The sequence below is a fragment of the Sinorhizobium mexicanum genome (genome assembly GCF_013488225.1).
Lineage (GTDB): Bacteria > Pseudomonadota > Alphaproteobacteria > Rhizobiales > Rhizobiaceae > Sinorhizobium > Sinorhizobium mexicanum.
Genome location: NZ_CP041241.1, coordinates 341,892 through 397,792, shown reverse-complemented (window position 1 = coordinate 397,792; position 55,901 = coordinate 341,892). Strand labels below are relative to the sequence as shown.

Annotated in this window: 58 protein-coding genes and 1 pseudogene (2 of these 59 cut by a window edge); 37 read left to right on the top strand and 22 right to left on the bottom strand. The window is 62.2% G+C overall.

What is annotated here, in order from left to right; genetic code table 11:
• The 4 genes in view from FKV68_RS26025 to scpA are tightly spaced (at most 57 nt apart) and all read left to right on the top strand, a layout consistent with a single transcriptional unit that may run on beyond the window.
• Positions 1–325 carry the 3' portion of an acyl-CoA carboxylase subunit beta gene (locus FKV68_RS26025; RefSeq protein ID WP_180943411.1) on the top strand. The gene continues 1,208 nt to the left of window position 1, outside the view, so only the last 325 of its 1,533 coding nucleotides appear in the window; the start codon falls outside the window, past its left edge; the stop codon is at positions 323–325.
• 11 nt (positions 326–336) lie between these two features.
• On the top strand, positions 337–627 hold the full coding sequence (locus tag FKV68_RS26020) for a hypothetical protein (protein WP_180943410.1): 291 nt from the start codon (positions 337–339) through the stop codon (positions 625–627).
• Positions 628–656: 29 nt separating this feature from the next.
• A complete protein-coding gene (locus tag FKV68_RS26015; protein WP_180943409.1) occupies positions 657–2,660 on the top strand; it encodes an acetyl-CoA carboxylase biotin carboxylase subunit in 2,004 nt (667 codons plus the stop codon).
• A 57-nt stretch (positions 2,661–2,717) separates the two neighbouring features.
• On the top strand, positions 2,718–4,880 hold the full coding sequence (scpA, locus tag FKV68_RS26010; protein ID WP_180943408.1) for a methylmalonyl-CoA mutase: 2,163 nt from the start codon (positions 2,718–2,720) through the stop codon (positions 4,878–4,880).
• 8 nt (positions 4,881–4,888) lie between these two features.
• Here scpA and FKV68_RS26005 read toward each other — a convergent pair whose 3' ends face one another.
• The 3 genes from FKV68_RS26005 to phnF form a co-directional block, all read right to left on the bottom strand.
• Positions 4,889–5,515, bottom strand: a complete 627-nt coding sequence (locus tag FKV68_RS26005) for a hypothetical protein (RefSeq protein WP_180943407.1) — start codon at positions 5,513–5,515, stop codon at positions 4,889–4,891.
• Between the two features lie 30 nt (positions 5,516–5,545).
• A complete protein-coding gene (locus FKV68_RS26000) occupies positions 5,546–6,940 on the bottom strand; it encodes a selenium-binding family protein (protein ID WP_180943406.1) in 1,395 nt (464 codons plus the stop codon).
• Between the two features lie 330 nt (positions 6,941–7,270).
• Positions 7,271–8,008, bottom strand: a complete 738-nt coding sequence (phnF, locus tag FKV68_RS25995) for a phosphonate metabolism transcriptional regulator PhnF (RefSeq protein WP_180943405.1) — start codon at positions 8,006–8,008, stop codon at positions 7,271–7,273.
• 122 nt (positions 8,009–8,130) lie between these two features.
• Here phnF and phnG point away from each other — a divergent pair, with 122 nt between their 5' ends.
• The 7 genes from phnG (at position 8,131) to FKV68_RS25960 (ending at position 13,368) form a co-directional block, all read left to right on the top strand.
• Entirely contained in the window at positions 8,131–8,604 is a 474-nt protein-coding gene (gene phnG / locus FKV68_RS25990; protein ID WP_180943404.1) for a phosphonate C-P lyase system protein PhnG, read from the top strand.
• Positions 8,604–9,212, top strand: coding sequence for a phosphonate C-P lyase system protein PhnH (gene phnH / locus FKV68_RS25985; protein WP_180943403.1), 609 nt, complete (start codon positions 8,604–8,606; stop codon positions 9,210–9,212). Before phnG ends, phnH begins: the two co-directional genes overlap by 1 nt.
• A 2-nt stretch (positions 9,213–9,214) precedes the next feature.
• Positions 9,215–10,321, top strand: a complete 1,107-nt coding sequence (locus FKV68_RS25980) for a carbon-phosphorus lyase complex subunit (protein ID WP_180943402.1) — start codon at positions 9,215–9,217, stop codon at positions 10,319–10,321.
• Positions 10,318–11,211, top strand: a complete 894-nt coding sequence (locus tag FKV68_RS25975; protein ID WP_180943401.1) for an alpha-D-ribose 1-methylphosphonate 5-phosphate C-P-lyase PhnJ — start codon at positions 10,318–10,320, stop codon at positions 11,209–11,211. The genes FKV68_RS25980 and FKV68_RS25975 overlap by 4 nt, the downstream gene beginning before the upstream one ends.
• The gene (phnK, locus tag FKV68_RS25970) at positions 11,208–11,984 is read left to right on the top strand and encodes a phosphonate C-P lyase system protein PhnK (protein ID WP_180943400.1); all 777 of its coding nucleotides are present in this window, start codon (positions 11,208–11,210) and stop codon (positions 11,982–11,984) included. Before FKV68_RS25975 ends, phnK begins: the two co-directional genes overlap by 4 nt.
• A 65-nt stretch (positions 11,985–12,049) precedes the next feature.
• Complete coding sequence (phnL, locus tag FKV68_RS25965; protein ID WP_180943399.1) at positions 12,050–12,757, top strand: phosphonate C-P lyase system protein PhnL; 708 nt, start codon at positions 12,050–12,052, stop codon at positions 12,755–12,757.
• Entirely contained in the window at positions 12,754–13,368 is a 615-nt protein-coding gene (locus FKV68_RS25960; RefSeq protein WP_180943398.1) for a DapH/DapD/GlmU-related protein, read from the top strand. The genes phnL and FKV68_RS25960 overlap by 4 nt, the downstream gene beginning before the upstream one ends.
• Here FKV68_RS25960 and FKV68_RS25955 read toward each other — a convergent pair.
• From FKV68_RS25955 to FKV68_RS25945, 3 genes are all read right to left on the bottom strand, one after another.
• Positions 13,359–13,973: a DUF922 domain-containing Zn-dependent protease gene (locus FKV68_RS25955; RefSeq protein ID WP_180943397.1), complete on the bottom strand. Its 615-nt coding sequence runs from the start codon at positions 13,971–13,973 to the stop codon at positions 13,359–13,361. The genes FKV68_RS25960 and FKV68_RS25955 overlap by 10 nt on opposite strands.
• Before the next feature lie 169 nt (positions 13,974–14,142).
• Positions 14,143–14,682, bottom strand: a complete 540-nt coding sequence (locus tag FKV68_RS25950; protein WP_180943396.1) for a DUF992 domain-containing protein — start codon at positions 14,680–14,682, stop codon at positions 14,143–14,145.
• Between the two features lie 230 nt (positions 14,683–14,912).
• Positions 14,913–15,458, bottom strand: a complete 546-nt coding sequence (locus FKV68_RS25945) for a Pycsar system effector family protein (RefSeq protein WP_180943395.1) — start codon at positions 15,456–15,458, stop codon at positions 14,913–14,915.
• 133 nt (positions 15,459–15,591) lie between these two features.
• Here FKV68_RS25945 and FKV68_RS25940 point away from each other — a divergent pair, with 133 nt between their 5' ends.
• Positions 15,592–19,218: a FecR domain-containing protein gene (locus FKV68_RS25940; protein ID WP_180943394.1), complete on the top strand. Its 3,627-nt coding sequence runs from the start codon at positions 15,592–15,594 to the stop codon at positions 19,216–19,218.
• Entirely contained in the window at positions 19,218–21,206 is a 1,989-nt protein-coding gene (locus FKV68_RS25935; protein ID WP_180943393.1) for a CHASE2 domain-containing protein, read from the top strand. Before FKV68_RS25940 ends, FKV68_RS25935 begins: the two co-directional genes overlap by 1 nt.
• Positions 21,207–21,250: 44 nt before the next feature.
• Here the strand turns inward: FKV68_RS25935 and FKV68_RS33400 are convergent, their stop codons facing one another.
• A complete protein-coding gene (locus FKV68_RS33400) occupies positions 21,251–21,577 on the bottom strand; it encodes an enoyl-CoA hydratase/isomerase family protein (protein WP_246452775.1) in 327 nt (108 codons plus the stop codon).
• Here FKV68_RS33400 and FKV68_RS25930 point away from each other — a divergent pair.
• From FKV68_RS25930 to FKV68_RS25920, 3 genes and pseudogenes are all read left to right on the top strand, one after another.
• A pseudogene (locus FKV68_RS25930) lies at positions 21,539–21,655 on the top strand (aldehyde dehydrogenase family protein); the annotation flags it as partial. The gene FKV68_RS33400 and the pseudogene FKV68_RS25930 overlap by 39 nt on opposite strands.
• A 47-nt stretch (positions 21,656–21,702) precedes the next feature.
• Positions 21,703–21,846: a hypothetical protein gene (locus FKV68_RS25925; protein ID WP_180943392.1), complete on the top strand. Its 144-nt coding sequence runs from the start codon at positions 21,703–21,705 to the stop codon at positions 21,844–21,846.
• Positions 21,847–21,877: 31 nt separating this feature from the next.
• Positions 21,878–23,113 (top strand): MFS transporter, encoded by a 1,236-nt coding sequence (locus FKV68_RS25920; protein WP_180943391.1) that lies wholly within the window; start codon positions 21,878–21,880, stop codon positions 23,111–23,113.
• On the opposite strand, the gene FKV68_RS25915 is transcribed toward FKV68_RS25920, so the two are convergent.
• Positions 23,085–24,044: a LysR substrate-binding domain-containing protein gene (locus tag FKV68_RS25915; RefSeq protein WP_180943390.1), complete on the bottom strand. Its 960-nt coding sequence runs from the start codon at positions 24,042–24,044 to the stop codon at positions 23,085–23,087. The genes FKV68_RS25920 and FKV68_RS25915 overlap by 29 nt on opposite strands.
• A 105-nt stretch (positions 24,045–24,149) precedes the next feature.
• On the opposite strand from FKV68_RS25915, the gene FKV68_RS25910 reads away from it, so the two are divergent.
• Entirely contained in the window at positions 24,150–25,340 is a 1,191-nt protein-coding gene (locus FKV68_RS25910) for a PLP-dependent transferase (protein ID WP_180943389.1), read from the top strand.
• 123 nt (positions 25,341–25,463) lie between these two features.
• Here the strand turns inward: FKV68_RS25910 and FKV68_RS25905 are convergent, their stop codons facing one another.
• From FKV68_RS25905 to pcaD, 7 genes are all read right to left on the bottom strand, one after another.
• Complete coding sequence (locus FKV68_RS25905) at positions 25,464–26,828, bottom strand: FAD/NAD(P)-binding protein (RefSeq protein ID WP_180943388.1); 1,365 nt, start codon at positions 26,826–26,828, stop codon at positions 25,464–25,466.
• A gap of 249 nt (positions 26,829–27,077) precedes the next feature.
• On the bottom strand, positions 27,078–27,263 hold the full coding sequence (locus FKV68_RS25900; RefSeq protein WP_180943387.1) for a hypothetical protein: 186 nt from the start codon (positions 27,261–27,263) through the stop codon (positions 27,078–27,080).
• 140 nt (positions 27,264–27,403) lie between these two features.
• Positions 27,404–28,459, bottom strand: coding sequence for a 3-carboxy-cis,cis-muconate cycloisomerase (locus FKV68_RS25895; protein WP_180943386.1), 1,056 nt, complete (start codon positions 28,457–28,459; stop codon positions 27,404–27,406).
• Positions 28,460–28,752: 293 nt separating this feature from the next.
• Complete coding sequence (gene pcaG / locus FKV68_RS25890; protein ID WP_180943385.1) at positions 28,753–29,367, bottom strand: protocatechuate 3,4-dioxygenase subunit alpha; 615 nt, start codon at positions 29,365–29,367, stop codon at positions 28,753–28,755.
• Between the two features lie 11 nt (positions 29,368–29,378).
• Positions 29,379–30,128 (bottom strand): protocatechuate 3,4-dioxygenase subunit beta, encoded by a 750-nt coding sequence (gene pcaH / locus FKV68_RS25885; protein WP_180943384.1) that lies wholly within the window; start codon positions 30,126–30,128, stop codon positions 29,379–29,381.
• Between the two features lie 14 nt (positions 30,129–30,142).
• Positions 30,143–30,547 carry a 4-carboxymuconolactone decarboxylase gene (gene pcaC, locus FKV68_RS25880; protein WP_180943383.1) on the bottom strand — a complete coding sequence of 135 codons (405 nt, stop codon included), beginning with the start codon at positions 30,545–30,547 and terminating at the stop codon, positions 30,143–30,145.
• Complete coding sequence (gene pcaD, locus FKV68_RS25875; RefSeq protein ID WP_180943382.1) at positions 30,540–31,349, bottom strand: 3-oxoadipate enol-lactonase; 810 nt, start codon at positions 31,347–31,349, stop codon at positions 30,540–30,542. Before pcaD ends, pcaC begins: the two co-directional genes overlap by 8 nt.
• 92 nt (positions 31,350–31,441) lie before the next feature.
• On the opposite strand from pcaD, the gene pcaQ reads away from it, so the two are divergent.
• Together pcaQ and FKV68_RS25865 are read left to right on the top strand one after the other, a co-directional pair.
• Positions 31,442–32,368: a pca operon transcription factor PcaQ gene (gene pcaQ, locus FKV68_RS25870; RefSeq protein WP_180943381.1), complete on the top strand. Its 927-nt coding sequence runs from the start codon at positions 31,442–31,444 to the stop codon at positions 32,366–32,368.
• Between the two features lie 177 nt (positions 32,369–32,545).
• Positions 32,546–33,082, top strand: a complete 537-nt coding sequence (locus tag FKV68_RS25865; protein WP_246452755.1) for a GNAT family N-acetyltransferase — start codon at positions 32,546–32,548, stop codon at positions 33,080–33,082.
• A 44-nt stretch (positions 33,083–33,126) separates the two neighbouring features.
• Here the strand turns inward: FKV68_RS25865 and ggt are convergent, their stop codons facing one another.
• Positions 33,127–34,872 (bottom strand): gamma-glutamyltransferase, encoded by a 1,746-nt coding sequence (gene ggt / locus FKV68_RS25860; RefSeq protein ID WP_180943379.1) that lies wholly within the window; start codon positions 34,870–34,872, stop codon positions 33,127–33,129.
• A gap of 102 nt (positions 34,873–34,974) precedes the next feature.
• Positions 34,975–35,637 (bottom strand): sulfite oxidase-like oxidoreductase, encoded by a 663-nt coding sequence (locus tag FKV68_RS25855; protein WP_180943378.1) that lies wholly within the window; start codon positions 35,635–35,637, stop codon positions 34,975–34,977.
• Positions 35,638–36,079: 442 nt separating this feature from the next.
• Between FKV68_RS25855 and FKV68_RS25850 the strand changes: the two genes are divergently transcribed.
• From FKV68_RS25850 to FKV68_RS25840, 3 genes are all read left to right on the top strand, one after another.
• Positions 36,080–37,165 carry a glycosyltransferase gene (locus tag FKV68_RS25850; protein WP_180943377.1) on the top strand — a complete coding sequence of 362 codons (1,086 nt, stop codon included), beginning with the start codon at positions 36,080–36,082 and terminating at the stop codon, positions 37,163–37,165.
• 10 nt (positions 37,166–37,175) lie between these two features.
• Positions 37,176–38,387 carry a glycosyltransferase gene (locus FKV68_RS25845; protein WP_180943376.1) on the top strand — a complete coding sequence of 404 codons (1,212 nt, stop codon included), beginning with the start codon at positions 37,176–37,178 and terminating at the stop codon, positions 38,385–38,387.
• 162 nt (positions 38,388–38,549) lie between these two features.
• On the top strand, positions 38,550–40,013 hold the full coding sequence (locus FKV68_RS25840; RefSeq protein ID WP_180943375.1) for a lipopolysaccharide biosynthesis protein: 1,464 nt from the start codon (positions 38,550–38,552) through the stop codon (positions 40,011–40,013).
• Here the strand turns inward: FKV68_RS25840 and FKV68_RS25835 are convergent.
• Entirely contained in the window at positions 39,948–41,291 is a 1,344-nt protein-coding gene (locus FKV68_RS25835; RefSeq protein WP_180943374.1) for a polysaccharide pyruvyl transferase family protein, read from the bottom strand. The genes FKV68_RS25840 and FKV68_RS25835 overlap by 66 nt on opposite strands.
• A gap of 531 nt (positions 41,292–41,822) precedes the next feature.
• Between FKV68_RS25835 and FKV68_RS25830 the strand changes: the two genes are divergently transcribed.
• Positions 41,823–42,902, top strand: coding sequence for a mechanosensitive ion channel family protein (locus FKV68_RS25830; RefSeq protein ID WP_180943373.1), 1,080 nt, complete (start codon positions 41,823–41,825; stop codon positions 42,900–42,902).
• A gap of 172 nt (positions 42,903–43,074) precedes the next feature.
• On the opposite strand, the gene FKV68_RS25825 is transcribed toward FKV68_RS25830, so the two are convergent.
• Positions 43,075–43,830 (bottom strand): IclR family transcriptional regulator, encoded by a 756-nt coding sequence (locus tag FKV68_RS25825; protein ID WP_180943372.1) that lies wholly within the window; start codon positions 43,828–43,830, stop codon positions 43,075–43,077.
• A 185-nt stretch (positions 43,831–44,015) separates the two neighbouring features.
• Here FKV68_RS25825 and FKV68_RS25820 point away from each other — a divergent pair, with 185 nt between their 5' ends.
• The 3 genes from FKV68_RS25820 to pcaF are packed head-to-tail and all read left to right on the top strand — an operon-like array spanning position 44,016 to position 46,877.
• On the top strand, positions 44,016–44,873 hold the full coding sequence (locus FKV68_RS25820; RefSeq protein ID WP_180943371.1) for a CoA transferase subunit A: 858 nt from the start codon (positions 44,016–44,018) through the stop codon (positions 44,871–44,873).
• A 10-nt stretch (positions 44,874–44,883) separates the two neighbouring features.
• Entirely contained in the window at positions 44,884–45,675 is a 792-nt protein-coding gene (locus tag FKV68_RS25815) for a CoA-transferase subunit beta (protein ID WP_180943370.1), read from the top strand.
• Positions 45,675–46,877, top strand: a complete 1,203-nt coding sequence (gene pcaF / locus FKV68_RS25810) for a 3-oxoadipyl-CoA thiolase (RefSeq protein ID WP_180943369.1) — start codon at positions 45,675–45,677, stop codon at positions 46,875–46,877. Before FKV68_RS25815 ends, pcaF begins: the two co-directional genes overlap by 1 nt.
• A gap of 117 nt (positions 46,878–46,994) precedes the next feature.
• On the opposite strand, the gene FKV68_RS25805 is transcribed toward pcaF, so the two are convergent.
• Positions 46,995–47,279, bottom strand: a complete 285-nt coding sequence (locus tag FKV68_RS25805; protein WP_180943368.1) for an acylphosphatase — start codon at positions 47,277–47,279, stop codon at positions 46,995–46,997.
• Between the two features lie 477 nt (positions 47,280–47,756).
• On the opposite strand from FKV68_RS25805, the gene FKV68_RS25800 reads away from it, so the two are divergent.
• From FKV68_RS25800 to FKV68_RS25790, 3 genes are all read left to right on the top strand, one after another.
• On the top strand, positions 47,757–48,440 hold the full coding sequence (locus tag FKV68_RS25800) for an RNA polymerase sigma factor (RefSeq protein ID WP_180943367.1): 684 nt from the start codon (positions 47,757–47,759) through the stop codon (positions 48,438–48,440).
• A 73-nt stretch (positions 48,441–48,513) separates the two neighbouring features.
• Positions 48,514–49,038, top strand: a complete 525-nt coding sequence (locus FKV68_RS25795; protein ID WP_180943366.1) for a DUF4142 domain-containing protein — start codon at positions 48,514–48,516, stop codon at positions 49,036–49,038.
• Positions 49,035–49,364 (top strand): cupredoxin domain-containing protein, encoded by a 330-nt coding sequence (locus tag FKV68_RS25790; protein WP_180943365.1) that lies wholly within the window; start codon positions 49,035–49,037, stop codon positions 49,362–49,364. The genes FKV68_RS25795 and FKV68_RS25790 overlap by 4 nt, the downstream gene beginning before the upstream one ends.
• Positions 49,365–49,442: 78 nt before the next feature.
• Here FKV68_RS25790 and FKV68_RS25785 read toward each other — a convergent pair whose 3' ends face one another.
• Positions 49,443–50,198: an SDR family NAD(P)-dependent oxidoreductase gene (locus FKV68_RS25785; RefSeq protein WP_180943364.1), complete on the bottom strand. Its 756-nt coding sequence runs from the start codon at positions 50,196–50,198 to the stop codon at positions 49,443–49,445.
• 445 nt (positions 50,199–50,643) lie between these two features.
• On the opposite strand from FKV68_RS25785, the gene FKV68_RS25780 reads away from it, so the two are divergent.
• From FKV68_RS25780 to FKV68_RS25750, 8 genes are all read left to right on the top strand, one after another.
• Positions 50,644–51,240 (top strand): L,D-transpeptidase, encoded by a 597-nt coding sequence (locus tag FKV68_RS25780; protein ID WP_180943363.1) that lies wholly within the window; start codon positions 50,644–50,646, stop codon positions 51,238–51,240.
• Positions 51,241–51,430: 190 nt separating this feature from the next.
• A complete protein-coding gene (locus tag FKV68_RS33395; RefSeq protein ID WP_153440755.1) occupies positions 51,431–51,565 on the top strand; it encodes an ABC transporter in 135 nt (44 codons plus the stop codon).
• Positions 51,566–51,718: 153 nt separating this feature from the next.
• Positions 51,719–52,309, top strand: coding sequence for a hypothetical protein (locus tag FKV68_RS25775; protein ID WP_180943362.1), 591 nt, complete (start codon positions 51,719–51,721; stop codon positions 52,307–52,309).
• 146 nt (positions 52,310–52,455) lie between these two features.
• Positions 52,456–53,043: a protein-S-isoprenylcysteine O-methyltransferase gene (locus FKV68_RS25770; protein ID WP_180943904.1), complete on the top strand. Its 588-nt coding sequence runs from the start codon at positions 52,456–52,458 to the stop codon at positions 53,041–53,043.
• Positions 53,044–53,053: 10 nt separating this feature from the next.
• The gene (locus FKV68_RS25765; protein ID WP_180943903.1) at positions 53,054–53,839 is read left to right on the top strand and encodes a hypothetical protein; all 786 of its coding nucleotides are present in this window, start codon (positions 53,054–53,056) and stop codon (positions 53,837–53,839) included.
• The gene (locus FKV68_RS25760; protein ID WP_180943361.1) at positions 53,836–54,723 is read left to right on the top strand and encodes an SDR family NAD(P)-dependent oxidoreductase; all 888 of its coding nucleotides are present in this window, start codon (positions 53,836–53,838) and stop codon (positions 54,721–54,723) included. Before FKV68_RS25765 ends, FKV68_RS25760 begins: the two co-directional genes overlap by 4 nt.
• A gap of 158 nt (positions 54,724–54,881) precedes the next feature.
• A complete protein-coding gene (locus FKV68_RS25755) occupies positions 54,882–55,142 on the top strand; it encodes a CopG family ribbon-helix-helix protein (protein ID WP_180943360.1) in 261 nt (86 codons plus the stop codon).
• Positions 55,142–55,417 (top strand): type II toxin-antitoxin system RelE/ParE family toxin, encoded by a 276-nt coding sequence (locus FKV68_RS25750; RefSeq protein WP_180943359.1) that lies wholly within the window; start codon positions 55,142–55,144, stop codon positions 55,415–55,417. The genes FKV68_RS25755 and FKV68_RS25750 overlap by 1 nt, the downstream gene beginning before the upstream one ends.
• 68 nt (positions 55,418–55,485) lie before the next feature.
• On the opposite strand, the gene FKV68_RS25745 is transcribed toward FKV68_RS25750, so the two are convergent.
• A protein-coding gene (locus FKV68_RS25745; RefSeq protein ID WP_180943358.1) for a DNA translocase FtsK crosses the window boundary here: on the bottom strand, positions 55,486–55,901 show its 3' end. 2,407 nt of this gene lie beyond the right edge of the window; only the last 416 of its 2,823 coding nucleotides appear in the window; its start codon lies beyond the right edge, outside the window; it ends in the stop codon at positions 55,486–55,488.

Genomic DNA, 55,901 nt, shown 5'->3' with positions numbered 1-55,901 from the left:
CGGCGCCTATGACGTCATGGCCTCCAAGCACATCGGCGCCGACGTCAACTATGCCTGGCCGACGGCGGAGATCGCCGTCATGGGCGCCAAGGGCGCGACCGAAATCCTCTACCGCTCGGAGCTCGGCGATCCGGAAAAGATCGCCGCTCGCACGAAGGAATACGAGGAACGCTTCGCCAATCCCTTCGTCGCCGCCGAACGCGGCTTCATCGACGAGGTGATCATGCCGCACTCGTCGCGCCGCCGTATCGCCCGCGCTTTCGCATCGCTCCGCAACAAGCAGGCGGAAACGCGCTGGCGCAAGCACGACACGATCCCGCTCTGACGAGGCACGCGATGAAGCCGGACCCGGACCCCGTTATGACACCCGACGCGGCGCGCAGCGATCACTGGCAGATGCTGCGCTACATGGCAGTGAACGCACTTTACGGCGCGCTCGTGGGTGCAGCGGCTGCCGGCGCGCTGATCTGGCTCAATATCGGCGCGGTCGGCACCCACATCGCACGCTCCGCAAACCCGCTGCTTGCAGCCGCCATGGTGATTGCCCCTTTCGCTCTCCTCTTTGGCGGCGCGGTTGCGGCCTCTTCCATTGCGCTTCTGCCCTATCGGCGAAAATTCAGGCGCTGACGCGACAGAAAGGATTCAAAGAGAAACGTATGTTCAAGAAAATCCTCATCGCCAATCGTGGCGAAATCGCCTGCCGCGTCATCCGCACCGCCAAGAGGCTCGGCATTGCGACCGTCGCCGTCTACTCCGATGCCGATCGCGACGCCATGCATGTCCGCATGGCGGATGAAGCGGTATACATCGGCGCCTCGCCCTCCAGCCAGTCCTATATTGTCATCGACAAGATCCTCGACGCGATCCGCAAGACCGGCGCCGATGCCGTGCATCCGGGCTACGGCTTCCTTTCGGAAAACGCCGCCTTTGCCGAAGCGCTGGAGAAGGAGGGCATCGTCTTCATCGGGCCGCCGGTCGGTGCCATCCAGGCGATGGGCGACAAGATCACCTCGAAGAAGATTGCCGCAGAAGCCGATGTTTCGACCGTTCCCGGTCATATGGGCCTGATCGAGGACGCCGAGGAAGCCGTCCGGATTTCCACCGCCATCGGCTATCCGGTGATGATCAAGGCGTCGGCCGGCGGCGGCGGCAAGGGCATGCGGATCGCCTGGAACGACATCGAGGCGCGCGAAGGCTTCCAGTCGTCAAAGAACGAGGCGAAAAGCTCCTTCGGCGACGACCGCATCTTCATCGAAAAATTCGTGACCGAGCCCCGCCACATCGAAATCCAGGTGCTCGGCGACAAACACGGCAACACGCTCTATCTCGGCGAGCGCGAATGCTCGATCCAGCGCCGTAACCAGAAGGTCATCGAAGAAGCCCCGTCCCCGTTCCTCGACGAGAAGACGCGGCGCGCCATGGGCGAGCAGGCGGTCGCGCTCGCCAAAGCCGTCGGCTATCACTCCGCCGGTACGGTCGAATTCATCGTCGACGGCGAACGCAACTTCTACTTCCTCGAGATGAATACCCGTTTGCAGGTGGAGCATCCGGTGACGGAACTCATCACCGGGCTCGACCTCGTCGAGCAGATGATCCGCGTCGCCGCCGGCGAGGAACTCGCCTTCAGCCAGAAAGACGTGAAGCTCGACGGCTGGGCGATCGAAAGCCGGCTCTACGCGGAGGACCCCTACCGCAACTTCCTGCCTTCGATCGGCCGGCTGACGCGCTACCGCCCGCCCGAGGAAGGAAGGCGGGACGACGGGACCGTCATCCGCAACGACACCGGCGTCTTCGAGGGCGGCGAAATCTCGATGTATTACGACCCGATGATCGCCAAGCTCTGCACCTGGGGGCCGGATCGCGCCACGGCCGTCGAGGCGATGGCGAGCGCACTCGACGATTTCGAGGTCGAGGGCATAGGGCACAACCTCCCGTTCCTTTCCGCGGTCATGCAGCAGCGGCGCTTCCGCGAAGGGCGGCTGACCACCGCCTATATCGCCGAGGAATTTACCGACGGCTTCCAGGGCGTCGTCCCGGACGAGGCGGATGCACGCAAGCTTGCGGCCGTCGCGGTCGCGATCAACCAGGCGCTACAGGAGCGCGCAAGCCAGATCTCGGGCACGATCGGCAACCACCGCCGCGTCGTTGGTCACGACTGGGTGGCAAGCCTTGGTGATCGCCACTTTGCCGTCACGGCCGGCGCCTCGGCCGATGGCGCCTTCGTTCGCTTTGCCGACGAGAGAGCGGTGACGGTCGCGACCGACTGGACGCCCGGCCGCACGCTTGCCACCTTCAACATCGACAATTGGCCTATGGGCGTGAAGGTCGATCTCGTCGGCACCGGGATCCGGCTGCGCTGGCGCGGCATCGACGTGATCGTGCGCGTCAGAACCCCGCGCGTTGCCGAACTTGCGCGGCTGATGCCGAAGAAGCTGCCGCCGGACACGTCGAAGATGCTGCTCTGCCCGATGCCAGGCGTCGTGACCTTGATCGCCGTCAAGGAGGGCGACACGGTCGAGGCCGGACAGGCAATCGCCGTCGTCGAGGCGATGAAGATGGAAAACATCCTCCGGGCTGAGAAGCGAGCAACGGTCAAGCGCGTGGCAATTGTCGCCGGAGCGAGCCTCGCGGTGGACGAGCTGATCATGGAGTTCGAGTGATGCCCTCCAACGCGCGATCATCGTTTGCGCCCACCGGTGAGAAGGAGCGGAAAGCCAATGCCTGACAATGACAACGGTCCCCAAAATACCAATCCGCTGAAAGACTGGGCCACGCTCGCCGAACGCGAAGTTAAGGTGCCGCTGGAAGATCTCGTCTGGCACACCCCGGAGGGCATTCCGGTCAAGCCAATCTATACGGCCGAGGACATGCAGGGCGTCGACCATCTCGGCACGCTGCCGGGCTTCGCGCCGTTCACGCGCGGGCCACGCGCCACGATGTACGTCGGCCGGCCATGGACCATCCGGCAATATGCCGGCTTCTCCACCGCCGAGGCCTCCAACGCCTTTTACCGCAAGGCGCTCGCCGCCGGCCAGCAGGGCGTTTCCGTCGCCTTCGACCTCGCCACCCACCGCGGCTACGATTCAGATCATCCGCGCGTCGTCGGCGACGTCGGCAAGGCCGGCGTGGCGATCGATAGCGTCGAGGACATGAAGATCCTGTTCGACGGCATTCCGCTCGACAAGATCTCGGTCTCGATGACGATGAACGGCGCGGTGATCCCGATTCTCGCTTCCTTCATCGTCGCCGGCGAGGAGCAGGGCGTGCCGCGGCGGGAGCTCTCCGGGACCATTCAGAACGACATCCTCAAGGAGTTCATGGTCCGCAACACCTACATCTACCCGCCCGAGCCGTCGATGCGGATCGTCGCCGACATCATCGCCTACACGGCGAAAGATATGCCACGCTTCAACTCGATCTCGATTTCCGGCTACCACATGCAGGAGGCCGGCGCGACGCTGGTGCAGGAGTTGGCCTTCACCCTTGCCGACGGGCGCGAATACGTTCGCGCGGCAATTGCCAAGGGCTTGAATGTCGATGACTTCGCCGGCCGGCTCTCGTTCTTCTTCGCCATCGGCATGAACTTCTTCATGGAGGCCGCCAAGCTACGCGCCGCGCGCTTCCTCTGGGCGAAGATTATGGAAGACTTCCGCCCGAAAAAGCAGTCCTCCCTGATGCTGCGCACCCATTGCCAGACGTCCGGGGTGTCGCTTGCCGAGCAGGACCCCTACAACAACATCATCCGCACCGCCTTCGAAGCGATGTCGGCGGTGCTCGGCGGCACGCAGTCGCTGCACACCAATTCCTTCGACGAGGCGATGGCGCTGCCGACCGAGTTCTCCGCGCGCATCGCCCGCAACACGCAACTGATCCTCCAGCATGAGACCGGCGTGACCAAGGTGGTCGATCCGCTCGCCGGCTCCTATTACGTCGAGGCGCTGACCCGCGATCTCGCGGAAAAGGCCTGGGCGTTGATGGAGGAGGTGGAAGCGCTGGGCGGAATGACCAAGGCTGTGGCAAGCGGCCTGCCGAAGCGGCTGATCGAGGAGGCTGCGATCCGACGCCAGGCGGCGGTCGACAAGGGCGACGAGGTTATCGTCGGCGTCAACAAGTATCGGCGCGAAAACGAAGAGCCTATCGATATCCTCGAGATCGACAACACCGCCGTCCGGGCGGCGCAGATCAAGCGCATCGAGGAGACCAAACGCCGGCGCGACTCGCAGAAGGTCAAGGAAACGCTAGAGGCACTGACCGAAGTGGCACGAAGTGGCGAGGGTAATCTGCTCGCGGCCGCGATCGAAGCCGCGCGGGCGCGTGCCACCGTCGGCGAGATCTCCGAAGCGATGCGGCAGGCCTTCGGCGACTACACCGCGGTCCCGGAAGTCGTCACCGACATCTACGGAAAGGCCTATGAAAGCGATCCCGAGCTCGGCGTGCTCGCCGGGCGTCTCGACGAGGTCACCAGGCGGCTTGGCCACAAGCCGAAGATCATGGTGGCCAAGCTCGGCCAGGACGGGCACGATCGGGGCGCCAAGGTGATCGCCTCGGCCTTCGGTGACATCGGCTTCAATGTCGTCGCCGGCCCGCTGTTCCAGACGCCGGAAGAAGCCGCCGACCTGGCGCTCGCCGAAGAGGTTACCGTTATCGGCGTCTCCTCGCTTGCCGCCGGCCACAAGACACTGATGCCCCAATTGGCCGAGGCGCTGAAGAAGCGCGGTGGCAAGGACATCATCGTCGTCTGCGGCGGCGTTATTCCGCGACAGGATTATCAATACCTGATGGACAACGGCGTCGCCGCCGTCTTCGGTCCCGGCACGCACGTGCTCGACGCCGCGCGGGCAGTGCTCGATCTGATCGAGGGCAAGCGCCGGAACATCTGACCGGCGCCTCAAGCCACGACAAGAATGACGCCGGTCACGACCAGCGCCAGCGTCCAGATAAGGTCGAAGTTGATCCATGCCGAGCGCAGGACCGCAAGACCGAGCCATTCGACGACGATCAAGGAAACCGCGGTGGTGACCGCGAGCGTCGCCGCGGTATGGAGTGCGATAGCCGCCAGCGAGATCGGCAGCGAACTGCCGAGAGGGATGGTGGCTGATTGGTCCGCAAGGCAGAGGCCCAACACGGCAGGCACCAGCATCAGCCCCGCGCCATGCCCCGTCGCCATCAGGAATGACCAGAGTGCAAGGCCGGCCATTCCGGTTCGCATGCCGACCCGGACCCGGTGGCGGTGCCCATAGAAGGCGTAGTAGCCGGCGAGCCCGAGAATGAGCGCGGCCGCCAAGAACTTGAGGCTCCGCAGGTCAACGACCGTGCCAAAGGCAATAAAGGCCGCCAGCACGACCGCGATGGCGGCTGCATGCCCGGCGGCAATGGGCAGCAGCGACAGCCAGACGATCCGCGAACTTTGTCGATGGAGCCCCAGCGCCACGGCAAACAGCCAACCCATCGCAGGGTTGACGCCGTGGAAGGCGCCAAGGCCGGCAAGGGAAAGCCACGGCCAGAAATCAGTCATCCGTACTGGCGGGGCACGATCCCACACCCCTCACGGATAGCAATATGAGTCGGACGAGCAGTCGCCACCTTCCAGGCGCACCTGATGCGGGCGATGACCCTTCGGCCAATCGACGAAAAAGCTCTCGTCGAAGGAAATTCCGCCATTGTCGCCGACGTCCAGCTTCACCATCCATCCGTCGATGCCGTCCGGATAGAATTGCGGGTCGATCGCGCCGTAGAGCGAGTTGGTGAAATATACGCGCTTGCCGTCGCGGCTGATTTCCACCATCTGCGGTCCGCCATTGAGCGCGCCGTTCGACGCCTTCGGATGCGTTGCGCGGGAAACGATCCCGCCGATCCTGACGCGGCCGGTCTCCTTCGGCGCAAGGGGGTCCGAAACGTCGTACTGGATCATGTCGCCGGTTCCCCAGCAGGAAACATAGAGGAACCGGTCGTCCATCGAGAGATCGATGTCGGTCACGAGCGGAGCGACCGCCTTGAAGCCCTTGAGCACCGGTGGCAGGAGGTCCGGGTCGGCCGGCTCGGCCGGAATCTCGATCACTTTCTTCACCGCCCACTGGTCGCCGTCTCGATACCATGTCCAAATCGAGGCGGAGAGATCCTTGAGACTGATGACGCAGCCAACGAAACCATGGGCCTTGGTCGGATCATGGGCTGGACGCAATTCGAAGATGAGCTGGTGCTCTTCGCCGAGATCGATCTCCTGCACGTGCTTGCGCTTGTTGAGATCCCAGAAATGCAGCCTGTGGCCATATTTCGAGCCGAGCAGTACTTCCGGAACCAGGCCGTTTTCGAAGTTTTCCGGGGTTCCCCACTCGCTGGTGATCATCGTGTCGTGGCCGAGGTGCCACCAGAAATCATAGGCGAGCTTCTGCGGGCCACGATCCATCTCCCATTGCCCGAGCACGTCGAAGCTGTCGTGGTCGAGCAGGAAGATGCCACCGGGAGCGTTGCCGTCGCGGTCGGCAAGCGCGTTGACATAGATGCCCTCCGGTCCGCAATGGATGGTGTGCAGCCGGGAATAGTTTGCCTTCTCGGCGATTTCCGCCGGATCGATCACGCGGACGATCCGCGGATTTTTGGGATCCGGCTTGGTGTCGAGAATATGAAGCCGCGACGACCTCAGCCCCGGCACGACCAGATAGCGGCGCTCGACATGAGGATGCGGCGCATTGGGGCAAAGGCAGGACGAACAGGCATTCCAGCCGAAGTGATGCAGTTCGTCGCCGACGTTCGGCATGTCGACCTGCCCGACGATCTGAGAATAGCTCGTGGAGGTCGGCTCGACGTCGACCACCGCGATCGCATCCGGTCGCTGTCGGTCGGGATCGAAGGCCGCCACATAGGCGATGGTTTCCTTGGGGGCCTTTGCGGCCATACGGGGTGATGGATAGAAGGAAGGATCGGGTCGCCACGTCGCCATTTTTATTCTCCCCCAGAGAAGTCAATGCGTGGATCCTGATGCGAAGCCTAATGCATATCGCCCAAAAATGTGTGCAGCGGTTTTGGGACAACGACATGCATAAAAGCAGTTTAGTAGATGCGGCAAAAACGCGTCGGAAATGCGGCGCATCGCCTTATTCGGACGGCGCAATCGAATGAAAGAAAGCGACGAATTCGACGCGGAACTCTGGGGCAGAGCGTCGCCGCGGGGTACCTTCTCCTCCGCCTGCGGCAGAGAAGGTGCCGGCAGGCGGATGAGGGGCGCTCCCATGGAGCCAGTCGCCCTGCCGGTTCAACCGAAGTTGTCGCTCTATGTCTCGATCCTGAGCTTCATCCGGTCGGCCGCAAAGCGCGTGCGCGAAAATTCGACGGGCTTGCCGTCCAGATCGACGTTCACCGATTGCGCTTCCATCACGATCGCGCCGGGCGATAGCTTCAACTGTGAAAGCTCGTCCGCATCGGCATGCCGCGCGACGATTTCGGTCGAAACGCGGACATAGTCATCGAGCCCCTGCGCGGCAAGGGCCTTGGTGATGGAGCCGAGCCGGGAATATTCCTCGGCCATCCGCGGAAAACGATCTACCGGAAAATAGCTGAACGACATGGAGAGCGGCCGGCCGTCGCCGCTGCTGACCGTCCGCAATTCCGTAAGCGGAGAGCCGGGAGAAACCGCAAGGGCCGCCGCGATCTCGCCGCTCGCCGGCACTTCCGCATGGCCAAGCAGCCGCGTACCGATCTCCTTGACCTGCCGGCCGAGCCCCTGCGAAAAGCGGGTGCGCCGCGAGATCGGATAGCTGACGCGGTCCTTGCGCGTGATCATGGTGCCCCGCCCCTGAACTGCGTGGACAAGGCCTTCCTCGCCAAGCGCCGCCAAAGCGCTCCTGACCGTGTGGCGGTTGACGCCGAACTCCTGCGCCAGCACCGTCTCCGGCGGCACCATGCCGGTCGCGTCATAGTCGCCATTGCTGATCGAAAGCCGGATGCGGTCGGCGATCTGCCGCCAGAGCGCCACGCCGGTCTGCCGTTCGACCACTTTCTTCAACGCCATTTTCTTGTCCCGAGTTCTCGCCCCATTTTCTTCGCCAATGTCACAAGCCTGTCATTTGCGAACGTTAAGGAAGGATATAAGATGTATAGTTGTCTAGATCAATAGACATTTTGGAGTGATAGATGGACGCAACGCAGAAACACGAGGCGCTGCCGGACGCAGCCCCAGAACGCCGGGAAGGCATGCGGCTTCTCGCCCGCGCCACACTCGCGGAACTTGTCGGCGCCTGGGAGGCGATCACCGACAGGCCGGACGTCGCGCCGGTACGCGGCCCGGAAACGGGGCTCGTCATGGTGCGCGGCCGGATCGGCGGCGGCGGCGACGCCTTCAATCTCGGCGAGGCAACCGTGTCGCGCGCTACGGTCAGGCTCGCCAGCGGCGAGATCGGCCACGGACAGATGCTTGGCACCGACAAGGAACGGGCCCGCTTGGCCGCGATCTTCGATGCGCTCTTCCAGACCGAGAGGTATCGCTCCGCGATCGAAGCGCTGCACCGGCTGATCGCCGCCCGCATCGATGCCGAAGACCGTCGAAAGGCGGAAGAGACTGCCGCAACCCGCGTCGATTTCTTCACCATGGTCCGGGGAGACGACTGATGGCCGCACAATCGCAAATCTACGCCGGTGCTTTCGCCGACCCGGTATTCCAGGCGCAATCCGTGTTCCGTGTTCTGATGGATGGTCTCGCCCGCCCGGGCACCGTTGCCAGCCTCGCGGCGCTTGCCTCGCCGCCCTTGCCCCTCGGCAAGGCAAGCGGCGCCGTCGCGCTGACGCTCTGCGACCACGATACACCGGTCTGGCTCTCCCCAGCGCTCGCAAAGTCCGCCGTGCCGCAATGGATCGCCTTCCATACCGGTGCGCCGGTGACCGAAACGAAGGATGACGCCCGCTTCGCCTTCATCGAGAGGCGCGGCGCGGTGCCGAGTTTCGACCAGTTCGCACTCGGCACGCAGGAATATCCCGATCGCTCGACAACGCTGGTGATCGAGGTCGAGGCACTCACGGGTGGACAACCGCTTATCGCCAGGGGACCGGGAATCAAGGACGAAACCATCATCGCGCCCACAGGCCTTCCCGACCCCTTCCTCGAGTTCTGGACGGCGAACAGGGCGATTTTCCCGCGCGGTATCGACCTGATGCTGACGGCGGGTGACGCGGTGCTTTGCCTGCCGCGTACGACCAAACTCTCCGCCAGGGAGGCATAATCATGTATGTAGCCGTCAAGGGCGGGGAAGCCGCCATTGCCAATGCCCATCGCCTGCTCGCCGATCGCCGCCGCGGCGACCGCTCGCTGCCCTCGATCACCATCGAGCAGGTGGTTGAACAGCTCGGGCTCGCCGTCGACCGCGTGATGGCCGAGGCCTCGCTTTATGACCCGGCGCTTGCGGCGCTTGCCGTGCGCCAGGCGCGCGGCGACATGATCGAGGCGATCTTCATCCTGCGGGCCTACCGCACGACGCTGCCGCGGTTCGGCTATTCCGAGCCGGTCGATACGGCGACGATGAAGGTCGAGCGCCGCGTCTCGGCAACCTACAAGGACCTGCCGGGCGGCCAGCTTCTTGGCCCCACCTTCGACTACACCCACCGCCTGCTCGACCCCTCGCTTATCGCAGACGAGGCGGTCGCGGAGCCGGCGGCCAAGGAGCCCGGCGAGCACGTCATGCGTGTTTCCGACATTCTCGATGGTGAAGGCCTCATCGAGGGCGACGGCCGGATGCCGGAAGGCCATGTGATGGGCGACCTCACGCGCGAGCCGATGGAGTTCCCGATGGCGCGCGACCTTCGCCTGCAGGCGCTTGCCCGTGGCGACGAGGGCTTCCTGCTGGCGCTCGCCTATTCCACGCAGCGCGGCTACGGCCGCACCCACCCCTTCGTCGGCGAAGTCCGGATCGGCGAGGTGGAGGTCGAGCTCGACCTGCCGGAGCTTGGCTTCGCCGTCTCACTCGGGCTGATCCGCGTCACCGAGTGCCAGATGGTCAACCAGTTCAAGGGCTCGGCCAAACAGCCGCCGCAGTTCACCCGTGGCTATGGCCTCGTCTTCGGCCAGAGCGAGCGCAAGGCCATGTCGATGTCGCTTGTCGACCGGGCGCTTCGCACCGACGAGTTCAGCGAGGATATCGTCGCCCCCGCCCAGGATCAGGAGTTCGTCATCTCGCATGCGGACAACGTCCAGGCGACCGGCTTCGTAGAGCATCTGAAGCTGCCGCATTACGTCGACTTCCAGGCGGAGCTCGATCTGGTGCGGCGCATGCGCCGCGAATACGAGGCCGCCCGCGCCGGCGGCGAGGACGGCATGAAGGAGGCCGCCGAATGAACGACCTTGCCACCTATAATTTCGCCTATCTCGACGAACAGACGAAGCGGATGATCCGCCGGGCGATCCTGAAAGCGGTCGCCATTCCCGGCTACCAGGTGCCCTTCGCCTCGCGCGAAATGCCGATGCCCTATGGCTGGGGCACGGGCGGGGTACAGGTGACCGCTTCGATCCTTGGGCCCGACGACGTGTTGAAGGTCATCGACCAGGGCGCCGACGACACGACCAATGCCGTCTCGATCCGCGCCTTCTTCCAGAAGGTCGCCGATGTCGCCGTCACCACGAAGACGAAGGACGCGACGATCATCCAGACCCGCCACCGCATTCCCGAGGAGACGCTGAGGGAAGGCCAGACGCTGGTCTATCAGGTGCCGATCCCAGAACCGCTCCGCTTCCTGGAGCCGCGCGAGACCGAGACGCGCAAGATGCATGCGCTCGAGGAATACGGCCTCATGCATGTGAAGCTATATGAGGATATCGCCCGCAACGGCCATATCGCCACGACCTATGCCTATCCGGTCAAGGTCGAGGGCCGCTACGTCATGGATCCCTCGCCGACGCCGAAATTCGATAATCCGAAGATGCATATGTCGGAAGCGCTGCAGCTCTTCGGCGCCGGCCGGGAAAAGCGCATCTACGCGGTGCCGCCCTATACGGACGTTGTCAGCCTCGACTTCGAAGACCACCCCTTCGAGATCCAGAAATTCGACAAGCCCTGCGCGCTCTGCGGCGCCGAGAATGTCTATCTCGACGAAGTGGTGCTCGACGACAAGGGCGGACGCATGTTCGTCTGCTCCGATACCGACCATTGCGAAGACCGGCGCGCGCATGGCCATGCCGGACACATGCTCGCCCGCCCAACGCAAGAAAGCCAGGAGGCCGCAGAATGAGCGCCGTTCCGCTTCTGAAAGTCAACGACGTCTCGAAGTTCTACGGCAGCCGCATCGGATGCCGGAACGTCTCCTTCGAGCTCTACCCGGGAGAGGTGCTGGCGATCGTCGGCGAATCCGGGTCCGGCAAGACGACCCTTCTGTCCTGCCTCTCGACACGGCTGATGCCGACCTCCGGGATCGTCGAATACCATATGCGTGACGGACAATACCGCGATCTCGCCCGCATGGGCGAGGCGGAGCGGCGCTTCCTGATGCGCACAGATTGGGGCTTCGTTCACCAGAACCCGGCAGACGGGCTCCGGATGACGGTTTCGGCCGGCGCCAACGTCGGCGAGCGCCTGATGGCCGTCGGCGACCGGCACTACGGCAACATCCGCGCCACGGCAAAGGATTGGCTTACCCGCGTCGAAATCGACGAGGACCGGATCGACGACCAGCCGCGCGCCTTTTCCGGCGGCATGCGCCAGCGCCTGCAGATCGCCCGCAATCTCGTCACCTCCCCTCGCCTCGTCTTCATGGACGAGCCGACCGGCGGCCTCGACGTCTCGGTGCAGGCACGCCTGCTCGATCTCGTGCGCGGGCTCGTCCACGATCTCGGTCTCGCGGCGATCATCGTGACCCATGACCTCGCCGTGGCGCGCCTCCTGTCGCACCGGATGATGGTGATGAAGGACGGCGCCGTCATCGAACAGGGGCTCACCGACCGGGTGCTCGACGATCCGCGCGAGCCCTACACCCAGCTTCTCGTTTCCTCGATTCTCCAGGTGTGACGCATGATCCCGAAAAGTGGAATCCGATTTTCGGACAAGATCATGCGCAAAGGAAAGTAACAGTCATGGCCACTCCACTCGTTGTTTCAGAAGTCGCCAAGAGCTTCACCATGCACTTGCGTGATGGCGTCCGCCTGCCGGTGGTCGCCAATGTCTCCTTCTCGGTCAAGGCTGGCGAATGCGTCGTGCTCGGCGGCCCCTCGGGCGTCGGCAAGAGCTCGATCCTCAAGATGCTCTACGGCAATTACGGCGTCGACGAAGGCCAGATCCTGATGGAGCATGACGGCCGGTTGGTGAACCTTGCGACGGCAGAGCCGCGCACCGTGCTCGAAGTGCGGCGCACGACGCTCGGCTATGTCAGCCAGTTCCTGCGCGTCGTGCCACGCGTCTCCGCCCTCGACATCGTCGCTGAACCCTTACAAGCGCGCGGCGTTGCTGTCGCGGAGGCGCGGGACCGGGCGGCGGAACTGCTTGCGAAGCTCAACCTGCCGACCGAACTCTGGTCGCTGCCGCCGGCCACCTTTTCCGGCGGCGAGCAGCAGCGGGTCAACATCGCCCGCGGCTTCATCACCGATCACAGGATCCTGCTGCTCGACGAACCGACCGCCTCGCTCGACGCAAAGAACCGCGCGGTCGTCGTCGAGATGATCGCCAAGAAGAAAGCTGAAGGCACGGCGCTGATCGGCATCTTCCACGATGAGGAAGTGCGCGACGCGGTCGCCGACCGCATCCTCGACGTCTCCGAATTCTCGCCGAGGAAACAGGCGGCATGAGTCAGAAACTCGGGATCGAACCTTTTATTCATCCAACCGCGAGCGTCAGGAATTCGACACTCGGCCGCTACACCGAAGTCCAGGAGCGCTCCCGTCTCGACGAGGTCGAGTTCGGCGACTATTCCTACATCATGCAGGACGGCTCGATCTGGTGCGCGACGATCGGCAAGTTCGTCAACATCGCCGCCTCGGTGCGTATCAACGCCACCAACCATCCGACCTGGCGAGCGACGCTGCACCATTTCACCTATCGCGCGCCGAACTACTGGGACGATGCCGACCTCGATCACGATCTCTTCGCCTGGCGGCGGCAGAACCGGGTGACGATCGGCCACGATGTCTGGATCGGCCACGGCGCGACGATCCTGCCGGGGGTGACCGTCGGTAACGGCGCGGTGATCGGCGCCGGCGCCGTCGTCTCCAAGGACGTCGCCTCCTATACGATCGTCGGCGGCGTTCCGGCAAAACTCATCCGTGAGCGGTTCACGGCCGAGATCAGCCGGCGCATGGATCGCCTTGCCTGGTGGGATTGGGACCATGCCAAGCTGCGGCGCGCACTCGATGACTTCCGCCATCTGACCGCCGAGGAATTTCTCGTCCGTTACGGTTGAGCCACGATGCTGCTGCCGTTCACCAGCTTCAGGATAAGCTGGTGAACGTTGCCGCCGTCGCTCATCTCCACCCGGTCGAAATCCCGGCTGCGCTGCCGCTGCGCCAGCGAAAATGCGCCGAGGCGCTTGGTCAGTTCGGTCCTGATCTTGCGGCATGCTGGGTCGTCGGGCACCGTCAGGCCGACTGAGGCGCTTTCGATCTGGCGCACCATGTCCTTGATAAAATCGCCATGCACCCGTTCGTGCTTGTGCACGCCGGCGATGAACGTCTCCCAATCCTCCCGCGCACCCGCCGGCAATGCTTTTGCGGGTTTCGGCAGCATGTAGGTGATCGTAAGCTTCGGCTTCGCCGTCGAAAGGACGCAGGCGTCGCCCTGCGGCTCGTATTTGCGCGTCCAGGTCAGCTTGAAATCCGTGTGCGCGATCGCACGAACCGGGCCCAGCTGCGGTCCCCGCTCGCCGATCGAGGCATAAAGCTCGGCACCGGTTTCGCCCGAAATGGCATAGGTCCGAACCTTCTCGACCGCCTGCCACTCGGCGCCCGCGGTAGCAGGCAATGCAGCGACGCAAGCCGCGAATAGACAAGAACGAACGACTGCCCCCACGCAATCCCCCCCCGCGAAACCGATACGACACCCCGTCGCTGCCAGGCGAAGCCGGCAGCGACGGGGTTTCAAGCAATTCCAGCAAAAGCGTGCAGCGGTCTCCCGTCAGGAATTGCGTCGTTCCAAAAAGTTAGATCATGTCGCCGTTTCAATGAAGCCGTGAAATGATCTAGTTGACGGCGTTGAGCGTCATCGACGTACCGGCGGCCGCGATATTGAGCCCGAGCTGGCCGGTTACGCTGAGCGCCTGCAGATGAATCGAGCCGGACGTGCCGCCGATGAGTACATTTGCACCGACGCCGGCGCCGACGGTCGCTTCAGCTGATGCACCCTGGTAGATGCCGCCCAGGGATCCGCGGTGATAACCGGCGGTCGGCGCCAGCACCGCCCAGATCAGCCGGCTGCGCGTGGTGAAACCGAGATCGACGCCGAGTTTCCTGATCTCGCCCTGATAGTGATCCGAAGCCTCGCCCGCGAGTGTGGACCGAAAGACGCAATCGACCTCCTTGGCCGAGCCAAGAACGTAGCCGGTGCCGCCGCCGATGTTGCAGTCGAGATAGCCGATCTTCACGCCACCATGCAGATCCGGCTCCAGCGCCGGCGCCGGGGCTGGAGCCGGATAGCCTGGGAAGTCGGCGGCATTGGCGGCCATCGTCCCCGCGAGAACCAACGCCGCGGCGGACGTCCTCACGGCAAAACTCTTCTTCATACATGGTCTCCTTTTCGGGATCGGCAGCAGTGGCTGGCGCTCGGTCCTTCAGCAAACAGAGCGCAGGACGGGCTGAGACGGTAGGAGTTGCACCCTTAGTTGCCGATTGGGCTTTTCCAAGGCAAGCCTGAAGCGCGGGAGACGAAAAGGCGCTATCGGCCCGCACTCAACAACGTTTTCCACAATGCCATATGAGCTTGAGAGGCACTCTTCGCTGATGGAGGCTGGTGTCAGCCGGTCGCCAGGATCGCCACGTAGGCAAGCACCGTGACGATCAATCCCCGAAAAGCAAGATTGACGAAGCGGTATTTGCTGCACGCGATCGACGCAAGGGCGTCCGCATTCTCGATATATTGTTGGAACAGGTAGGCCGGGTGGCCGGCGGCTGCGGCTTTGCGGAACGTCTCGCGATGCGACAGCCAGCCGCCCCAGAAGAGCGTCGTCGACGTCGCACTCTTTCGCGGCAGAACGACGAGGATCGCCGAAATGATCGAGAAGATTGAAGCGATCGCAAGCAATGCCGATAAAACCATCGCCAATAGATCATCGCCGAAATAACGTTGCCAAGTGAACACGTTTCGTCCCTCGGCCGAGCTGATAAGGAACGCAAACATGAAGGTGAAGATATAGGCCGCCTTCTGGTCCGACATCTTTATTTGGTCGTAAAAGACGTCGTTGATCTTCCGTATGTGGTCGTAATACGCGCTTGGTCCGAGCTCCAGCGGTAATACTTCATCCGAAAGGTCTATGCTGTATACGCTTTCGCTAATCGCCATCTAAACCTGCCCCCTCGCACTGTTTCCCTCTTAATACACCGTAGCGATAAAAAAAGCCGCAGCATCACAGGGAACTTGACTTTTTTCTCCTGAAAATCCACTGGATTCGCAAGAACGAGGGTGGGACTCGGCAATGAGGGGACGTTTATCGGGGGTCATGTTTGCCGCCACGGTGCTGTTTGCGCCGTGGCCGACGTTTGCCGAGCCAATTCCGCGCCAGGCGCCCGCGGCCGGATCCGTTATCGCCCGCAAAACCGGCGAGGAGGTGCGCTTCGTCGACGTCTCCAACTGGCGCGTCGTTGATCTCGCCCAGGATCTGCTCCCCGGCGACGTCTTGCGCACCAATGCGGTAGGCGCGCTCGCCGTCCTCTTCAGCGACCACACGCAGATCCGGCTCGGACGCAACACGGCCTTGCGCGTCAAACAGATCGGCGCGGGCGACTCCAGCCTGGAATTGCAGTCGGGCACGATCTGGGCCCGCGCCGAGCGTGGCGGTAAGGGCCTGGTGATCGACACGCCTGCCGCAACCGCGGCCATCCGCGGCACCGACTGGACGCTGACCGTCGGCGGCGATGGCAAGACCTCGCTGGTCGTTCTCGAGGGCGTTGTCGAACTCAGCAATGCCTATGGCAGCGTGACCGTGAAGCAGGGCGAAGGCGCCGTCGCGGCGATCGGCAGCGCGCCGACGAAGATCGTGATCATCACGCCGAAAGACCGCGAGCAGATGCTCTTCCATCTGTCGCTGCGCAACGCCTTCGTCTGGATGCCGGCGACACCGCTCAGCGTTCCGCAGATGCGGCGTGAGCGCGCGCGGATCGAGGCTGCGCCGGAGGCCTCGCGCTCGACCGAAGACTGGCTGGCGCTTGCCGAAATCTATCTGTCACTGAACGGCCGCCAGAAGGCCCAAGCCGCTCTTTCGGAGGCAACCAGGCGCGGTCTCTCCGGTTCGCAGGTTGCACGGGCCGACCTGATCAGGGCGTTGATCGCCGGCTCCTCGAACCAATATCAGGAGGCGGCTCGCCTGTTCTCGAAGGCCGAACGCGGCCTTGACCCTAGCCGGCGGACGATCGCTGCCTATGGCGGCTATTTCGCGCGCGGGCTTGCCGACCCCAATCGCGTCGAGCAACCGCCGCGCAATGCGAGCGGCCGCTATGCCGGCATGGCGCAGGCCTGGACCGCAGGTTTCCGGGAAGACATCCCCGCGGCAATCGAGGTGATAAAAAGAGCCGAGCAGAAATATCCGGACGATCCGACATTGCCGGCAGCGCGCGCGCAACTCGCCATGTTGCTCGATGATCGCGACGAGCTGCGCGACGGCGTCGAACGGGCGCTTGCCATCGATCCGAACGATCCGACGGCACTCGAGGCCCGCGCCCACTATCGCTATCATATCGACAACGATCTCGACGGCGCGCTTGCCGATCTAAACAAGGCGCTGGAGACTGCCCCGGGCTCCTCGTCCATCTGGAATTCGCTTGGTCTGGTCCAGGGTGTGCGCGGCGACAACCGGGCCGCAGAGGCCGCTTTCAAGCAAGCGATCGCGCTCGACCCGCTGGATCCCGTTGCACACGCGAACCTCGCCGTCCAGTATCTTGACGAAACGCGGATGGCCGAGGCAAAGCGAGAGCTCGACACCGCCCTTGCCGTTGATCCTTCTTTCGATATCGCTCTGGTGGCGCGCGGCCGCTATCACCTGCAGAACGGCGACGTAGACAAGGCCGTCGAGGATCTGCTTGCGGGCTCCACCGCCAATCCTGCCTATTCCAATGCGCAGCTCCTGCTTGCTGCCGCACACTACGAAAAAGGTGACCGTATCCCGGCAGCCCAGGCACTCGACAATGCCGACCGGCTCGATCCGAATGATCCCGTCGTGGCAACAGTGCGCACCGCCCTTGCCATCGACGCCTATGACGCCGACGGTGCCATTCGCAATGCCCAGGAAGCGATGCGCCGCACCCGCGCCAAAGGCGGCGACACGGCGGCGCTCGGCGCCAACCAGGAGCAGGGCTCGACGCTCAACGACGCCTTCCGCCTGCAGGGGCTCGATGCCTGGGGCCAATATTACGGCGATGCTGTTTTCGATCCCTTCACCGGCGCGAGCTATGTCGACCAGGCGGTGCGCGGCAGCGTCAATCCGTTCTTCAACACGTTCGATTTTGCCGCCAACGCGATCACGAACACGGTCAACCCGGGCAGCTTCTCCGCGCTGATCCAGGGGCTGCTGATCGAACCGCATATGCTCGCCAGCCGCGAACGGACGGTCAATTTGCTGCGCTCGCCCTTCTTCGAAACGGAGTTGGGTGGCGGCTTCACCGCCAACGAAGATGATACCGGATGGATCGGAGAAGCTGCGGTACGAGGATTTACCGTATCCCCGTTTCCGATCAGCGTCTTTGGCACGTTCCAGTGGGAGGAGCCGAGGGATACGATAGATCAAGGTCACGGGCTCCAGATGGAGCGTGAGTTGCGCGTGATCGGCGGCAATGGCTACATTACCGCGACGCCATCTCCCGACGACAGAATCATCGCGTTCCTGAATATGGCCGAGGTAGACGAAAGCCGGAGTATTTTTGACATTCCGGACCCGACGTTGTTCCCTCCTCTGATCGTCCCTCGTGACTCACTGGACGATGACAGCGCCTCGAGCGTGACCTCCGGTGTCGCGTGGAGCCACACATTTGGATATGAAAATGTCGCCAACGCTGCATTCTTCTTCAGCGACAAGGAGATCGTTAACACCTCGCGAGCGGTTCTCTCCGACATCCCGCTCCCCGATCTTGCACAACTGAGGAGCGAGCAGGACGAAACAAGCTATATCGGGGCGTTGAGCCATCTTTACGGCGCTGGCGATCTGACCTGGCGATACGGCATCGAAGCCGGTGCCGTAAGGTCTTCAAACAAATTCGATTTTTTCGGTCTTCTTGTACCTTCGACATCCACGTCTTCTTCATCAACCCAAGCGCTGGCCAAAGCCTATGTCGATGGCCTCTATGAAATTACTCCTGATCTGAAAATCGAAGGGGCGCTGTTTGCCCGCTATATAGAGGACGTGAATAACGACAACATCCGTCTCGAGCCCAAGCTCGGTGTCGCGTGGGCGCCGTTCGAGGGACACTGGCTGCGCGCAGCCATCCAGCGCGAAGGCTACAATTTCGGCGCGGCCACGCTCGCACCGATCGGCATCGTCGGACTTCAGCCCAACCAGTTCCTCATTGGCGCCGACGGGTATGCTGACACATTGGCCCTCCGCTGGGATGCCGAATGGAACGACTGGCTCTTCACGGCGGTTGACTACCAGCATCAGGAAATCCGTGACGGCTCGATTGATCTCCCATTCTCGATAGTGGACTTCGATTTCGACAAGGCCAGAGTCGATCGCGTGGCATTGACAGGCAATATCGCACTCGGCCACGGGTTCGGCCTGTCGGCTACAGTGGCCCGCACGGAAAGCGACGACCTCTCGACGGGTGGCGACCTTCCGTTCCTGCCGGAAAACTCGGGCCAGATGGCGCTGACGTGGGTCAACACCGCGAACATCAAGACGACGGTGGCGGCAAATTATGTGGGCGAGCGCGTCGACGGTGTCGCGACGCTCGACGACTTCTGGACGCTCGACGCCTCACTCCTATGGGAGCCCTTCGACAAGCGGTTCGAGATGGAACTCGCCGGGTTCAATCTGCTCGACGAGGAGTTCGAGGTGCGCGACGGTCTTCCCGGCTGGGGGCCCACGGTCAAGGGCACTGTCAAAGTGCGGTTCTGATGAACGCCCCCGCTCCAGCGCTCGTTCCGCAACGCTTTTCAGCGGCAGTCGAACGAATTCGCCGCTCCACGCGGCGGATGAAGCTTGCCGTCTTGACTGCTTTCGTCGCCGCCCTCGTCTCGCTTGTCTCGCTGACGGGCAGCTGGTCGCTCGTCGATCTGCGCGCCTATGATTATCTCTCGATCATCGCCCGCCCGCCGCTCCCGGAAGATGGCCCGATCATTGTCGCGATCGACGAGCCGTCGATGTCGGAAATCGGCAGCCAATGGCCCTGGCCGCGTGCCCTGCACGCGCGCCTGATCGAATCGCTGAGGCGCGCCGGCGCGCGGGCGATTGCCCTCGACGTCATCTTCGCCGAGCCGGCCGCCGCCCCAGAAAACGATGCGGCACTGGCCGCGGTCCTCAGGCCCGACATCGTGCTTGCCGGCGACCAGTCGGTGATCGAGACACCGCAGGCCGACCAGTACGTCCGCACCGAACCGCTGCCGCTTTTCACGGAGACGGGCGCGAAAGTGGGCATCGCCTCGGTCAATCTCAGCGGCGACGGTACGCTCAGGCAGATGCCGCCCTATGCGGACGGCTTCGCGCTGACGCTCGCAACCGTCGCTGGAGCAGACCCGGCACCGCCGCCGACGGGAGCCCTGATCCAGACCTTCGGCCCGGCGCGCACCTATCCGACCGTTTCCTATTACCAGGCGCTCGATCCCAAAAATTTCCTGCCGGAGGGCATCTTTCGTGATCGCGTCGTCATCGTCGGCCTGAGTCTGCAGAATGCACCGTCGCTCGCGGCCGGCGGAGTCGATGCCTTTGCCATCTCCGACACGGTGTTTTCGCGCGGGCTCGTCGCCGGCGCCGAAGTCCAGGCGACGATCTACGACAATCTCGTGCACCGGCTGTTCATCAAGCGGGCGGGGGCGACGATCGCCATACCGGCGATCGTCCTTGCCGCCTTGGCCGCGGCTCTGGCAGTCTCCAAATCGACAAGCTGGAGGACACTCGGCTACGGCGCCGCTGCCCTCACCCTGATCTTCCTGGCAAGCTATGCCCTGATGCGTCTCGGCCACGTCTTCGTCTCGCCGCTCGGCCCCGGACTGGCTTTCTTCGGCGTTGCGGTCGGACAGGCGGGTCTCGACTATGCCGAGGAGCGCAGACAGCGACGCGAAATCACGCGTGCCTTTTCACAGTATCTCTCGCCCGCGCTCGTCGAACGGCTGGCCCAGGATCCTTCGCAGCTGAAGCTCGGCGGCGAGAGGCGCACGCTCACGATCCTCTTCTGTGACGTTCGCGGCTTCACGACGATCTCGGAGGACATGAGGGACGATCCGGAGGGACTGACGACGCTCATCAACCGGCTGCTGACGCCGCTTTCGGAGGCCGTGCTCAACCGGGGCGGCACGATCGACAAGTATATCGGCGACTGCCTGATGGCCTTCTGGAACGCCCCGCTCGATGATCCGGACCACGCCGTCCACGCCGTTCAGGCGGCGCGCGACATGCTCACCGCCCTCGGAAACCTCAACGCGGAACTGGAAGCCGAAGCAACGGCGGCAGGACGTCTGCCGAAGACCTTGCGCATCGGCATCGGCATCAATACGGGCGAATGCGTCGTCGGGAACATGGGGTCCGCCCGCCGCTTCGACTATTCGGCACTTGGCGACGCGGTCAATCTCGCCTCGCGCCTCGAGGGAGCGTCGAAGGACTACGGCATCTCGCTGCTGCTCGGCGAGCGGACGGCGAAGCTTGCGGCAGCGAGATTTCCGACCGCCGAAATCGACCGGATCAGCGTCAAGGGCCGAAGCGAGGTCTCACCGGTATTCACGGTCGCTGATGGCGCCAGCGAGGCCGCGCTCCAACAGCATCACCATTTTCTCGAAGCGAAGTATCGCGGCGCGGTTGCCGCCGATGACCCGCTGTTCGATCAGCTCAAGACAGAACTGCCGTCGCTTGAGCGTTACTACGACCGTGAGCGGGAACGGCTTCTGAGTTGACGCGACCCGCCGACACCGAGGCGACGTCCGGCAGGCTGCGACGTTCAACGCCCGACGTAAACGGGCTTTCTCTTCTCACGGAATGCGATCCGTTCTTCGCGCCGATCCTCGCTGTCCCGAAGGACGCCCCAAGCCAGTTCCGAGAGCCGGAAGGCCTGTGCCGTCTTCATGTCGGCCGCCTCAGTGGCGAGCATCTTTACCAGTTGAACTGCCAGCGGACCGTTGCTGGCGATCGTCGCCGCCACTTTCGCAACGGCTGCCTCCAGTTCATCCTCCGGAGCGATCTCTGTTACCAGGCCGATGTCGTAAGCGCGCGCCGCATCGATCCTTTCGGCGGCTTCGTGCAGACCCCCTGCGGCGGGTTCAAGCACAGCGGCTATGGACGCGAGCAAGGAACCGACGCGCTTTCACACTACACTCAGCTCAAATCCGTGATCATTCGCCTTTGACGCCTAATGCATGGTTCCTTAAATCGTGGCGATCCAACGAGGGAAACATGCGGAAATTCAGAGCGCTGCAGCGTCCCTTGCGCGTCTGGAGAGAGCGCCCGGCGCTGTGGGGCCGCAACACAAATGCCGGCCCTCCTCATGGTGCGGCCGGCCAGAATATCATTGTCCTCGACAGCAAACCCGTGCTTTGAGCGGGAACTGCCCCTGGACAGAGGATGAGCAATGGAGAACGACGACCTCATTCAGATCGGAACGGCGGAGTACAAACGCCTCGCCACCGCGATGGTCATGGCTGGTTTCGCGACCTTCTCGCTTTTGTACAGCGTCCAGCCGCTTCTACCGGAGTTTTCCTCGACGTTCGGGATCTCGCCCGAGAATTCGAGCCTTGCAGTTTCGCTGGCGACCGGTCCGATGGCGATCGGGATTCTGGCTGCCGGCTGGCTCTCGGACCGGATCGGGCGTCGGACATTGATGATCTATTCGCTGATCTCCGCCGCACTCTTCGGAACCATGGCGGCGGTTGCACCGACGTGGGAAAGCCTGCTCCTGCTGCGCTGTCTGTCCGGGATCGCGCTCGCAGGCGTGCCTGCGGTTGCGATGACCTACATTGCCCAAGAGGTGGAGCCTGCCACCATCGGTCCCGCCATGGGGCTCTACATCGCGGGTTCGGCGTTCGGAGGGATGATTGGCCGGCTTGGCGCGGCGGTCGCCACCGAGTGGCTCGGCTGGCGGTGGGCGATTGCCTCGATAGGTCTCTTCAGCGCGGCAGCCGCGATCGTCTTTTGTGTCAGCGCCCCCCCATCGCGCGCATTTCAGCCGCAACGCCATTCCCTTCGGAGCTTCCTCGGCGGTTATGCAAGCGTGCTTCGCGACCGGGTTCTGCTGATGCTCTATGGCACCGGCTTCCTCATGATGGGAGCCTTCGTCACGATCTACAACTACGCACCGTATCGGCTGGCTGTCGAACCCTATGCTCTCAGCCATGCCGAGATCGGCGCGATCTTCTTGCTCTATATGCTCGGATCGGCAAGTTCCGCCTGGTTCGGGAAGCTGGCGGGCCGGATCGGCGTGCGCCCGACTTTCTGGCGACCCGTCGTCGTTCTCCTGATCGGCCTGCTGATGACTGCGCCCTCTCCGCTCTGGCTCATCGTTTCAGCGATTGGCATTGTCACCATGGGGTTTTTCGGGGCGCATACCGTCGCGTCGAGCTGGGTCAGCAGAAGAGCCTTCGACAATCGCGGCTATGCAAGCGCCCTTTGTCTCTTCGGTTACTACGCCGGTTCGAGCCTGCTTGGTTCTGCGGGTGGAGTGATGTGGAGCGAGTGGGGCTGGGAGGGCGTCACGGCTTTTACCGCCGGGCTTTGCATAACGGTCCTGGCGATTGCGTTCATCATCGCCCGCGCACCACCACTCGCAAATCCGCGGCAGCCTAAGACTGGCCAGCGATTGCCGGGCTAGTCTCGTCAGTCAATGGAGGGCGGTCAGCCCCTGTCGAACTTGCCGAGTGTCTGGTGTTCCTGACGTCCAGCAAAGCCGCGACGAAGGCCCGAACCAGGCTCGCCTTCTGCATGTCCGGCCGGAATAGAAGATAGCTTTTGAAGTAGACCGCCGGCTCGAAGGGACGGAAAATAAGCCCCCTTTCGGCAAAACCGTCGATTGCGAGTGGGTTGACTATTCCGACGCCAACCCCCTCGAGGGCAAGCGCGCAAGCGGTGATCGCGAACGGGGTTTCGATGACGAGATTTGGCCGCACGCCTGCTTCCGCGCACAAGCGATCGAACTGGAGGCGCGCCCTGTCCTCCGGCGAAAGCGCGACGTAATCGACGCCGTCGAAGTCTTGCGGTCCTATCACGCTCTTGACGGCGAGCGGGTGGCCCGCCGGCATGGCGCAAAGCGCCGGAAAGCTGCCGAATACCTGATGCCCGACACCGGAAAGGTCGACCTCGTCCGCAGCGAGCCCGAGGTCGAATTCCCCGTCCACCACATGGTTGCGGACGGCTGCGGATGTCATGATGCTGAGGGTCACGATCGCCGAGGGGTGCGTTTCGCGGAATTTGCGGACGGCCCGCGGCACGATGGTCGAACCCGCTGCGGCGAGGCTTGCGACGCGGATGTGCCCGGAGCCGAAATCGCGGATGCGGGCGGCCGAAGATCGCAGCCGATCAAGTCCGCGGAAGCTGGCCTCCACGTCGCGATAGAAAATCTGCCCCTCGGGCGTGGGTACCAGCCTGCCTTTCACACGGTCGAAGAGGGCGAAACCGGTGGACGTTTCGAGTTCCGCGATGAGGCGACTGACGGCCGGCTGGGTGATCCCCATCAGTTCGGCACCCGCAGATACCGTGCCGGTGATGATGACAGCGCGAAACGCTTCGATCTGGCGGAAGTTCACGGTCTTGTCCCATAAGGTTTTGGCATGGACTTAGGCATGTTCGTCAATTGTCCTTCTAGGATCTGCATGTCAAGACTTGTCTCGAAAGCTGAACGAGGACATGACATGCGCGACAAGACGCTCTGCGTAAAACGGCCACAGGTCTCCCACGAAGGCTTCGCAAGCCTGGCGATCCCGACATACCGGGCATCCACGATCGTGTTCGACAGTGCCGAAGCCTACGCCAACCGGAAATACCGCGGACCGGACGGCTATACTTACGGCCTGCACGGCACACCGACGTCCCGGACGCTGGAAGCGTCGCTCAGCCAACTCGAACAGGGCCTCCGCACGGTGCTCGTTCCATCGGGACAGGCGGCGATCACCATCGTCTTCCTCTCCGTCCTGATGCCGGGTGACACCGTTCTGATCCCTGACACCGCCTATCCGCCCGTCGCTGATTTTTGCGAGCACCACCTCAAGCCGCGCGGGATCAATCACCGCATCTACGACCCGATGATTGGCGCAGGCATCATCGATCTCATCGACGACAGCGTCCGGCTCGTCTGGACCGAGTCCCCGGGCTCCACGACGATGGAGGTGCAGGACATTCCGGCGATCGTGGCCGCAGCCAAGGCGCGCGGTGTGCTGACCGGCTGCGATAATACCTGGGCGACGCCCTTATATTTCAAGCCTTTGGTGCACGGCATCGATTTTTCGTCACAGGCGCTGACGAAATATGTGGGCGGCCACTCCGACTTGCTGATGGGATCGATCTCCGTGAAGGACGTCGACCTCCATCGGCGGCTCAAGGACACGACGCGCATGATCGGAATCGGCGTCTCTCCCGACGATTGCGCGCTGGCGCTGCGCGGCCTGGAAACGATGGGCGTGCGCCTTGCCCATTCCGGCCGGGTGGCTACAGATTTCGCCAAGCGCATCGCGTCGCGTGTCCCGGCGAATCTCGTGCTTCACCCTGCACTGCCGGATTGCCCGGGCCACGAATACTGGCAGCGGGATTTCGCGGGCTCGAGCGGTGTCTTCAGCGTCATCATCCCGCCTTACGCGGAAGACGCGCTCCCCGGCCATCTCACCGCGGCCAAGACCTTCTCCATCGGAGCCTCCTGGGGCGGCACCCACAGCCTGCTTGCTCCCATGACCGTCACGCGCGCGACCGACGGAAACGCCCACCCAGGCACCATCCTTCGCATCAGCATCGGCCTGGAAGACGAAGGAGACCTCTGGACCGATCTCGAGCCGATCGTCGAAGCGATCGCGGAACGCCCCCGCAATGCCGAAGACCGCATGGAAACCTGACAACAACGATAAAAGGGGATCAAGCACTTCGACGAACCGACGTCGGCGCTCAACCCCGATCGTAAAAGGACGCGCTCAGCGGTATCATGCATTGACGCCTGGATACGACGCGTGCCGGTCGCATCACCCCCGCAACGTGGCAGCGATCGCACTTGCCGCACGTTGCGCCTGGACGCGGATATCCGGAACCGCGGTGATTTCCCAGAACTGGCCCGCCGTCAAAGCGCCGACCGCGTAAAGCCCAGGCTGTGGCTCTTTCTGCTGATCAAGCACGCGGGAGCCCTGGTCGACAGAAAGGCCTAGTCCGAGCTCGTCGGGGCTGATCAGCCCCTGCCGCTGCATCTTGCGAAGCAGCGGCGAGTGCGCGACGCCGGCCCGCTCCATGCCGGTGCAGTTGACGATCCAATCCGCATTGAAGGATCGGGGCCGGTGGCTTTGCCTTTCCAGGTAGGAGACCAATGCACCGCGAGGCCCTTCCTCAATCGCCTCCAGAAAACCGGCGTGGACGGTAACGATGCCATCTCTTTTCAAGGGCTCGAAACGCGAAGATATTTCCGGGGCGATCCGATGGCGGTGGACGTTCCACCACGCCAGGCCGTGGCGCAGGAACCGCGCACGTTGCTCCTTCGTCAATTCCTGCCACAGCTTTTGCGTCACGGGTCTCAGGCCGTCCATCAGACCGCGCCAATCGGCACCGTCGCGAACCTGCTTGCGAAAGCGTGCAAGCAGGACGCTGATCTCTCGCGAACGTCCGAGCTCCGGCTCGACGGCCGCCGCCCGGCGGTCGGCCGGCGGGTGCGCCTGCGGAAGAAGGCCACGGCGCGACAGCACACGGATACGTCCCCGATGGCCGTGAACCCGCAAGGCAAGCACCTGATCGACCATCGTCAATCCGGATCCGAGAATACAGATCGTGTCGCTCGGGCCGACCCTCGAGAGCCAGCTCAGCCGCCAAGGATTGCGCACGATGCGACTTTCAGCGGCGGCGTCGACTTTCCCAGAGGCGAGCGGCAGATCGGCATTGCCGATGCCGAGACAGAGCACAACGTTTCTCGCGCTGAGTTCGGCGCCGTTGTCGAGATGAAAGACAAGTCCTGCCTCGCTACAATGAATGCAGTCAGTCGCCTTTGCCTTGACGAAATCAACCTTCGCGCGCCGCTCGTGATCGCGCAACAACGATGCAAGCCGGTCGCGCAAGTAGAGGCCATAGTCTCCGCGTGAGGCGAAACCATCCGCCGAAACCTGCCGCATATGCTCCTGAAGCCATTCGACAAAATCGTCCGGCCTCTCGGGAAAGACGCTCATGCGGCCGGCAGGAACATTCAAGCGATGGACGTAAAATTCCGTCCGATAGGCAGTGCCCCTTCCAAACCCGGGGTCATCGCCGACGATCGCAATCGACGTGGGGGCTGGCAGCAGCCGGAGCAGGTTGATCGTCACCGCGATCGCTGAAAATCCAGAGCCGACAACAGCGACATCGTAAAGCAACCGCGTCTCCCTGATCGGTTGTCCCTTGTCAGTATCGGAAATGCGTAACGTATCCGCCAAGACCGACCGAAGTCCCTGCTAAAAACGCTCATCATGGACAATGGTTTCGCGGCTTGATGATTATTTCTACAGAAATTATCAATCTTATGGAAGGCTGTTAGCTCACCTCGCCACTTGGCGCACGGCTGCGCCTTAATTAGGTGACTGCAGCGTGGACCGCAGCAGATATCGGGCCGGTGCTATGATCGCTCAGGAGACGGTGGCTGGCATCGGAATGCGTGCGATTTCGCTGCCAAGCATCCGGTTGCCCCGAAGCTCCATGAATTCAAGCAGAGAGAAGTCGTCCGAGCCCGGACCGCGCGGGTTCAAGAGGAGTTCGGCGATGGGCACTGCATCTTCATAGCCCATGCGGCGGTCGCGATCTTTCGTGCCCAATTGACGGTCTCCGATTTTCTTGCGACCGTGTTACGCCGACGCATCCCGCTCCTCTTTGTGCCGCCGCAAGCAAGACCCCGGAAACGGTGCAACGTCCCAAGCCTAGATCGAGAAGATGCCGCCGACAGGCGAGCAGCGGTTCACGCCCCGCCCAGGCGCCTGATATTGCCCGCCAGTTCCGCCGCAAGCCTGGTGGCAGCCGCCGTCGCACCGGCCATCTGCGGGAGGATCAACCATTCGAGCGTCCAGGCTGAACCGGAGCGTTCCTGCTCATGAACGAGCGCCTGATGCACGCCCGCAAGCTGGGTCGCATTGAACCGCGCCAAGGTGACAAGCACTTCGGCTGCAACCGGATTCTGCTTGTGCGGCATGGCGGACGAGCCGCCGCCGCCGGCAAGCACGATCTCCTCCCCGTTTTGCGCCATCAGGGCCACATCCTGGCCGAACTTGCCAAGACTGCCCGTGATCAGCGACAGCAGATTGGCGAAATCCGCCACCGCCGAGCGCTGGCTGTGCCACTGCGGGCAGTCGACCAGCGCAAGCTCCTCGGCGAGCGTCTCGCGAACGGCGTCGGCCTTGTCCTCGAGCTTGTCGAGCGTGCCGGCGGCGCCGCCAAACTGCACGGCGAACAGGTCACGGTCCATGGCTTCGAGGCGGTCCTGGTGGTCGAGAAGCGGCTCGATCCATGTGTGCAGGCGATCCGAAACCGTGACCGGGATCGCCGCCTGCATGCGCGTACGTCCCATGAGGGGACGAAATCCCCATTGCCGGTCGCATTCTTCAAGGACGGCGACGACGTCGCGGAGACGGCAGCTGAAGAGTTCGGCGATCGCCTTCAGCCGCAGCATCAGGCTGGTGTCGATAACGTCCTGGCTGGTAGCTCCGAAATGCACGTGGTTTGCAGCCTCGCCTCCGACTGCTGCGCGCAACTGCCGGACCAGCTCAGGAACGACGACGCCGTCTGCCGCCGTCGCGCGGCGCAGCGCGACGACGTCCGGGGAAAAGGCGCGACAGGCTTCGGTGATGCGGTCGGCCGCGGAACGCGGAATGATCCCGTGTTCGGCCTCGGCCCGCGCGAGCGCCGCCTCGAAGGCAAGCATGGCGCGGATATCGGCCGCAGCGGAAAACTCCGCCGCCACCGCCTCGTCCCCAAGAAGACCAGAGAGATAGGGATGATCAAAGGCCGAGTAGGTCATTCCACATCTCCAGGATCCCGTGTTCCCGCACTACAGCGCCGCACGTCATATTGACTTAAAGCGCAAAAGGACGCTGTAGCACTTTGCTGCATGTTTTTATCCTTAAATCCGCGACCATTGAAGGAAACATGCAGGAGGCGTAAACAGCGGCGTCAAAGGCACGAAACAACGCGGGCTAGACCGCCGTGCGTACAAGTGCCCAAAGGACGCTCTAGCACTTTGATTCCAGAGCATCTTATCCGCTTTCAGTGGTTCGACTTGCCAGCGGGATGCTCTAGGATGCCACGCGATGATCATATGTCCAGGAAGACCGTTTCCTTCTCGCCCTGGAGATGAATGTCGAATGTATAACTAGGCGCCGCGCCCGCGGCGACAAGCGTCTCGGCGCGATGACGATGCTCGATTCGGGCAAGCAGCGGATCTTCGGCGTTCGCCACCGTCTCGTCCGGGAAATACATCCGGGTGTGAAGGCCGATATTGATGCCGCGTGCAACGATCCAGAAGGTGATGTGCGGTGCCATCAACCGACCGTCCTTGAACGGCACCCGGTCCGGCTTGATGGTCTCGAAGGTGAAGACGCCGTCCTCGGCGCTGGTCGGGCACCGGCCCCAGCCGGCAAAATTCGGGTCTGCCGTACCGCGCATTTCCGCGGGCGAATTGTAAAGGCCGCCGGAATCCGCCTGCCAGATCTCGATGAGCGCATCCTTGAGCGCCATCCCGGCCCCATCGATCACGCGGCCCCTGACGGTAATTCGCTGCCCGCGCGTCTTGTCGTTAATCATCGAGGTGCCGAGATCGGACTTGTAGACGCCGGGAATGCCGCAGAAATTCGGCGTCAGGCCGATATGGACGTAGGGCCCGGCGGTCTGCGAGGCAGTTTCCTTGAGATAACCAAGATCCTGAACCATCGGTTGCTCCCTCAGTTGCCTTCCGGCCGGTTTTCGAAGAACGTCGAGCGGCGTCCGCGCAGCACGATGTCGAACTTATAGGCGCGGGCGTCCATCGGGATCGTGTTGGCCCAGTCGAGGGGCGCGATCAGTTGCTCGATTGCCCGGCGATCGGGGATGGTGTTGACGATCGGACATTTCCAGATCATCGGATCGCCCTCGAAATACATCTGGGTGATCAGCCGCTGGGCGAAACCATGCCCGAAAACCGAGAAATGGATATGGGCCGGCCGCCAGTCGTTGACGCCGTTCGGCCAGGGGTAGGGTCCGGGCTTGATCGTCCGGAAGAAATAATAGCCTTCGTCGTCTGTGATCGTCCGGCCGCAGCCGCCGAAATTCGGGTCGAGAGCTGCGAGATAGGTTTCCTTCTTGTGCCGATAGCGCCCGCCGGCGTTCGCTTGCCAGAATTCGAGCAAGGCACCCGGCACCGGACGGCCGCGCTCGTCGAGCACCCGGCCATGCACGATGATGCGCTCGCCGATCGCGCTCTCGCCGGGTTTGGCGAAGTTGTGGATCAGGTCGTTGTCGAGCTCGCCAAGCATCGAATGGCCGAAGACAGGGCCGGTGATCTCGGAGATCGTGCCGTCGAGCGAAAGCAGTGCCTTTTGCGGTGAGCGCAGGACGGAGGTCTTGTAGCCGGGGGTAAAGGCCGGCGCGTGCCAGTCACGATCACGCTGAAAAAAGGCGCCCGTTTCGGGCTTGTGGTTCCGTCGATCCGACATTGTCGTTGCTCCTCTCAAGCCGCCCTGCCGGCATCCATCTCAGCCAAGACCTCCTTGGCGATCTTGATCGCGTGGTTCGCCGCCGGCACCCCGGCATAGATCGCGACGTGCAGCAGCGCCTCGCAGATATCCTCGCGGCTCGCACCGGTATTGGCCGTGGCGCGGACATGCATTGCCACTTCCTCGTCCTGGCCGAGCGCGGCCAGCAGCGCAATGGTGACGATCGAGCGCTCTCGCTTTGTCCAATTCGGGCGCGACCAGACATGGCCCCAGGCAGCTTCGGTGATCAGTTCCTGGAAGGGCTGGTCGAAATCGGTCGATGCCGATTGCGCGCGGTTGACATGATTATCACCGAGAACGGCACGGCGCGTCGCCATGCCCTCTCGATAGCGCTTCGACAGCGCTGTGGCGTCACTCATCTTTGTCTCCATGCATGACGAGTTCGAAGAATGGCCGGAGGATCGCGGTCAGGATCTCCGGCTGTTCAACGCAGGGGATATGACCAGCTTCGCGGATCACCTCGTAGCGTGCGCCGGGGATAAGCCTAGCCGTCGAGCGCACGAGGTCCGGCGGCGTCGAACCGTCGTCCTCTCCGACGACGCACAGCACGGGAACGGCAATCTTCTTGGCCGCCTCCGTGAAATCGGCGTCGCGAACGGCAGCGCAAGTACCAATGTAGCCCGCCACCGGCTGCCGGATCAGCATGTTGCGATAGCCGGTGAAAGCGACATTCTCCGGCCGCCGGAAAGCCGGCGTGAACCAGCGCTCGAGTATGGCGTCGGCGACCGCCTCGATACCGTCGGCCTCGATCGCGGCGATGCGCGCGTTCCACATCTCCGCCGTGCCGATCTTGTGCGCCGTGTCCGAAAGCACCAGCGCACGCACCAGATCCGGGCGGCGCTGATAAAGCGATTGCGCGATCAGGCCGCCGACGGAAAGCCCGCAGATGATCGCGCCGCGGACGGAAAGCAGGTCGAGCAGGGCAGCGAGGTCGGTCGCATGATCCTCGATCGAACAGGGGACCGGGCCGACATCGGAAAGGCCATGGCCTCGCTTGTCGTAAAGAACGATCGCGAATTCGCCGGCAAGCCGCACGACGACGTCGCGCCAGATGCGGAAATCGGTGCCTAGCGAATTGGCGAAGACAAGGACGGGCTTTTCCCCCGTCGCTCCAATGACCTGGTAATGAATTGTTATGTCGTTGATACGGGCGAATTGCACAACAGATCTCCTCCGTCATCAATAGGATGTTTGATCTGGTTAGGTGAAATGATATTTTATGGCTTTCCATTAACTGCTGGGTTATGGATCTCATGAACGACGCTCGTATCAAGTTTCGCCATCTGCAGACGTTTGTCGAGGTCGCACGCCAGAAGAGCGTGATGAAAGCGGCCGAACTCCTGCATGTCAGCCAGCCGGCCGTTACCAAGACGATCCGGGAACTGGAGGAGGTGCTGGGCGTTGCCGTGTTCGAGCGCGAGGGGCGCGGCATCAGGATTACCCGCTACGGCGAGGTTTTCTTCCGTCACGCCGGCGCGGCGCTGACAGCGCTCCGGCAAGGCCTCGACTCGGTCTCGCAGGAACGCTCCGGCGACGGCCCGGCCATCCGGATCGGCGCGCTTCCAACCGTTTCGACGCGCATCATGCCGCGCGCGATGGCGCTCTTTCTCGAGGAGGAAACCGGCGCCCGCATCAAGATCGTTACCGGCGAAAATGCGGTGCTCCTGGAGCAGTTGCGGGTCGGTGACCTTGATCTCGTCGTCGGCAGGCTGGCCGCGCCCGACAAGATGACCGGCTTTTCCTTCGAGCACCTCTATTCCGAACAGGTGGTCTTTGCTGTGCGCATCGGCCACCCGCTGCTCTCCGGCAAGCAGTCGATTTTCGCCCATCTTGGGGACTATCCGGTGCTGATGCCCACCCGCGCGTCGATCATTCGCCCCTTCGTCGAACGCCTGCTGATCGCCAACGGCATCGCCAGCCTGCCGAACCAGATCGAGACGGTCTCCGCTGCCTTCGGTCGCGCGTTCGTGCGTTTGAGCGATGCGATCTGGATCATCTCGACCGGCGTCGTCGCGACGGATATCGACGACGGCGTGCTGGCGACGCTGCCGATCGACACCAGCGAGACCAAGGGGCCCGTCGGCCTCACCGTGCGCACCGACGCGATCCCTTCCTTGCCGCTCTCAATCCTGATGCAGACGATCCGCGAGGCGGCCGGGATGGTGACGCCGAAGGGCTGAACGCTGGGCTACACCGCCGCGCGTCTTCTCAGACGCGCTGCAGCACTTTGAATTGCTGCATGTTTTATCCTTCAATACGACTACGATTTAAGGAAACATGCAGTAGGAAAAGCGGCGCTTTACATTCGCGGATCGATACCGAGAATGGCGAACCCAACGTTTTCAGCGCCGACTATCGTGACCAAAACAGAACTGCAGATCGAAAATTTCGCGGAGGACCATGCCCGGGAGCTGCCGACCTGGTTCCCGACGCTGCGATCGCTCATTCAATGGGGCGGTCCGGATGTCCGCTTTCCGCTCGACAAGGACCAGATCGAGGCGATGGTGGCTGAGACGACCGGGCGGCAGCCGAAGCGCTGGATCTTTTCCGCTCTGGTGCGAGGAGTCGTCGCTGGCCACGCGCAGGTCGCCCTCGACTGGCAAAACGGCGTCGCCCGGCTCAGCCGCGTCGCCATCAATCCCTCGTTTCGCGGCCAAGGACTCGCACTCCCCTTCTTGACGCTCGTCGTTCGGCGTGTCTTTGCAGTTGCTGCTTTCGAGCGGCTGGAACTCAACGTCTACACGTTTAACGCGGCAGCAATCCGCACCTATCGCGGTCTCGGCTTTATCGAAGAAGGCATCCGGCGCTCGTCGGTGAAAGTCGGCGACGAGCGTTGGGACACGGCAATTTACGGCCTGCTGCGCAGCGATCTTCCCAAGGGGCATGTTCGATAACCAGTGAAGTTCGAGCAGGCAAAGCTCAGGACATCGCGGCTGCCCTAATATCCTCTCGCCGCGCCTGCCCCGATGCGGCTGTCGACGGCGCCGTTGTAGCGGGCGCCGCCCCCGGCTTCGATCTCGGCTAAGTTTTCGCCGCCGACGAGAATGCCGGCTGCCTGTCCCCAGATCTTCCAGCTTTCGTCGATCTCGACGTCGTGACCCATGGCGGCGAGAAGCTTGCGGGTATCCGGCGAGAGCGCGTAAGGCTCCATGAACACCTTGTCCGGCAGCCACTGATGGTGGACACGCGGCGCATCGACCGCCTCCTGAATGTTCATGCCATGGTCGATGACATTGAGGATCGCCTCCAGCGTGATGGTAATGATGCGCGCGCCGCCGGGGCTGCCGATCACCATGAAGGGCTTGCCGTCCTTTGAGATGATCGTCGGGCTCATCGACGAGAGCGGCGTCTTGCCGGGCGCGATCGCGTTCGCCTCGCCCTGGACCAAGCCGTAGAGATTGGGCGCGCCGGGTTTGGCAGTGAAATCGTCCATCTCGTTGTTGAGCAGGATCCCGGTTCCGGGCGCGACTATGCCGGCGCCGAAGGAACCGTTCAGCGTATAGGTGACGGCGACGGCATTTCCCTCGTCGTCGATGATCGAATAATGGGTCGTCTCCTTGCTCTCGGCGAAACCCGCCGGCATCAGCGCCTGCGAGACGCCCGCCCTGAACGGTTCGATCTTCGCGCGGATTTCCTTCGCATAGCCCTTGTCGGTGAGCTTGCTGACCGGATTTTCGACGAAGTCCGGATCGCCAAGCGCGGTGTTGCGGTCGACATAGGCATGCCGCATGGCCTCGATCATCGCGTGCACCGTCTCGGCCGAACCGTAGCCGAGGTAGGAAAGCGGATAGCCCTCGAGAATGTTGAGGATCTCGCAGATGATGACGCCGCCCGACGATGGCGGCGGCGAGGAAACGATGTCATAGCCACGGTAATTGCATTTGACCGGTTCCAGCTCGCGAACGGCATATTGCTCGAAATCCTTCTTGGCGAGGATACCGCCCTTCTCCGCGCTCGCCTTGACGATCGCGTCGGCGATCGCCCCCTTGTAGAAGGCGTCCGGCCCCTTCTCCGCGATGCTTGACAGAGAGGCGGCCAGATCGGCCTGAACCAGCTTCTCGCCGGCGGCAAAGGGTTTGCCGTCGGGTTTCAGGAAGATCGCCGCCGCCGCCGGATCCTTCGCCAGCCGCTCGGTTTCACCGTCGAACGAGTCGATGTCCCCCTGCTCCAGCACGAAGCCATCCTTGGCGAACTTGATCGCCGGCGCGATCAGGTCCTGCAGCGGGCGCGTGCCGTAGCGGCTGCGCGCGTGCTCAAAACCCATCACCGGACCGGGTACGCCGACGGCGAGATAGCCTTCCGTGCTCAAGCCTTTGACAAGATTGCCCTTGTCATCGAGATACATCGATTTGGTGGCGGCGAGCGGCGCGCGTTCGCGAAAATCGAGAAAGGTGGTCTTGCCGTCCTTGAAGCGGATGGTCATGAAGCCGCCGCCGCCGATATTGCCCGCCGTCGGATAGACCACGGCGAGCGCATAGCCGACCGCAACCGCCGCATCGATAGCGTTACCACCCTTCTTCAGAACCTCCACGCCAATATCGGAGGCAAGATGCTGGGCGGTAACGACCATGCCATGCTCGGCCTTGACCGGCTCCGGCGACGCAGCCTGCGCCGTCCACGGCGAAACGACTCCAAGCGCGAATATCAAAGCAAAGGACTGGCTCTTCAAGCTCAGACTGCGCATGCTTTCCTCCCGAAAATGGAATGATTGCCGCAAAAAACGCCTCTCAACCAGCGACTGTAGCATCAAAATTCGCCGGTTGCATTTCCGAAGGCGGCCTCCGCATCAATCGCCGGAATAGCGCTCCTCAAGCCACGGGTTCCCGCGCATATGATAGCCGTTCCGCTCCCAGAAACCGGCCCTGTCAGCCGCGCGGAAATCGATCCGCGTCAGCCACTTGGCGCTTTTCCAGAGATAGAGGTGCGGCACGATGAGGCGCAGCGGACCGCCATGGGCGCGGCTGATCGGTGCTCCCTCCCAACTCGTCGCGAGTATCGCGTTCTCTGCCGCGAAGTCGATAAGCGGAAGATTGGTGGTATAGCCGTCATAGCTCGTAAGCAGGACATATTCTGCCTCGGGCTTCAGCATCACCTGGTCGAGAAGGTCGCGCGTCAGCACGCCCTGCCAGCGATTGTCGTAGCGCGACCAGGTCGTCACACAATGTATGTCGGAAAGACTGTCGCTCTGCGGCAACGACTGGAACGCCTTCCAGTCGAGCGACAACGGCTTCTCGATGAGGCCCGTCATGTCAAGCCGCCAGGTCTCCAGCGCAATGTGCGGCTGCTGTCCAAGATCCAGAACCGGCCAATCCTTGACGAGATGCTGGCCGGGCGGCAGTCGGTCGGTCTCCGGGCGCGCGACGCGCCCCGTCAGGAACTTGCCCCCCGCCGCCCACTGCCGCTTGGTCGACGTCAGTTTCGTTTCCGGTATCGGTTCGTCATTCGCCATGATGCACCCGCCGTTGTTCTTTTTAGCTTGTGGAGACGATTTGAGGCTCGAAACGCCACGGCGTCAAGCGAGCGGTTCGGGCGTGTGCCAGTACCACATTTGAGCTAAATCGATAGGGTGAGCATCGATTGACTATCTGCTCCCGCCGTGACAGTCTCTGCTGCAGTGCAGCAATGCTGCGCGCCTGTCTCGCACGGTCACCCTGCTCGGTGGAGGACTGCTTTCTTGCGGCTGGATGGATATGTTTTCGGAAACTCCCATAATCCCGCGCCAGCCCGATGGCCTTTGCTCGGGTGCGGCCTGATATCGCAGGTTGCGCCGACCCAGGGGCGACCGACCCTACAATTGCCGTCATTCTGGAGTTGATGCCTTTTCGCCTCGCCCGTTCGGGTGAGGTGCAGCCCCACGCTCACGGCGAAATGTCTGATGAAGGAGAAGCGGTATGAAGGTCCTGTTTGCCGGCGGAAACGGTTATTATCCGGAGTTCAGCGGCGGCGTTCAGTCGAGCACGCACCACCTCGTCCAGCAGTTGCGTGACCGTGGTCATGAGGCCGGCGTATTGGCCGCATTGTTCGGCGACGGCATGTTCGGCTTCAAGGCGCGCGTCAAGCTTAAGTTGTCCGGAGAGCGTGGCGTGATGGACAGCTTTCCCGGCTATCCCGTCGTTCGGGCCTGGCATCCGTGGGATGCGGCAACTTTCGCCGTCAACAAGCTCCGCCCCGATGTTGCCGTTGTGCAGTGCCACAAATCGGTTCCGATCGGAAAGGCGCTGCAGGTGCACAATGTGCCGCTGGTGATCTATCTCAGAAATGTCGAATTTCACGAGCTCGCCGGCGATCTCAGGGAACTGACGTCCGCCCTTTACATCGCGAATTCGGAATTCACCGCCCGGACCTACAAGCAGAAATACGGCATCGATTCGGTGGTCATCCCGCCGACGATCAATCCCGAAACCTACAAGACGCCGACGACGCGCGAATATGTGACCTTCATCAATCCCTATAGCGAGAAGGGATTCGAACTGGCGGTTCGCATCGCCGAGCAATGCCCCGACATTCCTTTCCTGTTCGTCGAAAGCTGGAAGCTCGCCGACGATCACAGGGCGGAAATCGAGAAGATCATCGCGCCGCTGAAGAACGTGCGGCTCGAAAGCCGCACCAGCGACATGAAGACCGTTTATGGACGGACGAAGATCCTGCTTGCGCCAAGCAAATGGGAAGAGGCCTGGGGCCGGGTGGCGTCCGAGGCCCATTGCAGCGGCATTCCGGTCGTCGGATCGACGCGCGGAGGATTGCCGGAGGCAATCGGCGAAGGCGGCATCCTCCTCGACCACGATGGACCACTCGAGGAATGGACCGGCGCGATCCGTCGTCTGTGGAGCGACGATGCCGAGTACGAACGGCTGTCGGCAGCGGCCTCGAAATTCGCCGAGCGCCCGCTGATGCAGCCCGCCCGCCAGTTTGCGGCATTCCTCGAGGTTCTGGATCGCGCTGCCGCGAGCCGCGCCTCTGCACTCAAGGCCTCCTGAGACCGCAAGCATGCGTGTCGGTTTCATAGTCGGTCAGTTTCCGTCGCTTTCGGAAACCTTCGTCATCGGCCAGATGGCCGGCCTCTTGCGTCGCGGCTTCGAGGTCGATGTCGTCTGCAACGGGATATCGGATTATAACTTCGCGGATCGACGGCAGGAGCCGCTCGCGACCCTTTTGGCGCGAACCCGTGACTGGTGGGGCGCCGCGGCGCGCACGCGTGCGGCCATCGAGCGGCTACCGGCAAGACTTCGCGACAAGGTCTCCACCGCGCTCGACATATCGTCGGTCAACCGCCTGAATGAATGCGATGTCCTCGTCGCCCATTTCGGGCACAACGGCGCTCGCGCCGCGCGGCTGAAAAAATGGAAGCGGCTGAAGCCGCCGATCGTCACGATCTTCCACGGCTACGACGTCGGGGTACCGCTCCAGGAGCGGGGGCTCGGCCGATACAACGACCTGTTCGAATACGGCGCGCTGAACCTCACCGTGAATGGCTTCTTTCGCCGCGTTCTGGTGGAGGCCGGAGCACCGGAAGCCAAGGTTGCCGTGCACCACATGGGGATCGATCTCAAGAAGATCCCCTATCAATGGAAATCCTGGCGCGGGGCTCCGTTGCAACTGATTTCAGTATGCCGGCTGGCCGAGAAAAAGGGCGTGGAGTACGCGCTGCGCGCGCTCGCGCGGCTGCGTGCCGTCGCGCCGGAACTCGCCTGGCGCTACACGATCATCGGCGACGGTCCCTTGCGGCGAGAACTGGAGGCGCTCGCCTCGGAGCTCGGCATCGCTGAGCAGGTCTCTTTCCTCGGCAGCCTCGCGCACCAGGACGTCAAGGAGTGGCTGCGGCGCTCGCACGCCTTCGTGCTGCCGAGCGTCACGGCCAAGAACGGCGATGTCGAAGGCATCCCTGTCGCGCTGATGGAGGCGATGGCCGCCGGCCTGACGGTGGTGAGTTCCAACCATTCCGGCATTCCCGAACTGATCGAGGATCAGAAGACGGGCTTCCTCGCCGACGAAAGAGACGTCGAGACGCTTGCAAGCCGGCTGCGCTTCGTCGCGGAGCATCCCGAGCAATGCGAGGGCATAGCGCTTCAGGCAAGGAAGAAGGTCGAGGCCGAATTCGACATGGAAGCGCTCGACAACGATTTCGCCGAAATCCTCAGCCGATTCGCCAGAGCGGAAGGCGATCATGCGATTTCCACTCGCATTGCTCTAACTCGCTAGGATCGATCGCGGTTTTACGATTTGGGGCGATCGACCCGAAATCGTCGCGGTCCAGAACATTCACAGTTCGCGGAACAGAAAAACGCTCGAACCCTTTGAAACGACGCAATTCCGGATGAGTTACCCGCTTTTCCTGGAGTTGCCCCAGTCGAGGCAGGTCGCTTGAACGCAGAAAACATCCAATTCGGTCGGCTCGCACTTCGTGGCGGGCTGGTGACGGGTGGCGCCCAGGCCATTCGCATGGTCATCCAGTTCGTCTCCGTCGTCGTGCTTGCACGTTTGCTGGCACCGGAGGACTTCGGCCTCGTCGCATCGGTCAGCCCCGTTGTCGCCTTCGTTGGGCTTTTTCAGAATCTCGGGCTTCAGCAGGCGGTCATCCAGCGCAAGGAAATCGGGGAGAGAGAGCTCAATCACGTCTTCTGGATCAGTACGCTCGTTGGCGTTGTCTGCACGCTCGTCGTTATCGCGCTTTCTCCGGCAATTGCCGTTTTCTACGGCGACCAGCGCATGACGGCCATTGCGATTGCCGCAGCGCTGCCGTTGCTTCTCGGCAGCCTGGCAGCGCTGCCGCTCGCTTTGATGAACCGGCACCTGAAGTTCGGGCAGCTGGCGTTGAACGATGTCTATGCCGCAGTCGTGGGCCTTCTCGTCACTGCGGGCGCCGCCTATCTCGGCCTCGGCTACTGGTCGCTCGTTATCGGGCCCGCGGCGTCCGCGGCGATCGCCCTGCTCGCCGCATGGTGGGCCACGCGTTGGATGCCGGGGCGGCCGGCGTTTGCAATCGACCGCGACATCATCTCGTTCGGCGCCAATCTCACCGGCTTCAACCTCGTCAACTTCTTCTCGCGCAACCTCGACAATGTCCTGATCGGCAAGTATTCCGGGGCGATCGAGCTCGGCTATTACGACCGCGCCTACAAGCTTCTCCTGTTCCCGCTGCAGAACATCACCCAGCCTCTGTCGCGCGTGATGATTCCGCTGATGAGCCGCATCCAGGAGGACAAGCCCCGGTTTCGCGATATCTATATGCGCACCAACTGGCTGCTCGCCGCGGTCACCATGCCCGGCATTGCGGCGCTGACCGTAGCCGCCGAACCAACGGTCAGCATCCTTTTCGGTGAGCAGTGGCTGGCGGTTGCGCCGATCTTCGCCTGGCTTGGCATCGCGAGCCTGATACAACCGGTTTCCAGCACCACCGGCTGGATCTTCATCTGCCAGGGCGAGACGAAGACGATGTTCCGCTGGGGCATATATTCGTCGCTGACGACGGTGCTTTCCTTTGTCGTCGGCCTGCAATGGGGCGCGACCGGTGTCGCCGCCGCCTATGCAATCAGCGGCTACCTCTTGCGCGTCCCGGTGCTTGCCTGGCTGCTGCAACGGGTGGGGCCGGTCTCGGCGATGGATTTCCTTTACGTCCAGGGCCTCTTTCTCGTGTCGGCCCTGGCGGCCTGGATCGGCTACCGGCTGCTGCCGGAAGCCCTGACCGGAAGCTCGGACATCCTCGCCCTCGCTTCCGCGATTTGCCTGAACTACGGACTGGCGCTCGTCTTCGCGCTCGCCCTACGCCAGCCGCGCAAAGTCTTGCTCGACGTCCTTTCGAAGGCTATGGGCGCCATTCGCCGGTAGGTTCGCAAGAAGCGGGCGGAGCAGGTCCGCCGCCGACATCGCCGAGGCGTGCTCCTCGAGCACGGCCTTGAGGCTCGTCTCGCGGTAATGGTCGAGATTGGCGACGAAGCGGTCGAGCTTGCCGCTCGCCTCTTCCGGCGTCACCGTATCGATATCGAGCAGCACCTCGTCGACGCCGACGCGCTTGGCGACTTCCTTGGTCTTGAACTCGTAGGCGATCGGCAGCACCGGGGTACCGACGCAAAGCGACATGATCATCATGTGCATGCGCGTCGCCACGACGAAATCGAGCCCTCTGGCGGTTGCCATCAAGTGTTCCGGCGTGTGAAACGACGCGTCGACCGACACGTGCTCCGCGATTTCGGGCGCCAGTCCCGAGACGATCAGGTTCGCCGTCTTCGAATCGTCATGCGCATATTCCGGCACGCCCTGGCAGGTCGAAATGAAGGTGACCTTCTTGCCGTGGTCGCGCACGAGCTTCGTCGCGACCTCGCGGACGGAATCGATGTATCGGCCCATGCCGCCGTCGCCGCCCTTGACGTAATGCCAATGCCGCACGGAGATACCGACGCGGCCCGTCGGTGCCGGGCGGCCGATCATCAGCAGCGCCTTGATGCGCTCCACCTCCGCAAGAGCGAAGACAGAATCGGCGACCACATGGCATTTCGACGGATCGTCGACGAGATCGAGGATATGGTCGCGCGACCGCGCGTCGCGCAGGAGGATCAGCGGACTGCGGGCGAAAATCGGCGGCAGCATCCGGAGATTGTAGGGCTTCTCGAACGGGCCAAGCGACTGGGTGAAGAAGATCGTCTTCTTGCCGAACATCTCGCCAAGCTTGAACTGGTTGATGCGCCGCTCGAGCGAATAGTTCTCGACGAGATAGGTGCCACCGGTGGTGATCACCAGATCGGCGTCCTTGTAGAGCGCAAGGCTCTTCCGGTCCTCGTCGCTGAAGAAGCGCCGGTCGAGATAATTGCCGCTGCCAAGATGACGCAAGGCGTGGAACACGGCCTGGTTATAGACCTGCTTCAGCGCATTCTTGACGGTGTTGTCGTCGTATTTGTACTTGAAGATCGATTCAGACGGGAGTTTGCGAAGCTCGATGTCGGGATATTGTTCTTTCGGATACAGTCGCGCGGCGACTTCCGGCTGGCTGTCGAACACCAGGAATTCGACCTTCTCGCCCAATATCGATTTCAGGATATGCCTGATCGCGAAAAGAATGGCCGCGTCGCCCGTGTTCAAGCAGACGGTGTTTTCGACTACAACTTTCATGCTCTGTCATCCCCGTTGGAGGTCTCGCCAGACATTGGGAGGTGATGCCGGCCGACTTGCCGCTTGCAGAGGTATTCCGTTCCCGACGGACAATCCGCAATAGCGTTCTGTCGCGAAGTTTTGGTGAATTCATGGCCGATCGAGCGATATTTGCCGCAATGCAGCATAAGGGCGAACATGGCCTGATGAGGCGGCGCGAAGCGGTTCTAGTGGTGAAGCCTTGACGCTTGAGACCGATTTGCCGGTTTCGACCCATTGCCGACGGTAGCCATCGGCTCAGCGAATGCCACTCATGAATGGAGTGCGAGAGGCAAGTGCCCATATTTGGCGTTTGATGATGGTATAATGGATTACTTGCTGCCTTAGGCCGTGCGGACGAATTTGGTCAGGCATGGGCCTGCGAAACAACGACCGGCTTGCCCGGACTGTCCATTCAAACCTTGCCATATGGCGAGGCGCCACCGGCAGGCCGTCGTCGAGGAACGAGAAGGCACTGGCTGGGCGTGAATGGCCACATCGGGGTGAAAACCCATGGAACGACGCGACAAGGAACAGGAGAACCTTTCCCGGCTCGAACGGGCTGCGCAACAGACTGCAGATCCAAAAAAGATGCAGCAGAAGGCGAAAAAGCCCGAGGAAAAATTTCGCTTCAGCTTCCGCAAAGCAGACGTGTGGTGGACGGTTGGCTTCGCTGCCGCCGCCTTGCTGCTTTTTGGCATCCAAGTTTTGCTCAATTGGCGCATAGAATGGCTTGACGCGGCTTTGCAGGTCCGCGTGCGGAACTACGTCAGGGGCGGCCTTGTCATTTTCGTTTTGCTGACCGTGGCGAATGTTATCGAAGTCTTTCTGATAGGCCGAATTCCCAATCGTGTTTCGCGTTTTAACCTGAAACGAATTTTTCGATTGCTCGTCGTCATCGCCATCGTCTTCGTGGCCATTTCAGTTTTATTTGTGAACTGGTACGGCGCGGTTGTTTCGCTTGGCCTGATTTCATTGATTCTCGGCTTTGCACTGCAAATGCCCATCTCCAGTTTCATCGCGTGGATTTATATTTTGGCCAGGGCGCCTTATCGCGTTGGTGACCGCATTCAAATCGGCGACGCCCATGGCGATGTCATTGATGTCAGCTATCTCGACACGACGTTATGGGAATTCGGTGGCGAGTATCTTTGGACTGATCATCCGAGCGGACGCATCATCAAGTTTCCGAACTCCACCGTGTTTGACACGCCGGTCTTCAACTATTCCTGGCCGCTGTTTCCCTATGTCTGGAACGAAATCAAGTTCCAGCTGGCGTATGAAAGTGATTTGGAATTCGTAGCGCTAACCATGAGAGAGGTCGTGGAAGAGCAGCTCGGGGACATCATGAGTCAAAAGGTGAAGGTCTATAAGCACATCCTATCGAAAACGCCGGTGGACGAACTCGAAGTGAAGGAGCATCCCGTGGTTCATTTTCGCGTCAGTGAAAACACCTGGCTCGAGGCCATCGTGCGTTACCTCGTGCCGCCGAAGGAAGCGGGGCGCACCAAGACACGCTTAATCAAGGAAATGCTGGCGCGAATGAACGCAAAACCCGATCGCGTGCTGTTTCCAAAGAGCAATTTGAGGTGAACTTCTTTCTGAGTGTGATGTTCGCAATCGGGTACGTTGGCGGACGTTCAAGACGCTAATGGATAGGCGGCCTCGTCGGCGATTCTGTCATAGACGATGGCTGCCTCAACTTTCGGCTCTCCATCCAAACCGGAAATCGAGCCGTGTGCGCGGCGTCCGATTTTTGGCCACACTATTGCACAAGCGGCCGCAGCGCCGCTTGCGTCTCCTTGAGCAAAGGCAGGTAACGCCCAGCAAGTTCGGAGGCTGCGACGTGTGCGGCCGGCGCGCCGATATTGAGCGCCGCAACCACCTGGCCGCGCGCGTTCATCAACGGCACTGCGATCGAGCAAAGGCCGAGCTCCAGTTCCTGATCGATGACCGCGTAGCCCTGTTCGCGAACCCGGTTGAGTTCCGCCACCAACTCCTCCGGATCGGTCTTCGTGCGCGGCGTGTTGGCGCGGAGGTCCGTGCGTTTCAGGACCTCGCGCGCTTCCGGTTCAGGAAGCGCGGCGAGCAGCACGCGGCCCATCGAGGCGCAATAGGCGGGAAGGCGTGATCCCGGCATCAGGTTGATCGACATCACCCGCCGCTGCGAGGCGCGCGCCACATAGACCACCTCGGTGCCGTCGAGCACCGAGGCCGAGGCGCTCTGGCCGGCCTTTTCCGAAAGCTGGTCGAGATAGGGCTGGACGAGCGCCGGCAGCGGTGTCGCCGACAGGTAGGCGTGGCCGAGCCGCAGGATTTTCGGCGTCAGAGTGAAGAACTTGCCGTCGTAGTCGGCATAGCCGAGCTCGGAAAGCGTGAGCAGCGAGCGCCGCACCGTCGCACGGTCGAGATCAGTGATCTTGGCAGCCTCTGCGATCGTCAGGCGCGGCTGCGCCTCTCCGAAGGCCTCGATGACCTTCAGCCCTCGGGCAAAGCCGCTGACGAAATCCGTTTCCCGCATGATTCACTCACCTCGTTTGTTCATCTCTATTTGTGCGATATATGAACAAATGTCAAATATCGCACAAAATATTTGACGATAGGCTGAAACGAGCGCTTATTTCCGCCATCGCCGATGACGAAAGCCAGGCGGACCGCGGGTCCCCCTGCCTGGAAATTCGGCAACATCAACGGAGGAGGGCCAGGATGGCTCGCATATTGTCGCTCGCCCAGGCGGTCGCCGAGAACGTGAAGGATGGCGACACCGTCGCCATGGAAGGTTTTACCCATCTCATTCCCTATGCCGCCGGCCATGAGGTGATCCGCCAGGGCAGGAAGGACCTCTTCCTCGTCCGCATGACGCCGGACATTCTTTATGACCAGTTGATCGGCGTCGGCGCCGCACGGGGCATGAAATTCTCCTGGGGCGGCAATCCCGGCGTCGGCTCGCTGCACCGGTTCCGCGATGCGGTCGAAAATCAATGGCCGCGGCCGCTGGAAATCGAGGAACACTCACACGCGGCGATGGCGAACGCCTATGAGGCGGGCGCCACAAACCTGCCCTTCGCAATGCTCAGAGGCTATATCGGCGCCGACCTGCCGAAGGTAAATGCGAACATCAAAAGTGTTACCTGCCCGTTCACCGGCGAAGTGCTTGCCGCCGTGCCGGCGATCCGTCCGGACGTGACGATCATCCACGCACAGCGGGCTGACCGGAAGGGCAATGTGCTCCTCGAAGGCATCGTCGGCGTGCAGAAGGAAGCAGTCCTTGCCGCCACGCGCTCGATCGTGACCGTCGAGGAGATCGTCGACGAGCTTAACCCGCCCTCCCCGAATTCGGTCGTGCTGCCGACGTGGGCCGTGACGGCAGTCGTCCATGTGCCGGGCGGCGCCTTCCCCTCCTATGCGCACGGCTATTATCCACGCTCCAACGCCTTCTACATCGCTTGGGACGAGATCGCCCGCGACCGTGAAACGTTTACCGCCTGGATCAAGGAAAACGTGCTCGACGCGAAGCCCGAGGACTTCGCCAGACATGCCGCAAAGTCGGCAAAGGCCGCGTGAGGAGGCGACGATGACGGATTTCACACCCACGGAAATGATGACGATTGCCGCCTCGCGCGAACTTTCCAATGACGACGTCTGCTTCGTCGGCATCGGCGCGCCGTCGGCGGCCTGCAACGTCGCCCGGCTGACGCATGCGCCGGACATCACGCTGATCTACGAAAGCGGCACCGTCGGCACCAAGCCGGACGTGCTGCCGCTGTCGATCGGCGACGGCGAGCTCTGCGATACAGCACTCTTCACCGTCTCGGTGCCGGAAATGTTCCGCTACTGGCTGCAGGGCGGACGCATCACGACCGGCTTCCTCGGCGGCGCGCAGATCGACCGCTTCGCCAATCTCAACACGACGGTGGTCGGCCCCTACGACCACCCGAAGGTCCGCCTGCCGGGCGGCGGCGGTGCGCCGGAGATCGCCTCCAACTGCGGCCGTATCTTCATCACCATGGCACTCTCGAAGCGCGGTTTCGTCGAGAAGCTACCCTTCATCACCTCGATGGGCCACGGCGAAGGCGGCGACCACCGCGAACGGCTCGGCATGAAGACGCAGGGACCGACCCGCGTCATCACCGATCTTTGCATCCTCGAGCCCGATGCCGAGACGAAGGAACTCACCGTCGTCTCGATCCATCACGGCGTCACGCGTGATGAGATCGTCGAAAACTGCGGCTGGGCGATCAAATTCGCCGACACGATCATCGAGACGCCGGTGCCGACGGAAACGGAACTTTCGGTGCTGCGCGACATCAACGCCCGCACCAAGAAGGCCCATCAGGGCACCGACAAGGATAAGGAAGCCGCCTGATGCGCGATGTTTTCATTTGCGACTATATCCGCACGCCGATCGGCCGCTTCGGCGGCTCGCTGTCCTCGGTGCGCGCAGACGATCTCGGTGCGATCCCGCTCAAGAGCCTCCTGGAGCGCAACGCCTCGGTCGACTGGGAAGCCGTCGACGACGTGATCTTCGGCTGCGCCAACCAGGCGGGCGAGGACAACCGCAACGTCGCACGCATGTCGCTGCTTCTCGCCGGCCTGCCGCTTTCCGTTCCGGGCACGACGATCAACCGCCTCTGCGGCTCGGGCATGGACGCTGTCATCACCGCGGCACGCGCCGTCAAGTCGGGCGAAGCCGAACTGATGATCGCCGGCGGCGTCGAATCCATGTCGCGCGCGCCCTTCGTGCTGCCGAAAGCCGACAGCGCCTTTTCGCGACATGCCGAGATCCACGACACCACAATCGGCTGGCGCTTCATCAACCCGTTGATGAAGAAGCAGTATGGCGTCGATTCCATGCCGGAGACCGGCGAGAACGTCGCCGAGGATTATAAAGTTGCCCGCGAGGACCAGGATGCTTTTGCCGTGCGTAGCCAGGCGAAGGCCGCGGCGGCACAAGCGAACGGCCGCCTTGCCAGGGAGATCGTCCCGGTCACCATTCCGCAGAGGAAGGGCGAACCCGTCGTCGTCGACAGGGACGAGCACCCCCGGGCAACGACGATGGAAGCGCTTGCCAAACTAAAGGCACCGTTCCGGGAAGGCGGCACGGTCACCGCCGGCAACGCCTCCGGCGTCAACGACGGTGCAGCGGCGCTCATCATCGCCTCGGAGGAAGCGGCCAGAAAACACGGACTGACTCCGATCGCCCGTATCCTCGGCGGCGCTTCGGCGGCCGTGCCGCCGCGGGTGATGGGCATTGGCCCGATCCCCGCCTCCCGCAAGCTGATGGCTCGGCTCGACATGAGGCAGGAGCAGTTCGACGTGATCGAACTCAACGAGGCCTTCGCGAGCCAGGGACTGGCCGTTTTGCGCGAGCTCGGCATTGCCGACGACGACACCCGCGTCAACCGCAACGGCGGTGCGATCGCGCTCGGCCATCCGCTTGGCATGTCGGGCGCGCGCATCACCGGAACGGCGGCACTGGAACTCGCCGAGACCGGCGGGCGCTACTCGTTCTCGACCATGTGCATCGGCGTCGGCCAAGGCATCGCCGTGGCGCTGGAGCGGGTATGACCCGCGCCGGGTACCTTCAGCACCGTGCGTCTCTTCAGACGCACGGTGCTGTAGCACTTCCTTAAATCGGTTCCGATTGAGGGAAACAAGCCGTAGGCGGCGCTGTGGAGCATCGCGTCAATCGGTGATTTGAAACCCCACGGGCGCATGCACGGACGACGCATCTTCGCTCTCGACGTTTGACACCCGTGCGGCGGGCGGGCCTTTCCAGAACCGGCTCAGCATCATCGAAATCGCCGCCTCGGGTCCAGCAATCAGGGCGGTGACGGAGCCGTCGTGTTCGTTGCGGACCCAGCCCGCCAGGCCAAGCCGTGCCGCTTCGTCGCGGGTCCAGACGCGGAAGGCGACGCCCTGCACCCTTCCAGTGATCCGGACCAGAGCCGCTCTGCGATCCTCCGCCATGGCTGCCTCCTTCCTGTTCGGTCCTCTGAATCTGGCGCAGACGGCGGCGAATGCAAGCGCATCGCTTCGATGAGCGGTGCCGCTCAACGGTCCATGCGTGCCCAAACGTCGGCACTGTTGCCGTCTGGATCATAAACGTGATCGCTTCTAATAAACTTGGAGCGGGATGCGGGTGGAAAACCGCTCAGACTTTTCCTCACTCCGCTCTGGAAAATCTCGCCTCTCGGACTTGAAGGCGCTGCACCGCAACACCATTGTATGACTCATCGATGGAGCCTCCTCCTCCCGGCTCTATCGTGGGATCGGCAACCCTCCTCCCCCAGTTGCCGATCAGAATCGAAAGCCCGGTGCCCCTCCTCCCGCGCCGGGCTTTCTCTTTTGAGGCGCGCAGGCGATCGCGATAAGATGGTTGCCTGCTGCACATCCGGGAACGTTTGAGCGGATCCGGCATCCAATGTGCGACAAGGAGCCTCAACCATGCCCATTGCTGACGCAGTCCCCACCCGAAAACGCGAGACCTCGCCGCAAGACATCGAAGCGTTCCGCGTGATCATGCAGACGCATAATCGCAAGCTCTATCGCATTGCGCGAAGCATCGTGCAGAACAACAGCGATGCGGAGGACGTTCTCCAGGAGGCCTATGTCCGCGCCTTCACGCATTTTTCCGAATTCCGCGGCGACTCGGCGATCAGCACGTGGCTCTCCCGCATCGTGATCAACGAGGCCTTGGGCCGGCTGCGCCAGGGGCGGCGCCGGAAGCGGCTTACCGAAGACATGATGCAAACCCATCAGGCGGAGATCATCGCCTTCCCGCGCAACGCAGACACCGATAATCCGGAAAAAACGATGGCACAGCGACAGATTCTCGACCTTGTCGAAAAGGCGACCGATCAGCTTCCGGATATCTACCGCGCCGTATTCGTCACGCGGGTGATCGAAGGGCTCAGCAACGAGGAGACTGCCGATCTTCTGGCGCTTCGGCCGGAAACCGTGCGAACGCGGCTCTTTCGCGCGCGACATCTCATCAAGGAGCAACTGGAGAGACAGATCGGTCCGCTGCTGCTCGACGCCTTCCCCTTCGCTGGCAAACGTTGCGAGCGTCTGACTGAGGCGGTGCTGGCCCGCATCTCGCAACAGGAACCGGAGGGCGGCGACAGGTAATCGGGAACGTTTCGGCCCGCGAAGCATCCAAAGCACGTCAACACGCTTTGATCTTCGAGGAAAGGAACATCCGATGACCATACGCTTAACCACCGCGGCTGCTGCAATCGCCCTGTTGCTCGGGGGCAATTGGGCGCTCGCTGCCGACAAGCCGACGGATCCACAGATCGCGCATATCGCCTACACCGCAGGTGTGATCGATGTCGAAGCGGCAAAACAGGCCATTGCAACGTCGAAAAACAAGGCCGTCGTCGAATTCGCCGAGAGCATGGTGCGCGACCACGAGTCGGTGAACAAGCAGGCGCTCGATCTCGTCAAGAAGCTCAATGTTACGCCCGAGGACAACGACACCAGCAAAGCTCTGTCGAAGGCGGCCGAAACCAAGCGTTCGGAACTGGCGAAGCTGACGGGGGCTGACTTCGACAAGGCCTATGTCGAGAACGAGGTCGCGTACCACAAGCAGGTCAATGGCGCGCTGGAAACCCTGCTGATCCCTTCTGCGCAGAACGCCGAGCTCAAGTCCCTGCTTGAGACCGGGCTGAAGCTGTTCCAGGGTCATCAGCAGCACGCCGAGCATGTCGCGATGGAGCTGAAATGAACGCGGCAGCGAACCCGCTGGGATGGGCTTTTCTCGCCCTGTCGTTGGGAACGGCGGCCATCGCCGTTCCCGCGCAGGCTGGAACCATCGAGGTGACGATCGACCGCCTCACTTACGCGCCCGCAGAGGTCGAGGCGAAGGTGGGTGATGAAGTCGAGTGGATCAACAAGGATGCGCTCGTCCACACCGCCACCATGAAGGGAGGTACGGAGGTGCTCGTGCCGGCGAAGAAATCAGGTCGCCTTCTGATGAGTGAGCCTGGCAGCTTCGACTATATCTGCCGTTATCACCCCAATATGAAGGGCCACATCACCGTTCGTCCTTGAACCGAGGTGCGGCAATTCAAAGGCTACAGCGTCCTTTACGCGGCTGATAAGACGCGCGGCGCTGTAGACGCTCGCACCTCAGTGAGCCGAATAGGCGCCGTCCACGAGATGAACGCTTCCGGTGATGAAGCTCGCCTGCTCGGACAAGAGGAAGCACACGAGGGACGCCACCTCTTCCGGCTTGCCGCGCCGTCCCATCGGCTGCAGCGACATCATACGCCGGGTACTCGCGATGTCGGCATGCTCCGACAGGAGCGGCGTTTCGATCCAACCGGGCCCGACGGCATTGATGCGGATGCCCATCCGGGCATATTCCATCGCAGCGACCTTCGTCAGCCCGACAACCCCGTGCTTTGCTGCGGTATAGGCGGCCGCGGTCGGCAGGCCGACCGAGCCGAGAATGGACGACATGTTGACGATCGCGCCACCGCCGTGCGCGAGCATGGCAGCGATCTCGTGCTTCATGCAGTAAAAGACGCCGTTCAGGTTGACGTTCATCACCTTGTGCCACTCATCGAGCGGATAGTCGGCGGTCGTCTTGCGGATGCCGTCGATGCCGGCGTTGTTGACCGCCAGATGCAGGCCACCGCATTTCTCGACCGCGAACTTCACCAACTTATCCACAGCTTCTGCATCGGCCACGTCGACGACGAAGTCGTGGGCCTTGCCGCCTTGCGACCGAATCTCGGCAGTGATTCGGCGCGCGGCGTCAGCGTCCAGGTCGGCAACGACGACCTCTGCACCCTCGCCAGCGAGTTGCAGGGAAACCGCCGCGCCAATACCGGAACCCGCACCGGTTACGACCGCAACCTTCCCCTCGAAGCCAAGTTTCATTTGTCTATCCTTATTGTCGTGACTCGACCTAATGGAGCGGACACGGCGCCGCAAGACGTCTCACAAGCCATGAAAAGCGGCATCCACTTCAACGACCCGAAAATCCCGACAAGCCCGCGAGAAGCGCCTGTCGATCCCGCTCCTGTTCATGCACCTGAGCTACAGCGTCCTTTGCGCGTCTATCAGACGCGCAAAGGACGCTGTAGCACTTTGAATTGCTGCATGTTTATCCTCAAAGCGGCCACGATTTAAGGCAACATGCAGCGGATGCCGTTACAGATATACCACGCTTGCCCCACATATGCTTCCGTCCGCAAGCAAAGATGTAGTCCAAACCAACTTTCTATCCTCTCCAGCCGTCTTAATCGACACGCAAGACTTGGCCGCCGCGCGCCGCGGTGTTAAAGACGAATCCGGGGCGCACCGATTTGCTCAGCAGGTAAAGATGGACAATGACCAAATTACGCGCCGGATGCTCGTTCTGAGCGGTCTGGCTCTGTTGACCTCTGGATGTAGTACAACCTGGCAAGGAATGGGGGTGCCCGTTCCATCCCTGTTCGGAGACTCCTCAGGCATCGATCCTCGTTACCGAAGACGGCATGTCCGCTACGAGGGATACGAAGCGCCCGGAACAATCGTCGTCAACACCTACGAGCGTTACCTCTACGCCATCGAAGACGGCGGCTGGGCGACGCGCTACGGGATTGGCGTCGGGGAAGAGGGCCTCACGATGAAAGGCAAGGCGGTCGTCGGCCGCAAGGCGGAATGGCCCTCCTGGACACCGACCGCAGCCATGATCAAGCGCAAGCCGCACCTGGCGCAATATGCAGGCGGCGTTTCCGGCGGGCCGCACAATCCGCTTGGTGCGTCGGCCCTTTATCTCTATCGGGGCGGACAAGACACCATGTTCCGCGTGCACGGAACGAACGAGCCGTGGACGATTGGCCACGCGGTTTCGAACGGTTGCATCCGCATGACGAACGACGATATCGTCGATCTCTACAGCCGCACGCCCGTAGGCACGCAGGTATTGATCATCTGATGGTGTTTCCCCTGAATTTTCGGTATAAATGATGAAGCTGTGTGTTTTTGGGACACCGACGAAAGTCCGGCAACGACAAACCGGATGGCAACTGTGTCCTTTCTGCACTAGGCCGAGTCGCAATTCGCCACTATTACTTCAAATGTTGCCTTCGATAACCCATTCCGACTATTGAGGAAAGGACTTCTGAATGAGCAGAATTCTAATCGTGATGATTGCGTTGTTTTCGGTCGCCAGCCTGAGCGCTTGCGGGACGATTGGCAAAGGCAAGGGGAAGGCCCCGCCGCCGGCAGCGCCGGTTGAACAGGCGCCAGTCTATAAGTAAATTTGACTTTTGCGCGGGGAGGGTCTCGCGACCCTTCCCACGTTATTTATTCATGGCCACACCGGCTTAGGATCTACAGCGCGGAAGCCGCACACTCACAGGAGTTGGCTTTCAACGTTGCGCTCATCAGAGCTCGGGAGATAGAGCGTAGTAATGACGCTTATGCGAGGTCGTATATCGCTGGTGGTTTTGCTCGCAATGACCACTGCAGCATGCCAAACTGAAGACAAGGCTCCCCAACCGCGTTTTGTTTCAAGTATCGACGCCACCGGGTCGCGCTTGGCCGGAAAGTCTCAGCAGAGAGACTACGGCTATTTCATCGAATTCCGCTCCCGCTACGCGCTCAGCTACGGTCACACCTATGTGATTTTCGGGCGCACGAACAAGGCCGGAGCAATGATCAATCCGGAAGTTGCGGGCCTCGCACCAGCGACGCTCGATACGGCACCATACGTTATGGGCCATTTCCTGCCGGTTCCGGCCGAGACCGGGGCGAGTGATGGCGACCTGGAAGAAGAATACAGGTCGGCAAGCTGGCGCGTTCTGCTGACGCAAGCCGAGTACGAGGAAGTCGTCGCGGATATTCGCAAACTCAAGGCGAAGTCCCACTTCTGGCACGCGTCGCTCTATAACTGCAACGCCTTCGTGGCGGAAATTGCGCGTTCCATGGGGTATAAAACGCCCGGCATCTGGCTCAGGCCGCAGGAATTCATTACAAGGCTTCGGGAGATGAACGGCGGGTGAGTGCAATCGGCACTCCCCCCGCTTGTCCAGCGGTCGGCTTATGCGACCGCAGCATTTCATCGGTCGGAGCGGAGCTTGATGGCCACATCCTTGACAGACGTTGCGATGGCCGCGATCGCAGCGAGGCTTGGTGAGCTAGCGTGAACATAACGGTCGCTTCCGTCGGCGAAATCATCTGGGTGCTCGGCATCGTCGCCTGGTACTTCATCCGGCGTCCGTATGAACGTCGCGCCAAGCGCGTGCGGGTCGTCAGCAACCGCCGCTCGCGTTCCGAGACCGTCGGGCTTGCGGCGGCGCTGTTCGGCCTTGCGTTCGTTCCCGGCTTTTACGTCGCGACCGGCAAGCCGGAGGCGGCCGACTATCCGGCGCACGCATGGGCGGTCGCCGTCGGCGCCTTGATCTTTGCCACGGCGATGTGGGTCTTCCGCCGAACCCATAAGGAACTTGGTCGCAACTGGTCCATTTCGCTGGAGATTCGCGACAAGCACGAACTGATTTGCCGCGGACCCTATGCCCTCGTCCGTCACCCGATGTACACCTCCTTCCTGCTCATGGGCGTCGGCCAGGCCTTCCTGCTGTCGAACTGGGTGGCTGGCCTCGCGGGTGTAGTGGGCTTTGCCGTCCTCTTTTTCCTCAGAGTGGACAAGGAGGAGCGCATGATGCTGGAAATATTCGGCCCGCAGTACCGCGACTATATGGACAGGACCAAGCGAATTATCCCCTATCTTTACTAGAGGTGGCATGATGCGAGGCCGAGCCCTCAAGCTTTCGGCGGCACGACGCCTCGTCGGAGATCTGATGAGATTTTCGATCGGCGTGCCACGGGTCACGGTGCAGCGTCAGATGAACCTTGGCGCCCTGCAAGAAGCCAGATTGGCACAGCCGAGCCGGCCGTCCTGGACAGTGCTTTTCCTGAAGGGATATGCACTCCTCTCCAAGGAGACACCGGAGTTTCGCCGCGCCTACGTTAAATTCCCGAGGCCGCAGCTCTACGAATATCCGGGAAGCGTCGCGTCGGTCGCGCATGAGCGCGAATATGAAGGCGAACGGGTCGTGCTCTTGAGCACCATCAAGACCCCCGAACAGCGGTCGATCGCCGAATTGGGGGCGCTGATCCAGTCGGCGCGATCACGGCCCGTACTGGAGATCAAACAGTTCCGCCGCGCTTTGAAGCTCGCCCGCGCGCCAGCGCCCATCCGGTGGCTAATCATGTGGCTTGGCCTTAACATCGGGCGCCAGCGCGGGCGGCATTTCGGCACCTTCCAGCTATCGGTCTATTCCGGGCTGGGCGCGGAATCCCTCAATCCCCTGACGCCGCTCACGACGATCTTCAATTACGGTCCGATCAGCGAGGATGGAGTGGTGACCGTCCGCATCCACTATGATCACCGGGTCATGGACGGCGCCAATGTCGCGCGGGCGCTGGAGCGGTTCGAAAAGATCCTGAACGGCGCAGTCGCCGATGAAGTGGCAGGTCTTTCTGAAGGCGGAACCGCCTCGAATGCTGCGGCATCGGGATCAGCAGCATGATGTCGAGCCCGGAGTTCCGGCCGGCCGTCGTCGTGGTCGGCGCCTCGCGCGGCATCGGCAAGGCGATCGCCGAGGCTGCAGCAAAGGACGGCGCCACCGTCGTTCTGGTCGCGCGTTCCGCAGAAGGTCTGCAACTGGCCGCGGCTTCCATACGGAAGGCGGGTGGCGAGGCATTCACACTGGCTCTGGATCTCACGGCCGGCGATGCGGCGACGCGTCTCGAAGATTTCTTGTCCAATGAGGGGCTGACATGCGACGTGCTCGTCAACAGCGCCGGTTACGGACTGCGTGGCGGCGCTGCGACACTGCCGCTCGACGAGCAAATGGGGATGGTCGACCTCAATATCCGCGTCTTGACCGAGCTCACGCTCCGTTTCCTGCCGGGAATGGTCGCGCGCGGCAGGGGCGGGATCATCAATCTCGGTTCCGTCGCGAGCTTCACGCCCGGACCCTTCATGGCCTTGTACTATGCGAGCAAGGGTTTTGTCCGTTCCTTTTCGGAGGCGCTGCATCAGGAGGTGCGCCCAGCCGGCGTGACTGTCACCTGCGTCGCCCCCGGGCCGGTATCGACGGAGTTCCTCGAAAAATCGGGGGCCAACAGGGCAGCGCTGTTCAAGATCCTGCCCAAAGTGGATTCGGAATACGTGGCCGAACGCGCCTGGCGCGGATTCAAGGCGGGCCGACGTCTCGTAATTCCAGGCATCTCCGCCCGGCTGGCGATCCTGCTCGCCGGACTCTTGCCTTCTGCAGCCCTCCTGCCCCTGATCGGCCGCCTGCAGCTGCGCGGCAATGATCCCTGCCCTTGCGGTTCAGGCAAGACGTTCAAGACCTGCTGTCGCGCCGGTCGATCGCAACGGCTTGCCTCGCCCGCAACGAAGGCCTGACCTTCGCCGCCACGGAGGCCGATAGCTCGGGTCAGAGTAGCGGCGATTAAACTGTTGCTCGGGCCGTACGCGCCTGCGAAGACTGGTTTCATCCACAAAAAGCCTCGATTAATCAATTTAAATCACTATGATTAAGCTTGAATAAATGGAGTGGAGCCATGGAAACGAAGGTGTTTACAGCCCATGTACCGCTGCCGCTCGCCGAAAAGGTCGATCAAATCGCGGCACGGCTTGAGCGTTCGCGCGGTTGGATCGTCAAGCAAGCACTGACTGCTTGGATTGACCAGGAAGAGGAGCGCCGGCGCTTGACGCTGGAAGCGCTCGCCGACGTCGACGGTGGGCAGGTCATCGACCACCAGTCTGTGCAGGCTTGGGCCGATAGCCTCGGTAGCGACAAGCCGCTGCCGCTACCATTGTGATGAAGCTCGAGTGGACGACCAAGGCGGTTTCTGATCTAGGGCGCCTCTATGATTTCCTTGCGCCGGTCAATCGGCAAGCAGCTGCCCGCACAGTGCAAGCGCTGGTAACGGCCCCAACGCGTCTGCTCGGGCAGCCGCGTATGGGCGAAAGGTTGGAAGAGTTCGATCCCCGTGAGGTTCGCCGTATTCTCGTTGGCCATTACGAAATGCGTTACGAGATCGCCCACTCGACGATCTACGTGCTGAGGCTTTGGCGTACACGTGAGGATCGCTAGATCCGCGGTAAGAGTCATTGTGACCAAGCCCGCACATCGGCGATGACGACAACAGGCGAGGCTGTGAATCACTCCACATCGTCGCTCTCTGGCGCGCCGGAGTGGTCGCGCTGGCCGTAGATGATCTCGCGCTTGCCGACATGGTTGGCCGGGCCGACAAGACCCTCCTTCTCCATGCGCTCGACGAGCGAAGCGGCGCGGTTGTAGCCGATGCCGAGGCGGCGCTGGATGTAGGACGTCGAGCACTTCTTGTCGCGCAGTACCACCTTGACCGCCTGGTCGTAGAGCTCGTTACCGTCTTCCGACGCGATCGCGCTCTTGTCGAACACGGCGCCCTGATCCTCTTCGGCCTCCTCTTCCTCTTCGTCCGCAGTCACGGTATCGAGATATTCCGGGCGCCCCTGCGTCTTCAGGTGCGCCACGACATGCTCGACCTCGACATCGGAGACGAAAGGCCCGTGGACGCGGGCGATGCGGCCGCCGC

Coding starts and splice junctions, on each gene's coding strand:
- FKV68_RS25830 (WP_180943373.1), top strand. CDS start 41,823: ATGGAACGACGCGACAAGGAACAGGAGAACCTTTCCCGGCTCGAACGG.
- FKV68_RS25935 (WP_180943393.1), top strand. CDS start 19,218: ATGAACGCCCCCGCTCCAGCGCTCGTTCCGCAACGCTTTTCAGCGGCA.
- FKV68_RS25835 (WP_180943374.1), bottom strand. CDS start 41,291: ATGAAAGTTGTAGTCGAAAACACCGTCTGCTTGAACACGGGCGACGCG.
- FKV68_RS26015 (WP_180943409.1), top strand. CDS start 657: ATGTTCAAGAAAATCCTCATCGCCAATCGTGGCGAAATCGCCTGCCGC.
- FKV68_RS25760 (WP_180943361.1), top strand. CDS start 53,836: ATGATGTCGAGCCCGGAGTTCCGGCCGGCCGTCGTCGTGGTCGGCGCC.
- FKV68_RS25980 (WP_180943402.1), top strand. CDS start 9,215: ATGTATGTAGCCGTCAAGGGCGGGGAAGCCGCCATTGCCAATGCCCAT.
- FKV68_RS25850 (WP_180943377.1), top strand. CDS start 36,080: ATGAAGGTCCTGTTTGCCGGCGGAAACGGTTATTATCCGGAGTTCAGC.
- FKV68_RS25780 (WP_180943363.1), top strand. CDS start 50,644: ATGGACAATGACCAAATTACGCGCCGGATGCTCGTTCTGAGCGGTCTG.
- FKV68_RS25820 (WP_180943371.1), top strand. CDS start 44,016: ATGGCTCGCATATTGTCGCTCGCCCAGGCGGTCGCCGAGAACGTGAAG.
- FKV68_RS25805 (WP_180943368.1), bottom strand. CDS start 47,279: ATGGCGGAGGATCGCAGAGCGGCTCTGGTCCGGATCACTGGAAGGGTG.
- phnF (WP_180943405.1), bottom strand. CDS start 8,008: ATGGCGTTGAAGAAAGTGGTCGAACGGCAGACCGGCGTGGCGCTCTGG.
- phnH (WP_180943403.1), top strand. CDS start 8,604: ATGGCCGCACAATCGCAAATCTACGCCGGTGCTTTCGCCGACCCGGTA.
- FKV68_RS25800 (WP_180943367.1), top strand. CDS start 47,757: ATGCCCATTGCTGACGCAGTCCCCACCCGAAAACGCGAGACCTCGCCG.
- FKV68_RS25855 (WP_180943378.1), bottom strand. CDS start 35,637: ATGGCGAATGACGAACCGATACCGGAAACGAAACTGACGTCGACCAAG.
- pcaH (WP_180943384.1), bottom strand. CDS start 30,128: ATGTCGGATCGACGGAACCACAAGCCCGAAACGGGCGCCTTTTTTCAG.
- FKV68_RS25775 (WP_180943362.1), top strand. CDS start 51,719: ATGACGCTTATGCGAGGTCGTATATCGCTGGTGGTTTTGCTCGCAATG.
- FKV68_RS25845 (WP_180943376.1), top strand. CDS start 37,176: ATGCGTGTCGGTTTCATAGTCGGTCAGTTTCCGTCGCTTTCGGAAACC.
- FKV68_RS25950 (WP_180943396.1), bottom strand. CDS start 14,682: ATGAAGAAGAGTTTTGCCGTGAGGACGTCCGCCGCGGCGTTGGTTCTC.
- FKV68_RS25825 (WP_180943372.1), bottom strand. CDS start 43,830: ATGCGGGAAACGGATTTCGTCAGCGGCTTTGCCCGAGGGCTGAAGGTC.
- FKV68_RS25910 (WP_180943389.1), top strand. CDS start 24,150: ATGCGCGACAAGACGCTCTGCGTAAAACGGCCACAGGTCTCCCACGAA.
- FKV68_RS25815 (WP_180943370.1), top strand. CDS start 44,884: ATGACGGATTTCACACCCACGGAAATGATGACGATTGCCGCCTCGCGC.
- FKV68_RS33395 (WP_153440755.1), top strand. CDS start 51,431: ATGAGCAGAATTCTAATCGTGATGATTGCGTTGTTTTCGGTCGCCAGC.
- FKV68_RS26005 (WP_180943407.1), bottom strand. CDS start 5,515: ATGACTGATTTCTGGCCGTGGCTTTCCCTTGCCGGCCTTGGCGCCTTC.
- FKV68_RS25920 (WP_180943391.1), top strand. CDS start 21,878: ATGGAGAACGACGACCTCATTCAGATCGGAACGGCGGAGTACAAACGC.
- FKV68_RS25940 (WP_180943394.1), top strand. CDS start 15,592: ATGAGGGGACGTTTATCGGGGGTCATGTTTGCCGCCACGGTGCTGTTT.
- FKV68_RS25750 (WP_180943359.1), top strand. CDS start 55,142: ATGAAGCTCGAGTGGACGACCAAGGCGGTTTCTGATCTAGGGCGCCTC.
- FKV68_RS25755 (WP_180943360.1), top strand. CDS start 54,882: ATGGAAACGAAGGTGTTTACAGCCCATGTACCGCTGCCGCTCGCCGAA.
- FKV68_RS25790 (WP_180943365.1), top strand. CDS start 49,035: ATGAACGCGGCAGCGAACCCGCTGGGATGGGCTTTTCTCGCCCTGTCG.
- FKV68_RS25945 (WP_180943395.1), bottom strand. CDS start 15,458: ATGGCGATTAGCGAAAGCGTATACAGCATAGACCTTTCGGATGAAGTA.
- scpA (WP_180943408.1), top strand. CDS start 2,718: ATGCCTGACAATGACAACGGTCCCCAAAATACCAATCCGCTGAAAGAC.
- FKV68_RS25895 (WP_180943386.1), bottom strand. CDS start 28,459: ATGACCTACTCGGCCTTTGATCATCCCTATCTCTCTGGTCTTCTTGGG.
- pcaC (WP_180943383.1), bottom strand. CDS start 30,547: ATGAGTGACGCCACAGCGCTGTCGAAGCGCTATCGAGAGGGCATGGCG.
- FKV68_RS26020 (WP_180943410.1), top strand. CDS start 337: ATGAAGCCGGACCCGGACCCCGTTATGACACCCGACGCGGCGCGCAGC.
- pcaF (WP_180943369.1), top strand. CDS start 45,675: ATGCGCGATGTTTTCATTTGCGACTATATCCGCACGCCGATCGGCCGC.
- phnL (WP_180943399.1), top strand. CDS start 12,050: ATGGCCACTCCACTCGTTGTTTCAGAAGTCGCCAAGAGCTTCACCATG.
- FKV68_RS25925 (WP_180943392.1), top strand. CDS start 21,703: ATGCGGAAATTCAGAGCGCTGCAGCGTCCCTTGCGCGTCTGGAGAGAG.
- FKV68_RS25765 (WP_180943903.1), top strand. CDS start 53,054: ATGCGAGGCCGAGCCCTCAAGCTTTCGGCGGCACGACGCCTCGTCGGA.
- FKV68_RS25975 (WP_180943401.1), top strand. CDS start 10,318: ATGAACGACCTTGCCACCTATAATTTCGCCTATCTCGACGAACAGACG.
- FKV68_RS25785 (WP_180943364.1), bottom strand. CDS start 50,198: ATGAAACTTGGCTTCGAGGGGAAGGTTGCGGTCGTAACCGGTGCGGGT.
- FKV68_RS25960 (WP_180943398.1), top strand. CDS start 12,754: ATGAGTCAGAAACTCGGGATCGAACCTTTTATTCATCCAACCGCGAGC.
- phnK (WP_180943400.1), top strand. CDS start 11,208: ATGAGCGCCGTTCCGCTTCTGAAAGTCAACGACGTCTCGAAGTTCTAC.
- ggt (WP_180943379.1), bottom strand. CDS start 34,872: ATGCGCAGTCTGAGCTTGAAGAGCCAGTCCTTTGCTTTGATATTCGCG.
- phnG (WP_180943404.1), top strand. CDS start 8,131: ATGGACGCAACGCAGAAACACGAGGCGCTGCCGGACGCAGCCCCAGAA.
- FKV68_RS25795 (WP_180943366.1), top strand. CDS start 48,514: ATGACCATACGCTTAACCACCGCGGCTGCTGCAATCGCCCTGTTGCTC.
- pcaG (WP_180943385.1), bottom strand. CDS start 29,367: ATGGTTCAGGATCTTGGTTATCTCAAGGAAACTGCCTCGCAGACCGCC.
- FKV68_RS26000 (WP_180943406.1), bottom strand. CDS start 6,940: ATGGCGACGTGGCGACCCGATCCTTCCTTCTATCCATCACCCCGTATG.
- pcaQ (WP_180943381.1), top strand. CDS start 31,442: ATGAACGACGCTCGTATCAAGTTTCGCCATCTGCAGACGTTTGTCGAG.